This is a genomic window from Erwinia sp. 1181_3 (genome assembly GCF_052824965.1).
The window spans coordinates 1-55,905 of sequence record NZ_VTDE01000004.1 but is presented as its reverse complement, the minus strand read 5'-3'; the positions used below and the strand labels follow the sequence as shown (position 1 = coordinate 55,905).

The 55,905-nt window shown below is 54.9% G+C and carries 57 protein-coding genes and 3 pseudogenes (1 of these 60 only partly in view); 31 read left to right on the top strand and 29 right to left on the bottom strand.

The window, feature by feature from the left end; genetic code table 11:
- Positions 1–1,185: the 5' portion of a hypothetical protein gene (locus tag FY046_RS12195; RefSeq protein ID WP_167864928.1), read on the bottom strand. 114 nt of this gene lie to the left of the window's left edge; only the first 1,185 of its 1,299 coding nucleotides appear in the window; it begins with the start codon at positions 1,183–1,185; its stop codon lies off the left edge, out of view.
- 173 nt (positions 1,186–1,358) lie between these two features.
- Complete coding sequence (locus tag FY046_RS12190) at positions 1,359–3,320, bottom strand: methyl-accepting chemotaxis protein (RefSeq protein WP_167864927.1); 1,962 nt, start codon at positions 3,318–3,320, stop codon at positions 1,359–1,361.
- Positions 3,321–3,636: 316 nt separating this feature from the next.
- On the opposite strand from FY046_RS12190, the gene FY046_RS12185 reads away from it, so the two are divergent.
- The gene (locus FY046_RS12185) at positions 3,637–4,206 is read left to right on the top strand and encodes a TetR/AcrR family transcriptional regulator (protein WP_167864935.1); all 570 of its coding nucleotides are present in this window, start codon (positions 3,637–3,639) and stop codon (positions 4,204–4,206) included.
- 59 nt (positions 4,207–4,265) lie between these two features.
- Positions 4,266–4,742, top strand: a complete 477-nt coding sequence (locus FY046_RS12180) for a nuclear transport factor 2 family protein (protein ID WP_446186086.1) — start codon at positions 4,266–4,268, stop codon at positions 4,740–4,742.
- A 69-nt stretch (positions 4,743–4,811) separates the two neighbouring features.
- Here FY046_RS12180 and FY046_RS12175 read toward each other — a convergent pair.
- A pseudogene (locus FY046_RS12175) lies at positions 4,812–4,931 on the bottom strand (N-acetyltransferase family protein); the annotation flags it as partial.
- Between FY046_RS12175 and FY046_RS12170 the strand changes: the two are divergent.
- From FY046_RS12170 to FY046_RS12155, 4 genes and pseudogenes are all read left to right on the top strand, one after another.
- Positions 4,930–5,205: pseudogene (locus tag FY046_RS12170) on the top strand (LacI family transcriptional regulator); the annotation flags it as partial. The pseudogenes FY046_RS12175 and FY046_RS12170 overlap by 2 nt on opposite strands.
- Before the next feature lie 76 nt (positions 5,206–5,281).
- Positions 5,282–7,489, top strand: coding sequence for a DUF4401 domain-containing protein (locus tag FY046_RS12165; RefSeq protein ID WP_446186085.1), 2,208 nt, complete (start codon positions 5,282–5,284; stop codon positions 7,487–7,489).
- Positions 7,482–8,012: a GDYXXLXY domain-containing protein gene (locus FY046_RS12160; RefSeq protein ID WP_159336642.1), complete on the top strand. Its 531-nt coding sequence runs from the start codon at positions 7,482–7,484 to the stop codon at positions 8,010–8,012. The genes FY046_RS12165 and FY046_RS12160 overlap by 8 nt, the downstream gene beginning before the upstream one ends.
- 78 nt (positions 8,013–8,090) lie before the next feature.
- Positions 8,091–8,597, top strand: coding sequence for a hypothetical protein (locus FY046_RS12155; protein ID WP_446186084.1), 507 nt, complete (start codon positions 8,091–8,093; stop codon positions 8,595–8,597).
- A gap of 185 nt (positions 8,598–8,782) precedes the next feature.
- Here FY046_RS12155 and FY046_RS12150 read toward each other — a convergent pair whose 3' ends face one another.
- Positions 8,783–9,991, bottom strand: a complete 1,209-nt coding sequence (locus FY046_RS12150; RefSeq protein WP_167864921.1) for an MFS transporter — start codon at positions 9,989–9,991, stop codon at positions 8,783–8,785.
- A gap of 103 nt (positions 9,992–10,094) precedes the next feature.
- Between FY046_RS12150 and FY046_RS12145 the strand changes: the two genes are divergently transcribed.
- Positions 10,095–11,003, top strand: coding sequence for a LysR family transcriptional regulator (locus FY046_RS12145; RefSeq protein ID WP_133842027.1), 909 nt, complete (start codon positions 10,095–10,097; stop codon positions 11,001–11,003).
- Positions 11,004–11,078: 75 nt separating this feature from the next.
- Here FY046_RS12145 and FY046_RS12140 read toward each other — a convergent pair.
- Positions 11,079–11,210 (bottom strand): annotated as a pseudogene (locus tag FY046_RS12140) (pyridoxamine 5'-phosphate oxidase family protein); the annotation flags it as partial.
- A gap of 279 nt (positions 11,211–11,489) precedes the next feature.
- Positions 11,490–12,092, bottom strand: a complete 603-nt coding sequence (locus tag FY046_RS12135; protein ID WP_446186083.1) for a LysE family translocator — start codon at positions 12,090–12,092, stop codon at positions 11,490–11,492.
- 400 nt (positions 12,093–12,492) lie between these two features.
- Between FY046_RS12135 and FY046_RS12130 the strand changes: the two genes are divergently transcribed.
- Complete coding sequence (locus FY046_RS12130) at positions 12,493–12,885, top strand: SecDF P1 head subdomain-containing protein (protein ID WP_167864920.1); 393 nt, start codon at positions 12,493–12,495, stop codon at positions 12,883–12,885.
- Here FY046_RS12130 and FY046_RS12125 read toward each other — a convergent pair.
- Positions 12,869–13,261, bottom strand: a complete 393-nt coding sequence (locus tag FY046_RS12125) for a winged helix-turn-helix transcriptional regulator (protein WP_159336638.1) — start codon at positions 13,259–13,261, stop codon at positions 12,869–12,871. The genes FY046_RS12130 and FY046_RS12125 overlap by 17 nt on opposite strands.
- 111 nt (positions 13,262–13,372) lie before the next feature.
- Between FY046_RS12125 and namA the strand changes: the two genes are divergently transcribed.
- From namA to FY046_RS12105, 4 genes are all read left to right on the top strand, one after another.
- Positions 13,373–14,449 (top strand): NADPH dehydrogenase NamA, encoded by a 1,077-nt coding sequence (gene namA, locus FY046_RS12120; protein WP_159336637.1) that lies wholly within the window; start codon positions 13,373–13,375, stop codon positions 14,447–14,449.
- 86 nt (positions 14,450–14,535) lie between these two features.
- Positions 14,536–14,919: a nuclear transport factor 2 family protein gene (locus tag FY046_RS12115; RefSeq protein WP_159336636.1), complete on the top strand. Its 384-nt coding sequence runs from the start codon at positions 14,536–14,538 to the stop codon at positions 14,917–14,919.
- Between the two features lie 175 nt (positions 14,920–15,094).
- Complete coding sequence (locus FY046_RS12110) at positions 15,095–16,114, top strand: alpha/beta hydrolase (protein ID WP_159336635.1); 1,020 nt, start codon at positions 15,095–15,097, stop codon at positions 16,112–16,114.
- 106 nt (positions 16,115–16,220) lie between these two features.
- Positions 16,221–16,787: a nuclear transport factor 2 family protein gene (locus FY046_RS12105; RefSeq protein ID WP_446186082.1), complete on the top strand. Its 567-nt coding sequence runs from the start codon at positions 16,221–16,223 to the stop codon at positions 16,785–16,787.
- A 103-nt stretch (positions 16,788–16,890) separates the two neighbouring features.
- Here FY046_RS12105 and FY046_RS12100 read toward each other — a convergent pair whose 3' ends face one another.
- From FY046_RS12100 to FY046_RS12080, 5 genes are all read right to left on the bottom strand, one after another.
- Positions 16,891–17,499, bottom strand: coding sequence for a flavin reductase family protein (locus tag FY046_RS12100; protein WP_159336634.1), 609 nt, complete (start codon positions 17,497–17,499; stop codon positions 16,891–16,893).
- A gap of 22 nt (positions 17,500–17,521) precedes the next feature.
- A complete protein-coding gene (locus tag FY046_RS12095) occupies positions 17,522–17,962 on the bottom strand; it encodes an SRPBCC family protein (protein WP_133842023.1) in 441 nt (146 codons plus the stop codon).
- A 22-nt stretch (positions 17,963–17,984) separates the two neighbouring features.
- The gene (locus FY046_RS12090; protein ID WP_446186081.1) at positions 17,985–18,344 is read right to left on the bottom strand and encodes a hypothetical protein; all 360 of its coding nucleotides are present in this window, start codon (positions 18,342–18,344) and stop codon (positions 17,985–17,987) included.
- Between the two features lie 28 nt (positions 18,345–18,372).
- Positions 18,373–18,759 carry a nuclear transport factor 2 family protein gene (locus FY046_RS12085; protein ID WP_133842021.1) on the bottom strand — a complete coding sequence of 129 codons (387 nt, stop codon included), beginning with the start codon at positions 18,757–18,759 and terminating at the stop codon, positions 18,373–18,375.
- A 70-nt stretch (positions 18,760–18,829) separates the two neighbouring features.
- Positions 18,830–19,213, bottom strand: a complete 384-nt coding sequence (locus FY046_RS12080; RefSeq protein ID WP_133842020.1) for a nuclear transport factor 2 family protein — start codon at positions 19,211–19,213, stop codon at positions 18,830–18,832.
- Between the two features lie 204 nt (positions 19,214–19,417).
- On the opposite strand from FY046_RS12080, the gene FY046_RS12075 reads away from it, so the two are divergent.
- From FY046_RS12075 to FY046_RS12060, 4 genes are all read left to right on the top strand, one after another.
- Positions 19,418–20,047 (top strand): TetR/AcrR family transcriptional regulator, encoded by a 630-nt coding sequence (locus tag FY046_RS12075; protein ID WP_446186080.1) that lies wholly within the window; start codon positions 19,418–19,420, stop codon positions 20,045–20,047.
- A 67-nt stretch (positions 20,048–20,114) separates the two neighbouring features.
- Complete coding sequence (locus FY046_RS12070) at positions 20,115–20,696, top strand: TetR/AcrR family transcriptional regulator (protein ID WP_200641946.1); 582 nt, start codon at positions 20,115–20,117, stop codon at positions 20,694–20,696.
- 54 nt (positions 20,697–20,750) lie between these two features.
- A complete protein-coding gene (locus tag FY046_RS12065; RefSeq protein WP_446186079.1) occupies positions 20,751–21,854 on the top strand; it encodes an alkene reductase in 1,104 nt (367 codons plus the stop codon).
- A gap of 238 nt (positions 21,855–22,092) precedes the next feature.
- Complete coding sequence (locus tag FY046_RS12060; protein WP_446186078.1) at positions 22,093–22,464, top strand: nuclear transport factor 2 family protein; 372 nt, start codon at positions 22,093–22,095, stop codon at positions 22,462–22,464.
- A gap of 76 nt (positions 22,465–22,540) precedes the next feature.
- Here FY046_RS12060 and FY046_RS12055 read toward each other — a convergent pair whose 3' ends face one another.
- On the bottom strand, positions 22,541–23,128 hold the full coding sequence (locus FY046_RS12055; protein WP_421506044.1) for a TetR/AcrR family transcriptional regulator: 588 nt from the start codon (positions 23,126–23,128) through the stop codon (positions 22,541–22,543).
- A 135-nt stretch (positions 23,129–23,263) separates the two neighbouring features.
- Here FY046_RS12055 and FY046_RS12050 point away from each other — a divergent pair, with 135 nt between their 5' ends.
- On the top strand, positions 23,264–24,460 hold the full coding sequence (locus FY046_RS12050) for an MFS transporter (RefSeq protein ID WP_446186077.1): 1,197 nt from the start codon (positions 23,264–23,266) through the stop codon (positions 24,458–24,460).
- 28 nt (positions 24,461–24,488) lie between these two features.
- The gene (locus FY046_RS12045; RefSeq protein WP_446186196.1) at positions 24,489–25,670 is read left to right on the top strand and encodes an MFS transporter; all 1,182 of its coding nucleotides are present in this window, start codon (positions 24,489–24,491) and stop codon (positions 25,668–25,670) included.
- Between the two features lie 25 nt (positions 25,671–25,695).
- Here the strand turns inward: FY046_RS12045 and FY046_RS12040 are convergent, their stop codons facing one another.
- Positions 25,696–26,526, bottom strand: a complete 831-nt coding sequence (locus FY046_RS12040) for an MBL fold metallo-hydrolase (RefSeq protein ID WP_446186076.1) — start codon at positions 26,524–26,526, stop codon at positions 25,696–25,698.
- Positions 26,527–26,687: 161 nt separating this feature from the next.
- Here FY046_RS12040 and FY046_RS12035 point away from each other — a divergent pair, with 161 nt between their 5' ends.
- On the top strand, positions 26,688–27,602 hold the full coding sequence (locus tag FY046_RS12035) for a LysR substrate-binding domain-containing protein (protein ID WP_446186075.1): 915 nt from the start codon (positions 26,688–26,690) through the stop codon (positions 27,600–27,602).
- Between the two features lie 12 nt (positions 27,603–27,614).
- Here the strand turns inward: FY046_RS12035 and FY046_RS12030 are convergent, their stop codons facing one another.
- Entirely contained in the window at positions 27,615–28,211 is a 597-nt protein-coding gene (locus tag FY046_RS12030) for a helix-turn-helix domain-containing protein (protein WP_421506048.1), read from the bottom strand.
- A 43-nt stretch (positions 28,212–28,254) separates the two neighbouring features.
- Here FY046_RS12030 and FY046_RS12025 point away from each other — a divergent pair, with 43 nt between their 5' ends.
- Positions 28,255–28,956: a B3/B4 domain-containing protein gene (locus tag FY046_RS12025; protein WP_446186074.1), complete on the top strand. Its 702-nt coding sequence runs from the start codon at positions 28,255–28,257 to the stop codon at positions 28,954–28,956.
- Between the two features lie 27 nt (positions 28,957–28,983).
- On the opposite strand, the gene FY046_RS12020 is transcribed toward FY046_RS12025, so the two are convergent.
- Positions 28,984–29,430 carry a putative T6SS immunity periplasmic lipoprotein gene (locus FY046_RS12020; RefSeq protein ID WP_200641938.1) on the bottom strand — a complete coding sequence of 149 codons (447 nt, stop codon included), beginning with the start codon at positions 29,428–29,430 and terminating at the stop codon, positions 28,984–28,986.
- 467 nt (positions 29,431–29,897) lie between these two features.
- Between FY046_RS12020 and FY046_RS12015 the strand changes: the two genes are divergently transcribed.
- The gene (locus FY046_RS12015; protein ID WP_339457767.1) at positions 29,898–30,089 is read left to right on the top strand and encodes a hypothetical protein; all 192 of its coding nucleotides are present in this window, start codon (positions 29,898–29,900) and stop codon (positions 30,087–30,089) included.
- On the opposite strand, the gene FY046_RS12010 is transcribed toward FY046_RS12015, so the two are convergent.
- From FY046_RS12010 to FY046_RS11990, 5 genes are read right to left on the bottom strand one after another with little or no spacing between them, the layout of a single operon-like run.
- Entirely contained in the window at positions 30,086–30,874 is a 789-nt protein-coding gene (locus FY046_RS12010; protein WP_446186073.1) for an ABC transporter ATP-binding protein, read from the bottom strand. The two genes, FY046_RS12015 and FY046_RS12010, sit on opposite strands and share 4 nt — an antisense overlap.
- Positions 30,875–30,886: 12 nt before the next feature.
- The gene (locus tag FY046_RS12005) at positions 30,887–31,918 is read right to left on the bottom strand and encodes a FecCD family ABC transporter permease (protein ID WP_446186072.1); all 1,032 of its coding nucleotides are present in this window, start codon (positions 31,916–31,918) and stop codon (positions 30,887–30,889) included.
- Positions 31,911–32,900 (bottom strand): FecCD family ABC transporter permease, encoded by a 990-nt coding sequence (locus tag FY046_RS12000; RefSeq protein ID WP_167864911.1) that lies wholly within the window; start codon positions 32,898–32,900, stop codon positions 31,911–31,913. The genes FY046_RS12005 and FY046_RS12000 overlap by 8 nt, the downstream gene beginning before the upstream one ends.
- Positions 32,897–33,814 carry an ABC transporter substrate-binding protein gene (locus FY046_RS11995; RefSeq protein WP_242462179.1) on the bottom strand — a complete coding sequence of 306 codons (918 nt, stop codon included), beginning with the start codon at positions 33,812–33,814 and terminating at the stop codon, positions 32,897–32,899. The genes FY046_RS12000 and FY046_RS11995 overlap by 4 nt, the downstream gene beginning before the upstream one ends.
- Entirely contained in the window at positions 33,804–35,900 is a 2,097-nt protein-coding gene (locus FY046_RS11990) for a TonB-dependent receptor (RefSeq protein ID WP_192933168.1), read from the bottom strand. The genes FY046_RS11995 and FY046_RS11990 overlap by 11 nt, the downstream gene beginning before the upstream one ends.
- Before the next feature lie 457 nt (positions 35,901–36,357).
- On the opposite strand from FY046_RS11990, the gene FY046_RS11985 reads away from it, so the two are divergent.
- From FY046_RS11985 to FY046_RS11965, 5 genes are all read left to right on the top strand, one after another.
- Positions 36,358–36,753: a (R)-mandelonitrile lyase gene (locus FY046_RS11985; protein WP_208868825.1), complete on the top strand. Its 396-nt coding sequence runs from the start codon at positions 36,358–36,360 to the stop codon at positions 36,751–36,753.
- 125 nt (positions 36,754–36,878) lie between these two features.
- Positions 36,879–37,808, top strand: a complete 930-nt coding sequence (locus FY046_RS11980) for a LysR family transcriptional regulator (protein ID WP_133842009.1) — start codon at positions 36,879–36,881, stop codon at positions 37,806–37,808.
- A gap of 203 nt (positions 37,809–38,011) precedes the next feature.
- Positions 38,012–39,082, top strand: a complete 1,071-nt coding sequence (locus FY046_RS11975; RefSeq protein ID WP_133842008.1) for a Gfo/Idh/MocA family protein — start codon at positions 38,012–38,014, stop codon at positions 39,080–39,082.
- Positions 39,082–39,924: a sugar phosphate isomerase/epimerase family protein gene (locus FY046_RS11970; RefSeq protein ID WP_167864909.1), complete on the top strand. Its 843-nt coding sequence runs from the start codon at positions 39,082–39,084 to the stop codon at positions 39,922–39,924. Before FY046_RS11975 ends, FY046_RS11970 begins: the two co-directional genes overlap by 1 nt.
- Positions 39,917–40,702: an alpha/beta fold hydrolase gene (locus FY046_RS11965; protein ID WP_446186071.1), complete on the top strand. Its 786-nt coding sequence runs from the start codon at positions 39,917–39,919 to the stop codon at positions 40,700–40,702. The genes FY046_RS11970 and FY046_RS11965 overlap by 8 nt, the downstream gene beginning before the upstream one ends.
- An 8-nt stretch (positions 40,703–40,710) precedes the next feature.
- Here FY046_RS11965 and FY046_RS11960 read toward each other — a convergent pair whose 3' ends face one another.
- A complete protein-coding gene (locus tag FY046_RS11960; RefSeq protein ID WP_159336617.1) occupies positions 40,711–42,435 on the bottom strand; it encodes an SgrR family transcriptional regulator in 1,725 nt (574 codons plus the stop codon).
- Between the two features lie 169 nt (positions 42,436–42,604).
- On the opposite strand from FY046_RS11960, the gene FY046_RS11955 reads away from it, so the two are divergent.
- Positions 42,605–43,309 (top strand): ribulose-phosphate 3-epimerase, encoded by a 705-nt coding sequence (locus FY046_RS11955; RefSeq protein WP_446186070.1) that lies wholly within the window; start codon positions 42,605–42,607, stop codon positions 43,307–43,309.
- Positions 43,310–43,361: 52 nt separating this feature from the next.
- On the top strand, positions 43,362–45,296 hold the full coding sequence (locus tag FY046_RS11950; RefSeq protein WP_167864907.1) for a PTS fructose transporter subunit IIABC: 1,935 nt from the start codon (positions 43,362–43,364) through the stop codon (positions 45,294–45,296).
- A 40-nt stretch (positions 45,297–45,336) separates the two neighbouring features.
- On the opposite strand, the gene FY046_RS11945 is transcribed toward FY046_RS11950, so the two are convergent.
- The gene (locus FY046_RS11945) at positions 45,337–46,170 is read right to left on the bottom strand and encodes an SDR family oxidoreductase (protein ID WP_159336615.1); all 834 of its coding nucleotides are present in this window, start codon (positions 46,168–46,170) and stop codon (positions 45,337–45,339) included.
- Between the two features lie 93 nt (positions 46,171–46,263).
- Between FY046_RS11945 and FY046_RS11940 the strand changes: the two genes are divergently transcribed.
- A complete protein-coding gene (locus FY046_RS11940) occupies positions 46,264–47,187 on the top strand; it encodes a LysR family transcriptional regulator (protein WP_431021756.1) in 924 nt (307 codons plus the stop codon).
- Here FY046_RS11940 and yghX read toward each other — a convergent pair.
- The 5 genes from yghX to FY046_RS11915 form a co-directional block, all read right to left on the bottom strand.
- Entirely contained in the window at positions 47,168–48,055 is an 888-nt protein-coding gene (yghX, locus tag FY046_RS11935; protein WP_133842001.1) for a YghX family hydrolase, read from the bottom strand. The genes FY046_RS11940 and yghX overlap by 20 nt on opposite strands.
- Before the next feature lie 77 nt (positions 48,056–48,132).
- Positions 48,133–49,077 (bottom strand): aliphatic sulfonate ABC transporter substrate-binding protein, encoded by a 945-nt coding sequence (locus FY046_RS11930; protein WP_133842000.1) that lies wholly within the window; start codon positions 49,075–49,077, stop codon positions 48,133–48,135.
- A complete protein-coding gene (locus tag FY046_RS11925; RefSeq protein ID WP_339506291.1) occupies positions 49,074–49,946 on the bottom strand; it encodes an ABC transporter substrate-binding protein in 873 nt (290 codons plus the stop codon). Before FY046_RS11925 ends, FY046_RS11930 begins: the two co-directional genes overlap by 4 nt.
- Complete coding sequence (locus tag FY046_RS11920) at positions 49,943–51,091, bottom strand: LLM class flavin-dependent oxidoreductase (RefSeq protein WP_446186069.1); 1,149 nt, start codon at positions 51,089–51,091, stop codon at positions 49,943–49,945. Before FY046_RS11920 ends, FY046_RS11925 begins: the two co-directional genes overlap by 4 nt.
- A 166-nt stretch (positions 51,092–51,257) precedes the next feature.
- Positions 51,258–51,920 carry a DUF3313 domain-containing protein gene (locus FY046_RS11915; RefSeq protein WP_133841997.1) on the bottom strand — a complete coding sequence of 221 codons (663 nt, stop codon included), beginning with the start codon at positions 51,918–51,920 and terminating at the stop codon, positions 51,258–51,260.
- Between the two features lie 110 nt (positions 51,921–52,030).
- Here FY046_RS11915 and FY046_RS11910 point away from each other — a divergent pair, with 110 nt between their 5' ends.
- On the top strand, positions 52,031–52,645 hold the full coding sequence (locus FY046_RS11910) for a TetR/AcrR family transcriptional regulator (protein ID WP_133841996.1): 615 nt from the start codon (positions 52,031–52,033) through the stop codon (positions 52,643–52,645).
- A 30-nt stretch (positions 52,646–52,675) separates the two neighbouring features.
- On the top strand, positions 52,676–52,963 hold the full coding sequence (locus FY046_RS11905) for a SelT/SelW/SelH family protein (RefSeq protein WP_133841995.1): 288 nt from the start codon (positions 52,676–52,678) through the stop codon (positions 52,961–52,963).
- A gap of 98 nt (positions 52,964–53,061) precedes the next feature.
- On the opposite strand, the gene FY046_RS11900 is transcribed toward FY046_RS11905, so the two are convergent.
- Positions 53,062–55,443 (bottom strand): TonB-dependent receptor domain-containing protein, encoded by a 2,382-nt coding sequence (locus tag FY046_RS11900; protein ID WP_446186068.1) that lies wholly within the window; start codon positions 55,441–55,443, stop codon positions 53,062–53,064.
- Positions 55,444–55,905: the final 462 nt, after the last annotated feature.

The following is a 55,905-nucleotide window of genomic DNA, read 5'->3' as shown; positions in this document are numbered from 1 at the left end:
TTTAGCCCGTCGGGCAAAACCCTCTGGAGAGAAAATGCCCGCAAGAACGGTAAAGCATTTCTCACCGAGACGTTGTTCAAGCAGCTCCGGGATTGATTGCTCATAAATGGGGAATGCTGCCGATGAATGACGATGAATAGCGATAGCCCGTAATTCGGTATGGCAAATGATATCTTTCACATCTTCATCGTAAGTTATTAAATTAGCCATATAAAAATCTGCACCATATTGGTCCCGCGTCGAGTTTGTCAGCATGTCCATTGCTCTTAGAAAATAGAGATCCTGTGCGCAGTTACGCACCAACTCAAGGGGACTTTTTTTACTCTGAAGCGAGTGCAGTTTTCTGGCCATTTGGGTGCTATTTTCTTTTGACAGAATATCGCAGCATATCATCAGCTCCCTGAACATCAGCGTCGACACGTCTTCATCCATAAACTGCACAAGTTCTAAAATTTTGTTTTGCGAAGAGCGATTTGAACTCATCTCGATGACCTTTGTTCTCAACAGGATCAGTTCGAGAATATCGACCATTGCGCTCAGCTCTTTCTCCAGGCCCTGCTCAATGTTCTGAAAAAAATCAGCCAAAAAAAGATCGGCCTTCGCTTCTGATTCTTGCTGATATTCTGCTCTGTAACGCCTGCCCCATTCCGCATCCAACGGCCCCGGGAATTTCTCCAGATAGTTCAGTGCCGCCATTGTCTGGCGCATGCCATTAAGGGATTCTGAAGAGCGATGGCTTTGTGATTCCCACAGATAAAGATAAGGGTTTACTCTCGCCAGCTCTTCGGCAGGGATCGACTGCGTCAGCTCCTGGCAAAAAGTTAAAAGATTTTCACTAGGATCAGGTTTGTAGGCCAGCGCACTGATATAGCTGGCAACGTTCGAATCAACATAGGTTCCATAGCCGATATAAAAAGCCTGGACGCCCTGATTAGTGACCACATCGCTATCCAAAATCCAAAGCGTGTTTCCACGGAAAAGCGTGGAGACAAACCCTTTCTTTGAAAAATGATGTCTTCGTAACGGATATGGCCCGCTGTCACTTTCATCGGCATAGAGAATACGCCACTCTTTCAGTAAGCCTTGATGCTCTTCATAACGGTCATACGCTTCCGAACGGTTCGGGGCTGTAGCCACATACTGAATCGCCTGATTGAGTTCATACTCATCGATCATCGCTTTCACCAGAAATACTCCTCCCTGGCACATTGCCTGTATTGATAAATTAATCTTATCAATATAGTGCCGTGCATATAGACAGAGTCAATCGGATACAGTGAAAATCGGGTCTTTTTATTACCTTCAGGGTATAAAAAAAGCCCCTTTCGGGGCTTTATGAAATTACAAGCGTGACATTGTCACTCTTTGGTTACCACCAGTTTCTGCAACACCTTCAACTGAGCCACGGCTTCCTGCATGGCATCAATACCGGAAGTCATCTCGCTCAGCTTATCCAGATTATCGCTGATGCTCTTCCGCTCATTGGCGGTCTGGCTGCTCATCTCCGCAATGGCATTAGCTGCATCAATACTCTCCTGCGCCATCTGCCTGGCACTTTCTACCGTATCCACCGCGACCTTTCTGATATGAAGAATGGTGCTGACGGCATCATTGATACTGTGTGAGGTGGCATCAGCCTGATCTTTCGATGACTGTGCCAGACGGCGAACCTCGCTTGCCACCACGGCAAAACCGCGCCCTGCTTCCCCGGCGCGTGCAGCTTCTACTGCTGCATTAAGTGCCAGAATATTGGTCTGGAAGGCAATATTGCTGATGCCGCTGTTAATGGTGGTAATGCCGGAGGAGATCGTCTCCAGCTCATCCAGCCCGGCGCTGAGCTGGTGCTGGGCCTGCTGGCTGTGCAGCGCGGCATCACTGATGGAGCGGATATTACTTTCCGCCGCCTTCAGCGCATCGCTCTGACTGCGGGTGGCATTTTCCAGCAGCGGCAGCGATTTCATCAACGGGTCCAGCTTTTGCTGATACTCCACCACCTGGTTCACAATGCGCGTTTGCAGCATATTCAGCGCTTCCCAGCGACGCAGCGCACGCTGGGCATAATGGCTGGCATACGCGGCATACTGCACCGGGAAGTTACGCATGGCATCGGACGGTCGGTTGAAGAATGCCAGCGCCGACAGCGTCTGGTTAATAGGCACGCCGAGGATTTCACCGAAACTGGAGAACCCGGCAGATGGGATCCCGCTAAAGAAGTGCGACTGCGACAGGCGGCCCTGATTCCCCACGCGGCGCAGAACGCAGTCGTTCAGCAGCATCGCCGCGGGCTGGCCGTGTTGCGCGGTGAACGCCTCCCAGTCGGTGCGCGTGGCGCTGGCAAAATCGGTCTCTTTTAACAGATGCAGACGGTCACCAAACTCCAGATCGCAGAAGAACTGGATGCGATCCGGCAAGATTTTGGCGATGGAGCGAATGAAGAACTCCTCCTCCACTTTTACGGCAAACGTCAGTCCCTGAAGACGCGCCTGTAAATCAGCGGGAGCACACTGCAAGCGTGCGCACAGGGCTTCAATCACATTGTGCTGCCGCCCCTGGGCATCAAACAGCGACGAGACGGTGCGTGCCACGGGATCGGCTTCGGCCACCAGCCAGCTCTGCCGGGTGGGCTCAAAGTTCTGGCTTTTAAAGGGCGCAAACGACTTTCCTTCCGCCATCTGGCAGAAGACGATCACCGCCTTGCCCTGCAATATCCGCCCGCCGTTGCCAATCCAGGTGCCGTCGAAATCGAGTGTGCCGCCCGCAGAGCCGCCAATCGCCAGGCACGGGAAGCGCCCGGAGGCATACCAGGCCTGCATCAGGAAACCTTCAGAAGCGGATAAGCCATCACAGAAAATCAGCGCAAAGGTACGATCGGCCGACAGTGGCATCTTCACCACCACCCGCTCCAGCTCGTGCTGGATGGCGCTGACGCGCTGCTGAGCAGTTTGTGTATCCTGCACATGTAGATCGACTTCATGCACTTCATGCCGGGCGATCAGGCTTTCCGGCAGCCACAGCCAGCTCCCCTGCTGGCCTGCACCATCACAATAGGTGCTCTGCCCGCGCCCACTGCACAGCGCGCCGTTGGAAGAGAGGGTTACCACGCTGCGGCGCGTACCGTTCAGGCTTTGCCACGCCTGGCTGACACGGCTGAATTCCGCAAAAGGGGGAACAAAACTTAACAGCAGGCCGGCGCTGTTACGGCTCAACCCCAGAGCATTCATACTCACCGGGGGTTGGCTGGAATCAAAAACACCCGCGCGCGGCTTACTGCCGCTTCTTTTCAGCCGGGCGGCCGTGTTCCAGAAAGAAGATTGACTCATTGTTGCCTACTTAAGTGCTGACGATAGTTTATTGATTTACGTAATCCGTCACAGGTGATGCGGCAGAACGGTGATGTTACCTCCGCTGCCATGCGGGGGGGTTATCGGCACAAAGAGGAAAAAGCCTAAACGGCAAGGGTAACAAAGGATGACAGGACGGCAGCCTAGCTGCCGCCCCGTAGAGGAAGGATCAGGTGCCATAAAACTGCCCGCCCACCCACGCCGCGGCCATCACATCTTCCACATCGTTAGGTTGGGGGGAAATGGGATGGAGAAAGTTATTGACCAGGTAGAACGATCGTTCTACCATCATTTCATGAACAAGAAGCCAACAGATACCCGAGAAAAAATTCTGACTACCGCCGAGCAATTGATCTATCGGAACGGAATTCATGCCACAGGTATGGACCTCCTGGTCAAGACCTCAGGCGTAGCAAGAAAAAGTATTTACCGCTATTTCGCAACCAAGGATGACGTGGCAGCAGCCGCGTTGAAAGAACGTGATGAACGCTGGATGCAATGGTTCAGAACGGAATCTGATAAAGGTGATACTCCTCAGGAGCGTATTTTGGCGATGTTCACTGTGCTCAGGGGCTGGTTTGAGTCGGACGGTTTTCGTGGCTGTGCATTTATCAATACCGCCGGAGAAGTGGGTGATCATACTGACCCTGTTCGCCAGATAGCAAAACTGCATAAACAAAAATTGCTCGACTACACGCTCGAACTCACTGAGCAATTAAACATTGAGCAACCCGCCGTTCTGGCCAGGCAGTTGCTGATTCTTATAGAGGGCGCTATCACCATGTCCTATGTGATGGGCGATTGCAGCGCCGCCGACAGTGCAAGGGACGTTGCGAAACATTTGCTGGAACAGGTCTCTTCTTAATTCCTGAGTAACATAAAACGGTTTCTACTGATCTATCCACATTTACGGGAGGCTTTATCATGTCCGATTCACACACTCGCCCGCCACTTCCTCCGTTCACTCGCGAATCCGCGACGGAGAAAGTTCGGCTCGCCGAAGATGGCTGGAACAGTCGCGATGCCGAAAAAGTATCGCTGGCGTACTCACTGGAAACCCAATGGCGTAATCGAACCGAGTTTGCAAATAATCGTGAACAAGCCAAAGCATTCCTCACTCGTAAGTGGAATAAAGAACTTGAGTATCGTCTCATTAAAGAGTTGTGGGCATTTGATAGCAACCGAATCGCTGTCCGGTACGCTTATGAATGGCGTGATGATTCAGGTAACTGGTTCCGTTCGTACGGGAATGAAAACTGGGAATTTGAAGCAGATGGTCTGATGCTCCGCCGTTTCGCCTGTATCAATGACATGCCGATTAAGGAAAGTGAACGCAAGTTCCACTGGCCTCTCGGACGTCGCCCGGATGACCATCCGGGCCTGTCGGAGCTGGGTCTCTAAATTTGTGGATTATCTCGCCAAAAGCCCACGACGACTCGCTTCGCCAGGGCTTTTTCTGACGCATGTCTTTCAGGGGGCTTCGCGCGCATCCAGACGCAATTGCAAAAAGGTCAGGTCCAGCCATCTGCCAAATTTGCTCCCGACTTCAGAGACCTGCCCTGCTTCGGCGAAGCCCAGCTTTTTGTGTATTCGCCGCCACGTATCACCGGGTCATATTCCTGTCGACCTGGTCAGCATCGATCTTCCGGCCCATACTGCGGTGCCCATGCCGGCCATTGCCTACCTTTCCCGTCATCAGCTCATATGGGTGCTCGAAGGCAGGCTGACGTTTGAAGAAGGTGCGCATACGTTTAAAATGTCCACGGGTGATTGTCTGGAGGTAGGCGATCCGGCTGATTGTGTTTTCAAAAATGAGACTGATGAGATATGCCGATATGCGGTGGTGGTGCTAAAGCCTGCCTGAACAGAACCCATTGAGCACCACAGCGGTTTAATGACACACTCATCAAATTCATACCGTAAACAGAGGCAGGGAAAGTATGAGGGAGCTTGCACCCGTTGGCATCACCGGCATGCCGTCACGCACGGCAGAGTATCTTTGCCGCCAGATCGCACGCCTGGTGAGAGGAGGAAGCCTGACCCCGGAGACCTGCCAGCGTATCTATGCTTTTTGTGGAATCAGACCGTCAGATGCTCAGTGGCGTCAGTTTCTTATTCCGGTTCTTTCCTGTCTGGGATTATTGTCGCTGGTTGCCGGAGCGGTGTTCTTTGTTGCCTGGAACTGGGCCTGGCTGCCGAAAATGGCGAAATTTGCCCTGGCCGAGCTGTTGATCGTCGCGCTGGCGGCGGTGGTCTGGTGGCGCTGGTACAGCACGCTGGCACGCAGCGCATTGCTGGCGACAGGGTTAAGCTTCGGTGCCCTGTTTGCACTGTATGGACAGATTTATCAGACCGGTGCTGACAGCTGGGAGCTATTCCGGGCCTGGTTATGCGTTCTTCTGCCGCTGGCGCTGATTGCCCGGCAAAACAGCCTGTGGTTTTGCAGCTGGCTGGTCGCTAACCTGGCGTTCCAGCTCTATTACAACACGCTGCCGACGTCACTGCTGGATCTCGCCGTGTCTGACAGTTTCACCAGGCTCCCGTCGGTTATGCTCCACGGGTATCTGGCGGTGCTGGCAGCCTGCCTGATTGTCAGGGAAGCGCTGGCCTGGCGGGCGATAACGCATCACCCCGAGAGCTGGCTGGCAAGCCGCTGGTTCTCGCGAGTCATGGCGGGATTTTTACTGCTGCTGCTGACCGGCATCGTGGCCGGGAACCTCTCTGACTGGGGCGGCGATATTCCCCTTCCTTATATCACGGGCGGCTGGGTGATCGCCCTGCTGGCAGGTTATTACCTGTACCGTTACCGCTATCAGGATCTCTGCATACTGACGCTGGGCATCGCCAGCCTGACCGTTGTTGGCTGTGCGCTAATCATGCAGTTATTTCTTTCAGCCTACGATACGGGTGATCTGTTTTTGACCGGCGCCCTGATGGCATTCTGGATGGGGGTAAATGGTTCGATCCTGCTGAAGTGGCAACGCAAACTGGTTGATAAAGGGCCGATCGATCGGGTTCCGGCCAGGCTGACCTTACTGACAGACACGTTGCGTCAGCAGGGTTTGCTGAGCGCCTCGCAGGTTGAAGAAATTCAGCAACACGGTCACGCGTCCGACCTGCCCTGGTATCTGAGGCTGGCGCTAAGCGTCGGAGGCTGGGTCGCAGCGGTCATCATTCTGTTACTGATGATACTGATGCTCTATGTCGCTGATCTGCTCGAAGACCCGAATGCTGCCACCCTTATTATTCCTTCGCTGCTGCTCGCCGCCATTGCGCATGTCCTGTTAAGCAGTCAGCGTGACGGTCATCATCACCTCGGACTGGCATGGGCGATTGCGGCAACGTGCGGGCTGATATCCGGCGTTCTGCTGCAAATTCAGAGCAATGATGTCAGCTTTATTATGCTGAGTTCACTCACTGCATTGCCGATCCTGGCCGCGATGGCGGTGGCTATGCCCAACCGCACTTATCGGTTTATGGCCATCACTGCCCTGACCTTTTTTCTGGTGCTGGCGGGCCATTCTCTGGCCCGGCTTTACCTGTCCCCGACGGGGGGACACCTTGCTGTGTCCGTACTGGTGGCGGCGGTCGTATTTTTGTGGCTGTGGACTGTCAGTCATCAGTTGAGGTTACAGGCAGGAACGTATGCTGAGGCGTTACATCCGCTGCTGTATGGCATCCCGGGGGGGCTGATATTGCTGAGTTTCCTCGGGATAAACGCGGCCTATCTCACGGATTTCTTCTGGGAAGAATTGCAATTTTCCACGCTTCAGTCTGCAACAGGCACAGGGATCGCGGCAGGTTTAGTGTTGAGTGCGCTCTTTCAGAAAAAAAGCAGCCGGCTGCTATTTTCGATCATCACACTGCCCGCTGCGCTTATCTGCGGGGCTGCCGCCCTCTATGCACCGGGTATTGGGCTGGGACTGTGGTTAATTCTGATGGCGCGTTATCAGGGAAGTCTGGGGTTACTGGTGGTAAGTGGCGGTTTCATGGTGCTGTATGTTATTGGCTGGTATTACTTCCTGGAGGTCATTCTGCTGCAGAAATCCCTGCTGCTGCTGGTCAGCGGTCTGGTTTTACTGGGGCTGGCGTGGGGAGTCAAAAAAGTATTACCCGCACAGATCGGAGGTGCAAGTGAGAATGCATAAACAGAGCCGATGGCTGGTTGGCGCTCTGGTAGCGCTGGCGCTGGTGGCCGTCAATGTCAGCATCTGGCAAAAAGAGCAGTTGCTGAAGCAAGGCGTGATCATGATTTTACCCCTTGCCCCGGTTGACCCGCGCTCCCTGATGCAGGGTGATTACATGGCGCTCAATTATGCCCTTACCCGCCCTCTGGAGCTGACGTTATATCAACAGGCTGAGTCCTGCGGTGCGACCCTGTCAGCGCCATGCCTGCCGACCAGCGGAACCCTGATTGTTGACCTTGATGCTCAGCGTCATGCGACTCAGGCCCGCTTTGATCAGGGTGAGCCTTTGCAGCCGAATCAGCTTCGGGTGAAATACCATCAGCATGACGGCTCGCTGACCGTCGGCACCAATGCCTGGTTCTTTCAGGAAGGCCATGGCGAGCGTTTTGCGCAGGCACGTTACGGAGCATTCCGGGTGGGGAGTGATGGTACGGCACTCCTGACGGATCTGCTTGATGAGCAGGGTAAGGCGATTCAGCCTTAACGATGCGAGACGCTCACTGGCCTGCCCACAAAAAAACTGACGGCCGCCTTAATATCCTTCGACTATGCAGAGGATGTCGTGCCTGAAGCCTGTTTTTTGATCAAACCTCGCGCCGAAAAATTCAAGCGGGTACGCCGCATGAAATATAGCCACTCAGACGTAGAGAAAATTATGCCGAAAATTATTGACGACAACTGGGTTAGGGAATCTACGATATCAGCAATATTTAGTAGTATAGTGGGTTCATTGCTGGTTTTAATCTATCTTTCCTGGGGAAATAGCAGCACATCCGCATCGGGTCTCATTTTAACTTATTTGTTCATCGTCATGACAAGTATTATTGGGACCACGATAGGTTCATTAATAATCGGCATGCCATTAGCCATGATTGCAAAGCGATTTTATCCTGATGCTTCCTTAAAGGGGAGCTTTTTTATCGTGTTCTCTACCCTCTTCATGTGGCTGGTTGTACTGGCATGGCCAGTTACCCGGATATTTGAAACGCCTTATTCGGATGTTTTGCTTTTAAGCCCCTATGCTTTCTGTTCAGCTGCCGCATTGACTTATCTGATTTACTGGAATTGATACGCATGGCATAAATCAGGTTCGAGGTACAAGGACCGTTAAAGAAATAGGCTAGTAGCGTCGTTTTTCCTCCAGATAAAAATAAATAGTTACCGGATGTTTACAAGGCACTTTTACTGTCCATTTTTCGCTCAACGCTGCCCTTTGTCATCACGGGCAGCTCAGTGCCAGGAGCGGAAGTTATGCTAATCAGTGATGAGATGATCTGGCCGGATATTACGTTTAGCCAGTTTCTTTTGCAGAATGATCACGATGATTGGGAACCCTGATGCGGAAATTGCACATACCGCCAACAACGTATTCAGATTTTGGGGTGCCATGCCGTAATCGGGTAATAGAAAAGCAGACAGGAAAAATGCGACGGTGGTAATCAGATACATTATCGATGTTTGTAATGAAGAAAATCCAGCGCGTTGCCTGTCATCAGGATACTGAATAGACACTGCCGAAGATGAAACCAGACGGCTGTATGATGCACCGAGAAATAAAGTAATAAACAACGCCGCATGCTGATAGCCCATGAATGGTAATAACAGACTCAATATAAAGACTATCGTTGACCCTGTTGCCAGAATCAAAGCAGAAAAACGCAAGGTTAACACGCCTGTCATTTTTGTGGACAAGTAACCTGTAACCCCCCCGCCGAAGAACAACCAGGGCAAAAGGTCTTGCGAAGCGCCCAACTGCTGTGTCAGTAAGGGCACCATAACAGGAATAACCAGCATTGGACTAAACTGCACAAGCGCATTACTGGAGGCGAACAGCAAAGTATCCACATCGATAGGTTGCGCGTGGAGCCTGTCTAAAGAGACGGGTTCGTGGGGGATGATGGATACAATCAATGGCAACGCCAACAAACACAGAATGCTTATTAACCACAAAGCGACATGCCAACCATAATGCGTACACAAGAATAATATAGTGGGCATTCCTACAATGCTTACCATCGAAAATGACGCAATTACCGTCGCCAACATTTTCCCGCGCACGTTAGTCGGCGCGTTATTTATCAAGATACTGATACCCACCCCCATTGTCGTACCGCCAACCAATCCTGCACAGAATCGTAGCGTAAGCAGAAGACTAAAACTGGAGGTAAATGTCGCAAAAAGCGTCAGTAGGCCTAAGAGTGCCATATTGGCGATTAAAAAATGTTTCTTATTGAAACGATCAATCCAGTAAAAGGCGATTACTCCCGAAATGACAGCACCCGATGTGTACATACCGGATACATAGCCGGAGAATGATACGGGAACGGCGAAATCTGCCGCCATAAAAGCAAAAACAGGATTGAACATCATATATTCCAGCGCATTCGTGAACTGGATAAAAGCCATTACAAAGGCTATCCGCATAAGGGCTTTATGATTAAACATCTGTGTGACCAGTGGCATAGCAAGCAACCTGTAGTTGAAAGATATCCGAGTTTAACTGCTATCATTGTTGTTCATTAGATGGTAAAAATGGCATTGATTGTTATCATATGTGGGATAGTTAATGCGTTCAGCTCTTGATTTTAATACCCTGAAAGTGTTCATTGCTGTGGTTGAAAGAGAAAGTTTTGTTGGGGCAGCGAAAGTCCTTGAAATGCCGACATCAAATGTGAGTCGTTGTATTTCTCAGTTAGAAGAAAAACTGAATCTTCAGCTCATTGAACGCAGTACCCGACATATGAAACTCACCCAGGCGGGGCACTTACTCTATATCCGGGCAAAACCATTACTGGAGGCCCTGGAGCAAACTGAGACAGAATTAACCTTGAGGCAGATGCAATTCAAGGGTCCACTACGTCTCTGTATCCCCAATGAAGTCGGTCCTGCATTACTGGGTTCTGTTATTGCCGATTTTGCCTGCCAGTATCCGGACCTGGAGATCAGCTGCGTCACAAATTTGTCAGGTTTCGAATCCCTGCGAGATGATCTGGATTTAGCGATCATTATTACCCGTGGTCAGATGGATGACAGTGACTACATAGCCCGTCATCTGGTGACTATCCCTTGCACCATTGTCGCAGCCCCCTCCGTCATTCAGCGTTATGGCACCCCTACCCAGATCCAGCAATTTGAAGAATTACCCTGTATTACAACAGTAAGTGCACTGAAGGGTGCACCCTGGCAGTTTGTCAATAAAAAGGGGGGATTCGAGACAATCAAGGTTAAAGCGCATTATCGGGTAAACAGTGGAGAGATGGCAGGACGAGCGGCGGTATCAGGTGTCGGTTTTGCCATTCTATCGAAACAAGCCTGCCAGCCCTACATTAACGATGGACGGTTAATTGAGATTGCGTGTGAACAATCGGCAGCCCCATTGCAATTGTTTGCACTTTATTCAGATCGACGTTACTTGCCCGCTAAAACACGAGCGCTCATTGATTACATGCATCAGAAATTGAGTGATATATCATGACCAGTTCATTATTTAACAGTCCCGGTGCGATTGCACTCATGCAGTTTGATGATGGCAGAGCTATCGAGTTCAGAATGAGCGGTAGATAAAGGGTCGGTAGGCAGGATGAATATGGTCTGTCACCTTCGTTAAAGAAGATTTTGCGACCGCACCGTAAAGTTTCTCAAGCTCATGACTGTCCGTAATTCGCATGTTTTCATCAACCATCTCATTCACCTCCGCTGTTTTCTGCTAAAAGCAGAACTTGTACTCTCAAAGGACTCGTGGCCGGGCATTATGAACGCTTGTTATGTTTACTTTTGACTGTAGTGTAGATATCAGGCCGGGCAATCGCCCACGCGTAGTTTTTCTGATCGCGCTGACTGATATGAAGAGTGAACCGTTAGCGCTCAGGCATAACTTCCGCTCCTCGCTCTCCGCTGCCCTTCAAGCCTTACCCTCGGCATCCAGGTGACAGGAGCGGCCGTTGTCGCTATAAGTGATGAATTACGGGATCAGGCTGTGCAGAGAAAAAACAATAAGCAACATTCCGCCGGCAATGTTGACGTATTTTTTGAGCATTGTTGGGTTGGCTTTTTTAACTGAAAAGATCAGTGTTTGACTGACGGCGTAAAGCCAAATGCACATAACCACGACATGTACTGACGCCAGTGTCAGATAGTTGCAAACGCCTCCCTGTATCCCTGCGAACTGCGAAACGACAGTCAGATAGAAAATAATGGCTTTAGGATTCAAAACATTGGCTATCCAGGCCTCTCTTAACGTCACAGAATGCTTTGCATCAGCAAACCCTCCTGGATTTGCCCTTATGCCGTTGCGAATGAGCATCACCCCTAACCAAAGCAGATAGGCGGTACCAAAAACGTTCAACACAGCAAAAGTTTCTGGAGACGAGATGAGCACAGCGGTTATCCCAAGGCCTATTAGAACTGCATGGGTGTAAATGCCCAAAGCCGTTCCGACAAGAGTCCTGAACAATCCTCTTTGACCACCTGCCAGAGCACCACTCATAACAAGAGTGAAGCTTGCTCCGGGGGACAGTGCAACAGGGAGTAACGCTGGCATAAAGCCAAGAAAGTTTATATCCATAGATTTTTGTTGGTCATTGACGCTCTACTGTATTGCCCGTCAAGGCGCTTTGGAGATGTTATATTTCAACCTATCCTTGGCGTATTGGGTGCTCAGTTGGCACTGCTCTGTGCCAAAGCATGATCTTGCGGCCTGCGATAGCGGCCAGACGGCAAATGTTTAACGCCCTTCAATAGCCCTTCTTCAGATATCACCACGGCTAACCTCGACATCTTATCCTACTCTAAGTAGCAACCAGAACCTTTGCTTCTCGCTCACAGCGGACCTTAATGTTTCCGAGACCGTTCACCGTGCCAGGAGCGGATGTTGCTTACATTGCGATAGGCTAATTTATGGGAAGCAGACAGGCTGTGTTTCATAAGGATTCATGTATAATCCTTACCAAAACAAGGAGATGAGAATGTATATCAAATCTGGGGCGTTGTTAATCGTAGCACTCATCCCATTGACATCGGTTGCAGCAAAAGGAGATTTTGATTTTTCGGTCTCAGGGGAAAATACTTCCTTCGACTCTGGATGTGTAGAGTCCATTCAATATGTTGAGACGGATGAAGTGGATAATGAGAATATAATCATGAAATTCACCGATGAATGTGGGAAGAAATTATCAACCCTGACCCGACAGAACATCGGCAAGCAGATGACCATCGCCTATAACGGTAACAAACTTACATCCGCTGTGATTGCCTCGCGCCTGAGCACTAGTTTCAGAATCTCTGCAAAGGAAATACCAAGGGTTCTGTTGATGAAAATATTTAATGATTATGAAACAGTTATTATTCGCCCAGAATAACTTTTAGCTCATCCATATCTTCTTGCACTGCGGTTTTAAGACCGCGTCTCTCGAGCCACTTTCTGCCCCAGATACTTAAATCCATGACGATCTTGTTGAGCTCACGACCTTCCTCACTCAACGAATACTCTACTTTAGGCGGAACAACAGGATAAACCTTTCGCAGGATCAGACCATCCTCCTCAAGCTCGCGTAACTGCTTCGTCAGTAGCCGCTGATTGATAGTGGTCATAGATCGCTGAAGCTCACTGAAACGCTGTGTACCGTCCTTAAAGAGATGATAGAGGATCACCCCTTTCCACTTTCCCCCCATGATGTGAAGAGCCGCTTCCATCGAACATCCCGGTGCGCAGTTATAATTACGTAATTTTGTCATAATTTTCACGGTTACCTTTTGGTAAGTAGGTGCTTTTTTTTAGCGTATTTACTAAAGATGACCGCATGGTACTTTGAGCGGGTCAAATATAAAACACTTTCTGGAGAAGAAATGTCAGCTTTACTTTTTGAGCCCATTACCATTAATGGCGTTGAATTCCGTAACCGTATAGCCATGTCCCCGATGTGCATGCACTCTGCTTCTGAGGACGGCCATGTTAACGATTTCCACGTTATTCATTACGGCTCGCGGGCCTTGGGCGGCGTGGGATTGATCATGCTGGAAACCGCCTCCGTATTGCCAAATGGCCCGATTGGCCCGGGCGACATTGGTATTTGGGACGACAGCCACGTTGAAGGGCTGTCTCGCGTAACCGACGCTATTCATCGTTTTGGTGGGAAAGCCGGCGCGCAAATCGGTCATGCTGGTCGTCAACTGGGTATTGACCTGCCGTCAATCGCGCCTTCATCGATTCCTTTCACGCCGCAGTCCCGCGTACCGCAGTCCATGAGCATTGAGCAGATCAAAGAGGTTGTAGAAGCTTTCCGCCAGAGTACGCGTCGTGCACGTGAAGCCGGTTTCGACGTTATCGAGATTCACGGTGCGCATGGTTATTTGCTGAATCAGTTCCTGTCTCCGCTGGCTAACAACCGTACCGACGAGTACGGAGGAAGCCACGAAAACCGCTACCGCATTATGCGTGAAGTTATCGATGCGGTACGCAGTGAGTGGAAAGGCCCGCTGTTCCTGCGTATTTCCACGACTGATTATGTGGAAGGTGGTAACCGTCCAGAAGACTTCCTGATATATGGGAAATGGATGAAAGAGCAAGGTATTGATTTACTCGACTGCTCAAGCGGTGGGATCGCCATGGTGCCGGTAACTACCTATCCCGGTTATCAGGTACCGGCTGCTGAGTTGCTGCGCCGCGAGTTGGATATCAAAACCGGTGCAGTCGGTCTGATCGAAACAGGTCGTCAGGGTGAAGAGATTTTGCAGAACGGTCGCGCCGATATCATTCTGGTGGGTCGCGATATGCTCAAAGATCCGTTCTGGGCACGTACAGCTGCGGATAATCTGAATGTCGAACTTCCGGTTCCGGCGCAGTACACGCGTTATGGTTCAGGCTGGCAACGTTCTCAGCCACGTCAGCCAGCAGCTGAACTAGAGAGCACTGTAGAGCGTTAAGTGGAAAGCCTTCGAAGCCCAGGTGCGTCATTTGCAAAATGGCACTGATATTGCTGCGACTCGAATTAACAACCAGGAGTAATGACATGAACAAGCCGACTTACGTGCACGAATACCAAGCCATCAACGAGGTGCTGAACCAGTACATTGAGGGCTGCAAACAGGCCAAAAGCAGCATTATGAAGCCAGCATTCAGTAAGCAAGCCACGATGTTCAGCGTCGATGACGATGGTCAGCTCGCTGGCGGCGCGATTCCAATCCTGTTTGATGGAATCGACAACGGTTTTACCCCCTCTCCAGACGCCCAGGCCGCGATCACCCGCATCGAGATCGTTGGTTCGGCGGCTAGCGCCCGTATCGACGCCAACGACATGTCTGGCATCTCGTTCACCGACTTCTTCCATCTGCTGAAAGTCGATGGCGAGTGGACCGTTGTCAGCAAAATATTCCACACCCACGTTGCACCTTGAATGCTCACGGCAGATGACGCTTCCAGTCCTGTCTGTCGTGTTTTTGCAGTCGAGCGGCGCTGTAACTGTGAATCCTGTATATCGCAATGAAGTCGCTGTCTTCGATCGCCTGACTGAAGGCGCACCAAAGTAATCAAACAAGTCGTTCTTTAATTACACATACCAAGGCAACATCATGAAAACTGTCACCTCTGCTTTCGCCCTTTCCATCGTGGCTTTGTCGCCTGGAATCGCTTCTGCAGTAGATCGGCCCGGCGTAGAACATAACGTAGCAAAATTCTTGAAATCCCTTGAAGGCGGTCAGACGCTCGACAACATGACACCGACCGAAGCCCGTAGTGCGCTGTTGGCTGCCCAGACCGCCCCCAACGTGGCCTTGCCTGCTGCTGATGTCAGCGAGAAGACGATTCGTTTCAATGACAGCGATCTAAAACTGACCATCGTGCGCCCTACAGGCAGCCAACAGAAGACCCTTCCCGCGTTCATGTACTTTCACGGCGGTGGCTGGGTGCTGGGGGACTTCCCGACCCATGAACGGCTAGTACGTGACCTGGTGGAAGGCTCTGGTACTGTGGCTGTTTTCGTCAACTACAGCCTGTCGCCTGAGATGGGATACGGCGTCGCCATTGAGCAAGCCTATGCCGCGACACAATGGGTGGCCCAGCATGGCAGGGAGATTAACGTAGACGGCAGTCGACTCGCAGTGGCTGGCAATAGCGCTGGCGGCAACCTGGCCGCCGCGGTTGCCTTGATGGCGAACGAGAAGGGTTCACCTGCACTGCGTGCGCAAGTTTTACTGTGTCCGGTGACGGATGCAAATTTCGATACGCCGTCGTATAAGAAGTTTGCCAACGGATACTTCCTGACGAAGGACTTGATGGTCTGGTTCTGGGACAATTACACAACCGACGCCAGGGCACGCAAGCAGATTTACGCTTCGCCGCTGCAGGCGACGGCCGGGCAATTGGAGGGCTTGCCTCCTACGCTGATCCAGACTGCCGAATTTGATGTACTGCGTGACGAAGCCGAAGCTTACGGTCGTAAGCTCGACGCCGCGGGTGTGCAAGTGAAAACAGTGCGCTACAACGGCATGATTCATGATTTTGGTTTGTCGAATGCGTTCAGCCACCTTCCGGCGCCCCGCACTGCAATCGCGCAGGCATCTCAGGAACTCAAGAATAACCTCAGCAAGTAATTTTAAATCCCAGGAACCCGTCGGCCCAGGCAATGCTGCGGCATTCATAACTGTAAATAGACCACTCAATTCATTACGAGACTAGAGCGGCAGAAAGGTTATTGGGATGTCTGATGCTTTTTTACAACTGACTATTAATCAGTATGTGCCACCCTTCGTTAGGAGCAACCAATTGAAAACAACCATTCTTAAATCGTTATTTTTCGTCGCAATGGTTACGGGCTTAAGCGCGACAGCTCAAGCAGAACAACAACTACTGCGCGACCAACACGTTATCAGTGATCAAACCCTGAGCGGGCCTGCATATGTACAAGAATATAAGGCCATAACCGAAGTGCTAAACAAATACATAGAGGGCTGCAAGCAGGCCAAGAGCAGCATCATGAAGCCAGCATTCAGCAAGAATGCGACTATGTTCAGCGTTGGCGACGATGGCAAGTTGGTAGGTGGGCCGATTCAAGGCCTGTTCAATGGGATCGACAAGGATTTCAGACCCTCTCTAGACGCCCAGGCCGCGATCACCCGCATCGAGATCGTTGGTTCGGCGGCTAGCGCCCGTATCGACGCCAACGACATGTCTGGCATCTCGTTCACCGACTTCTTCCATCTGCTAAAGGTCGAAGGCAAATGGACTGTGGTCAGCAAGATTTTTTACACACACCCAAATCAGTAAATGGAAGATGACGTAAAGCGCATTTGAAAAAACGTATTCTTTGGCCAGGCATGAACCGCGTGGCCAGAAGAGAGGTAAGTTGTGACGGACATCACATGCATTTTCAGCCCTGCGGAGCACCCGGCGTGTCTGAAGGGACATCCGACACCTCAAGCACCTCGCCGGTGGTGTAGAAATGTCCGCCGGCAATATAGTGCAGGCTTCGCCAGTCTGAAGACGCGTGTTCAAACTGCCAGTGTCCGTCCCTGAAAATGCGCGTGTCAGCCCACGCTGCCTTGATCTCGCCAATAAACAAATCATAGGCCTGCTGGTTATGCTCTTCGGGGATAAGCTCGCAGTAAAGCCAGGCGGCACATCCAGAAACCAGTGGTGCATCTACGTCAGGAAGGTGAAAAAGCGTCGCGCCTGAACGGGCCAGTTTGTCCTTATCGCTGAAGAAGGATTGTGAGCCCAGATGATGTACCAGCGGAGCCTGTGATGCGATCGGTACCTGAATCATAAAGTGCCCGCTCTGCTCAATCAGCGCGCGGGTGAAGGTCGCCTTATCAAGGACAACGGTCAATCGCGCTGGCCCATAATCCAGCGCACAAACCCATGACGCAGCCATGACGTTTTCCGTTCCGTCATGCTGCGCCGAAACCAGCGTTGTCGGGCCATGATTAATCAGACGATATGCCTTTGCCAGTTCAACAGGCTGGATGTAATCGTTCATTTTCAGACGGTCTCCTCAGGATTCACTGTTGCTGTAGATAATCGGCCAGGCTGTTATGCCCTGACATGATGAGATGCATAACGACGTCTTCCATCTTTTGCGTTTCATCGCGCGAGCGGGCTTCAAAACTGGCCTGCCACACAATGACCGTTTCCTCTTTTCCCGTCAGCGGAATCAGGCTCACCGAAGCGACATAATTGTCCACTGCCAGCGGTGACTCAATAAACCTGTATGAAAAAGCCTGGCTGCCTTCATCAAGCATAAGCAGCTGTTCACGCAGTACAGCGCCATTGTCCAGCACCAGACGGCGCTTACAGCCCGGAAGGCCGTCTGGCTGGTTTTCTTCAATCTCACTGCTGCGAATGGCCGGATGCCATTCACTGATGCGGCCGAACTGGCTGAGCGTTTGCCATACGCGGTGAGTATCTGCCTTTACAATGGCGTTAAATTTTACAACTGACATCACTGTTTCCTTATCAATAAATTCAGCGTTTACCCGTCATTTCAATCGGGCGAACATCCTTTCTTGCACCACCAATAACACCGGGCCGGACGAGAGTAAGAGAAGTAAACTGCTCGTGCACCAGCGCCTCCTCGAGCCCGCCTTTTACCCGGTTATAGAAAAAACGGGAGGACGGATCGGCACCGGTTGCGGACGTCAGTGCAAACACGGTCGCGCCGTGCGTTCTGGCAAGCCTGGAAAACATCAGCGGGTAGTCATAATCGACCTGGCGAAATGCCTCGCGGCTGCCCGATTGTTTGATGGTGGTACCGAGCGCACAGATAACGGCGTCCACATGCCACAACGGGTCATCCTGGTCAGGTGCATCAAAGTCAATCAGCATAATGAGATGATGGGCCGCTCATGAGATATTAGCCTTCAAACTGATGATAGACTTTGGCGATCACCTGCCAGCGTCCATCAATCTTGATCAGGGTCAGATAGTCGTTGTAATCCGCCCCAATGGCATCCTGTTCCATATCGACCCGCACAACGGCGGTGGTCGGCGTGATAGCAAGTACATCGAGCCGGGTCACGATATCCGGCGCGCTGCCGTTCTGGCGGACAAAATCGTACAGATTTTCTACCGGGCCGCCCAGCAGCCTGCCGTTGGTAAAACCATACATCACGGCGTCTTTATGGAAGGCTTCAGCCACCGTTTCAGCGTTACCGACCCGCAGCCCTTCAACATATTTGCCTGCAGTTTCAGTGACGGCCTTATAATCTGCGGTGGGCACTGCTTTGATATTTTTACTCATCTTCATTTCCTCTTTTACCAGCCCGCAGATATTGCTTGCGGGCTGCATCAGTGAGCTGACCAAATGGATATCAGGGTGCGACGTGGGTGTGGTAAATCTTGCTGACCACGGTCCAGCTGCCGTTCACCTTCAGAAGATTGAAAAAGTCGGTGAAGCGAAAGCCTGAAATGTCATCGGTATCAATGCGTGCGCTGGCTGCGGTTCCGACGATATCCACGCGTACGATAGCGGCCTTCGCCTCAGGAGAAGGACGGAAATCGCGGTCAATAACGTCGAACAACCCCTGGATGGGGCCGCCGGTGAGGTTACCGTCGCCGTCAGTGCCAAAAATGGTGGCCTGTTCACTAAAAGCGGGCTTCATGATCTCGCTCTTAGCCTGTTTACCGCCTTCGTTGTACTGATTAAGTACAGCCACAATGGCGTTGTAATCCTGCACGTAAGTTATTTCGCTCATTTTCTTTCTCCGTAGTGATAAACCGGGTATCCGTTCAGATACCCGTCTTTTGCCTGATGCATCGCTGCAGCAGATAAAGGAGCACCAGACCCAGCACGGTGACGTTCACGTGCTGGCCCTATTTTTGTAGTGCTCACTAAGTAATGTTATTATTGTATAGTGATCACTATGTAAAGTGTCAAGCGATAGATTGAGAACCCAGAAATGAAAACGCCAGGTGTCAACACAGCCAGCGAAAAGCCCAGGGGCAGACCGAGAAGTTTTGATCGTGATAAAGCCCTGCTCCGCGCACTGGATATCTTCTGGCGAAAAGGATTTGAGCCAGCATCGGTCGCCGAGCTATGCGAAGCGATGGAGATCAATCCGCCCAGCCTCTACTCCGCCTTCGGTAACAAAGCGAAACTGTTTATGGAAGCCGTGAGCTATTACGAAAAGGTTTACTGGAAAGCGACCTGGGAACGGCTTGAAGAGGTAGAGAATATTCACCAGGCCATTGATAATTTCTTCAGTGAATCGGCCGATATTCTGCTGTCACCCTCCGCGCCGTGTGGTTGCATGGTGGTGCTTGCGGCCATCAATGTTTCGCAGGAGTCCGCCGATGTTGTTAAGGCGGTCAGCGTGCTCAGGCAGGAAGGCAAAGATCTCTTCGAGAAGCGACTCACCAGGGCCGTACGGGAAAAGCAGCTGCCGGCAGACACCAATACCGCCGCGCTGGCAACCGTTCTCAACACCTTGCTGGAAGGGATGTCGATTGAAGCTAAAGACGGCGCGACGCTGCGGAGCCTCAAAACAACCGGACAGTATGCTACCGGGCTGCTGCCAGCGAACAAATGATGATCGCACAAAATGTTACACACAAAACTAGACGACTGGTCAGTTTTTAATTTACAGTAACCGGACTATGAAAAAACACGCGACTAACGTGCGTCAGCACATCATCGATGTGGCCAGAACGCTGATCACTCACAAAGGCTACAGCGCCGTCGGCCTGGCTGAAATTGTCAAAGCCGCCGGGATCCCTAAAGGATCGTTTTATTACTACTTCCAGTCCAAGGAAGAGTTTGCTCAGGCGTTGTTAGAGCACTATTTCAGCAACTACCTTATTCAGGTGGATGAACAACTGCGCGGTGCCCAACCCGCGCGCGAGCGGCTGCTGCGTTATTTTTCCTTCTGGAAAACGACACAGGGTGCCGACTTGCCGGAAAGTAAGTGCCTTGTCGTTAAGCTTGGCGCGGAAGTGTGCGACCAATATGACAGCATGCGAAGTGTACTGGCGACAGGAACCCTCGACATCGTGGCGAGAATTTCGGCATGCATTCTTCAGGGCCAGCAGGATGGCTCATTATCTGGTGATGATGATGCAGAAGATCTCGCTGAAGAGCTCTACCAGCTCTGGCTGGGTGCTTCACTAATGGCAAAAATTCACGACCCGGATACGTCATTCGACAAAGCAATGAATGCGACAAAGCGGCTGCTCAGATAGCCGCATTTTTTTTCACCAATTAACTAGACGACTGGTCAACTATTTGGAGTATCTATGACTGATAACACCACCCGTACCGATTTATTTTCACCCGTTGCCATGGGGAAACTTCAGCTGTCGAATCGTATTGTCATGGCGCCGGTAACCCGCAGCCGTTATGGCGAGGAAGGTGTTCCTGACGAACTGCATGCAACTTACTACGCGCAGCGTGCCAGCGCTGGCCTGATTATTTCAGAAGCGACTAACATCTCCGCTCAGGGCCGTGGCTATGCGGCTACGCCTGGGATCTGGAGTGAAGAACAGGTTGCAGGCTGGAAGAAAGTCACCGATGCCGTTCATGCTGAAGGCGGAAAAATTGTCTGCCAGCTCTGGCACGTGGGCCGTTTCTCCAGCGTTGAGCTACAGCCTGATGGGGAACGTCCGGTGGCCCCTTCGGCCATCAAAGCTGAAGGCCAGACCTACACCGTTAACGGCTTTGTTCCGGTTTCCACGCCGCGCGCGCTCGAAACAGACGAAATTCCCGGCATTATCGAGCAGTACAAGCATGCGGCAGAAAACGCCCTGCGCGCCGGGTTTGACGGTGTTGAAGTGCACTCTGCCAATAGTTACCTGCTCGATCAGTTCCTGCGCGATTCCACTAACCACCGTACCGATGCCTGGGGCGGCTCAATTGAAAACCGTGCCCGTCTGACGCTGGAAGTGACGAAAGCTATCGTCAACATCTGGGGCAATGAACGCGTTGGCATCCGCCTGTCACCGGTGACCCCTGATGCGGGTAACACGCCGCCAGACAGTAACGTGATGGCGATGTATGGCTATCTGATCCAACAGCTGAATCGCTTTAATCTGGCGTATCTGCACTTTGTTGAGGGGGCAACGGCAACCTCGCGTGAAGTTCCTGCTGATGTGGATATGGATGCGCTGAGCGCCCAGTTCGACGGCCCGTTCATCGGTAACAACAACTATGACCTGGAGATGGCCATCAGTCGTCGTCATGCCGGGATCATTGATGCCGTCGCCTTCGGCCGCCTGTTTATTTCCAACCCGGACCTGGTGAAGCGCCTGCGTTATGGTGCCGAACTGACCATCGCGCCGAAAGAAGCCTATTACGGCGGTGGCGCGAAGGGCTACACCGACTGGCCAGAAGCGAATCATTGATAAACATTGATGGCGGGTATTCGTCCCGCCCCAGAACGTCATCGTCAATGATCTTATCGTTTCGCCAGCTAAGCAAAAATGGTAAAGGTGGTATTAAGAAAAGTTCCTGATTTTCTCGATGCCCTACAGTGGCGCTACAGCGATATTCCTGAACCCTGTGCGCCATGCTTGCTTAGTGCCAGGAGCGGAAATCCTGACGCAGAACTATCATGGTCATTAAAGTGACCGTCACCATTTAATGAGGATGAATGCCATGCTCCTGGAAAAGCTGAAAGCGCTCGAATGCTCTCTTCAAGGGCCTAAACGGAATGACCGGGAATGGCTTGAACAGATACTTCATCACGAATTCACTGAAATCACACGATCAGGTATGTTGATTGATCGTGCGCAGACAATCGAATCTCTTGTGGGAGAAGTCTGTGCACTTACTATTTTCAGCAGCGACTTCCGGCTTATCCGAGTAAGCGATGATGCCGCGATATTACACTACAGAACGATTAATGCTGATGGCAGTCGCCCCGCGTTGCGTTCTTCTTGCTGGGAATGCTCTCATCGCGGGCAATGGACACTGGTTTTCCATCAAGGAACACCCGAGGCCGTTAGCGAGTAGATGTGAATGACGGTACGTCGCCCAATACGGAAAGTTTTCCTGTAGCCTCCCCCTACCCGCTAATACCAGCATGCTCTCAGCCCGCCCGTCGCAATCCACGAAGTAGCAGGTTCAGCGCGGTAATGCCTTGTGTCAGCCGCGTATTGCTCTCATCACCCTCGGCAATCCAGAATGCCGCTTCTGCCAGGCTACCGTAAATCAGCGAAGCCAGTCCCTCAGGATCGACGTCGTCTACGACACCTTGCTGAATCAGATTGCGAATCAGGCCGCGCATGGATTCCACGCAATGACGCTGCGATTCAGGTGAAGAACCGCCCAGCACCGCTTTAGCATCTCGCAGCACAATACGCTGAAATTCAGGTTCCAGCGCCATCTCAAGGTAAGCCCGACAGCGATTGCAAAAGCCCTCCCACGGATCATTTGCATGAGTGGAAATCGCGTGCAGACGCTGATCCATCTCGTCATCAATCTGCTCCACCACTGCCACCAGCAATCCTTTCTTGTCACCAAAGTGATGATAAAGCGCGCCACGGGTCAACCCTGCCTGCGCAGTCAGATCATCCATTGAGGTATCAGCGTAGCCATATTCACAAAAGACCTTACGGGCAGTGGCTAACAATGTGGCTCTGGTCTCTTCCATCTCGGCACGGGTGCGGCGAACCATAATTTTCTCCCTTACATACGACATGAATGATTATTTACAAACACTCCGTATGAATATAGGATTGGATTCATACGCGTTGTATGTATTGTCGCTGTGTCACCTCGTTGTGGCAAGCAAATGCTACCGGAGATGATGATGGCTAATCTGTATCGAGACCTTTTTACTGCACCTGGCACGGCACATTTTGCCGTTGCAGGCCTGTTAGCGCGCATCCCGTTGCCGATGGCCGGCATCGGAATTATCACGCTATTTTCGCAGCAATACGGAGGCTATGCGCTGGCGGGAGCCATTTCCGCGACCTTTGTTCTGACCTACGCCCTGCTGTCACCGCAGATCTCCCGATATGTGGATCGCTATGGGCAGCACCGCGTTTTGCCTGCGGCTACGGCGATCAGTGTCACGGGTTTTGTTATCCTCATCGTCTGTTCCTTTTGGAGTGTTGCCAGCTGGGCTCTGTTTTTTGGTGCATTTCTGGCGGGGTTTATGCCCAGCATGTCGGCCATGGTACGGGCACGCTGGACGGCACTTTACCGGGGCCAGCCGCGTTTGCAGACTGCCTATTCGCTTGAAACGGTGCTCGATGAGCTGACGTTTATTGTTGGCCCGCCCCTCTCGATTGGCCTTTCCATCGCGCTGTTTCCCCAGGCGGGTCTGCTGCTCACGGCACTTTTGCTGTTTTCAGGCGTGTTTGCACTGGTGATACAGCGCGGAACGGAACCTCCGGTCATGGCCGTCTCCTGCAGCAAGACTGGCTCAGGTTCGGTCATCCGGATAACCAGCGTGCGGCTATTGGCGCTGCTGATGGTAGCGATGGGCGTTATCGTCGGCACGATTGATATCGTGAGTGTCGCCTGGGCCGAAGCGCTGGGGCACCCGGCGGCGGCCAGCCTGGTGTTATCAGCCTATGCCGTGGGTTCGTGTGTATCCGGATTGCTGTATGGCTCACTCAAGCTGAAAACCCCACTCCATCGGCTGTTGTGGCTGGGCGGGCTGGCCACTGCCACAACCACTGTCCCTCTGATACTGGTCACCCATCTTACCGCGCTGGCGGCCGCCGTCCTGGTGGCGGGCCTCTTTTTCGCCCCAACCCTGATCGTGGCCATGTCGCTCGTTGAACGTCAGGTTTCTGAAAGTCAGTTAACAGAAGGCATGACCTGGCTGCTGGCCGGGCTGAATGTGGGCGTTGCACTGGGCGCCGCCCTCGCGGGTCAGGTGGTTGATAGCAATGGGTCACCCGCTGGATTCTACGTCGCCTTAGGTGCCGGAGTCCTGGTACTGCTCATGGCACTGTTAAGTCATTTAACCCTGCACAAGCAGGATAATCGCGCCTGAGTTCGGTGCATTCTTTAGGATCTGAATGATGAATATATTTTCTTCCATGGACTCTGTTCGCCACACCTGGACGGCAGTTATCGCGGTCGGTCTGGCGACGTTCTCTGTTGTCACAACAGAAATGCTGCCGGTGGGCTTGCTGACGTCCATCGCCGGCACACTCAGCATTACGACAGGAAGCGCAGGTCTGATGATTTCCCTGCCAGCACTGCTGGCCGCTCTGTTCGCGCCATTCGTCGTCATCGCATCGGGTGGAATAGATCGCCGATGGATACTGTGTGGCCTGCTGGCATTGCTGGTTGTGGCAAACCTTGCCTCCGCGCTGGCCCCTGACCTGATCGTCATGCTCGCAGCCCGGATGCTGGTTGGCTTCTGCATGGGGGGAATATGGGCAATCGCCGGCGGGCTTGCCTCGCGTCTGGTCCCGGAGAAGGCGATTGGCCTGGCCACCTCCATTATCTTCGGCGGTGTTGCTGCTGCATCAGTATTGGGCGTGCCCCTGGGGGCATTTATTGGCGATATCATCGGCTGGCGCTGGGCATTTGGCATCATGGCCATTTTCAGCGCACTGGTGCTGGCATTCCATCTTGCGGTCATTCCGTCGTTGCCCGTTACGGGTTCGGCTAACCTTAGCCATTTCATCGCCCTGCTTGGCAACCGCAAAATACAAACCGGTCTGTTCCTGACGTTATTACTCGTAACAAGCCATTTCGTGGCCTTTACCTTTGTACGCCCACTACTGATCTCAGTGTCAGGATTTGATACCCAGTGGATAGGTGCCATCTTGTTGGCCTACGGTATCGCCGGTATTGGCGGTAATTTTCTGGCAGGTATCACCGCAGCGCGCTATACGGCATTCACCCTGACTGCGATTGCGACAGGGCTGGTGTTAACGCCGTTACTGTTCATTGTCGCCGGGCAATCGGTCACAGGGGGTAGCAGTGTCCTCATCTTCTGGGGGCTGGCTTACGGTGGGCTTTCGGTGGGACTAATGACCTGGATGATGAAAGCCGCACCCCGTGCCGTGGAGATCGCCGCTGCGCTTTATGTCGGGGTTTTCAATACAGGAATTGCGCTGGGGTCGTGGAGCGGGGGCCAGATCGTCGACAGGTTGGCCCTGACAGATACACTCTGGCTGGCCTGTGGCTTAGCGACTGTCGCCTTAATTTTGGCAGTCGCTGCTGGCATGAATAGAGGGGAGACACGATGAGAGTGACCCCCCATTCATTTTCCGGTCAGGCAATACGGTATCCCTCACCCGCCTTAAACACCCTGGCAAATCCCGTACTGTCTAAGTGCATTCCGGCGATAAGCAGATTTTCTCTTACCGCCTGAGCCATGATTTTTTCCCGTGTTTCTCTGGCCTGAAGGGGGTCACAGTCAAAGACAATTGAAACGTCGGGGCGTGCTGACTGGATATGGGGGAAATGGACGATGTCTCCCCAAATCAATAAGCATTCATCGCCTGAAGTGATGCGAAAACCCGTATGCCCTGGCGTGTGACCCGGCAACCATTCCGGAAGAATGCCCTCAGCCACCTCGCCCTTACCAATCAGGCGCACTTTACGGGCATAGGCGTCTAACGTTCGGCGGGCCAGATCAAAATTGCGCTGCCCACGTTCATTCGCCATTTTTCGTTTTTCATCATCCTGCCAGTATCTCGCTTCAAGCGGATGGAGATGAAGTTCTGCCTGATTAAATACCGGTTGCCCTTCAGCATCCAACAGACCCCCAATATGGTCAGGATGACCGTGCGTCAGTAATACGGTATCCACGTCATCGGGGCTGACGCCAGCAGTAGCAAGCGTCTCTTTAAGCTGCCCGCCGACGTTGTTCAGACCTCCCGCACCAGCATCGACCAGGAGGGTCCGCCCCGTGCCCTGAATAAGGTACCCGTTGATATGGATATTGCCGGGTTCAGCGATCCGGGCGTTATGCTGAATAGCCGCCGCTTCTGCGGTCTCAATACCTGACAGTAACTCCAGGCTCGCTGACATCGTGCCATCGCTGAGGGCTGTCACCCAAAAATCCCCAATCTGACGGCCTGGTAATGACGGATTGCTCATAGTGACCTCGGCATGAATAAATAACAGGTGCTCATTAGCCTGCTTAGTGACTTTTACTCATCCTACAAGCCGCCAGTTCGGTAATAAATCGATATTTACTCAACCATTAGTGACATTATATCACTGACAGTTCATCACCCTTTTTGGAGAAGGTCATATTCATGCGCAGAAAAATTCCCAGCAGTGCTTCACTTCAGGCATTTGAGGCCGCCGCCAGGCACGGTAATTTTGCGCGGGCCGCAGAGGAATTGTCATTAACGGAAGGCGCCATCAGCCGTCAGATTGCCCGCCTGGAGTCTCTGCTCGATTGCAGACTGTTTGACCGTACGGGAACCCGGGTAAAGCTCAATCCAGTGGGGGCTCGCTATGCCCATCACGTGCGGCAAATACTGGAACGGCTCGAACGCGATACTCAGTACGTTATGGGAATGCCCGAAGGCAGCAGAACGCTGGAAATTGCCGTCCTGCCGACGTTTTGCAGTCGCTGGCTTATCCCCCGCCTCAGTGGCTTCCAGTCTTTATACCCGGACATCACCTTGAATATCGCGGCCAGAACCGATCCCTTCATTCTCACCGGGAGTGGCTTTGACGCAGCCATTCATTTTGAGCATCCGGCATGGGCAGGCATGCGTATGAACGTTCTCTTTGAGGAGAAACTGGTGCCGGCGTGCCATCCCGACCTGTTAACAGACGAGGATATCTTTAGTCAGTTGAATACTCTGCCCCGGATTCACCGACGGCAGAATCCGGAAGCGTGGCCTCATTATGCCGGGCAAAGCGGGATCGTCCTTGATAACCCGGCTCAGGGTGTCCGCTATGACCTTCATGAAATGGCGATAGCGGCTGTATTAGCAGGACAAGGGGTCGCCATGGTGCCTCGCATCTACATCGAAAAAGAGCTTAACAGCGGGTCGCTTGTTGCGCCCTGGCCGCAATCAGAACAACTGAGAAAGACATTTTGTTTAGTCAAATCGGTTGAAACCGCAGTCAATGAATCTGCATTGCACGATTTTGAGCACTGGTTGCAGGCAGAATCATTGCTGATGACACAGGGACAGGCATGTCAGGGAATGTGATGGCACACCGTTTCAGCGACCTTTCTCATTCACCGTCATGGTAAACACCGTCACTTCTGCACAGTCGTTCTTATAGGTATGCGGCGCATCCGTTCTCGCTACGGCGGCACTCCCCTTGTTAATCACGTAGGCAGTATCGCTGACGACGAGCGTCAGCGCGCCTTCTGACACATGGAGCAGTTCACTGGTGCCTTCAGGATGGCCCTGAGATTCGAAGATTTCCCCAGGGTAAAGCATCCACTGCCACAGCTCTACCATGTCCGGCCCACTGGTGCCCGCCAGCAGACGGGCGCTGCCGCCTTTCTCTCCTTTCCAGAGCACGGGAATTTTCCCCGCATCGATAATATGAACCGCGGGCTTGCCGGCCACGTTGACAAAATCGGCCACCGAGACGTTCATAGAAGAAGCAAGGCGGCAGAGCAGTGCAATACTGGGGTTGGCCCTGCATCCTTCTATCTCAACCAGCATTCCCTTACTGACGCCTGAACGGCGGGAAAGCTCATCAAGCGACATTTTTTTCTGGCTGCGGTATAGCTTTATGTGCGCAGATACGGCCTCGTTTACCCTGGCTGCATCGACATCGGTCGTTATATTGACTTTAATGGTCATTGGTCATTATCATGTAATAAATCAGTCATTACAGGATTATCGTATGTCAGACGTGTTACCGTCAATCAGTCCAGAAATTGACCTTATCGCACCGGGATTCCGTGCGCTCAGTATCAGCGTAGAGGCGGCCCCCGTGGCTGATGAACGTGTGGGTGAAATCGCACTGCGGGACGCCTGCGAAGCTGTTCTGGCCGGCCAGCCTGCCTGGGCAGAGGCGCACCTTAACGCCTGGTCTGACGTATTCCGTTCCTTCGGGGCAAAACCCAAACGCACGCCCTGTTCAGCTGAAGCACTGAGAAAACGAGTCATAAAGGATGGCTCGATGGTTCCTCTTGATCCGGTCGTTGATCTGTACAACGCCGTCAGCATCCGGTATGCCGTGCCAGTGGGCGGTGAAAACTTTGCGGCTTACGCAGGAATGCCACGGCTGGCTGTGGCAGACGGAACCGAAATCTTTGACACCATGAAGGACGGTCAGCCGGGAAGCGAGTCACCGGACGAGGGAGAAGTCGTCTGGCGCGATGATATCGGCGTGACCTGCCGCCGGTGGAACTGGCGACAGGGCATCCGTACCCGGCTGAGTGTTGCAGACAACAGGATGTGGTTCATCCTTGAAAGCTTGCCACAAATGCCGCTGGGGGAGCTGAATGCGGCTGGCAAGATGCTGACAGACGGCCTGGAAAAAATGATGCCCGGTGTACGCTATCAGACCGTTCTCATCAGCACAGAGTCACACAGCGCGTAAATTTTAGTGGCTGATCGTTGAGCCCAGCTATTCTATTTCCCGCATATAATCATCAGTTCGCAATGAATATTCCTTTGGGGAAAAGGGCGTTGGCACGCCTTTTTCCATACTGAATTCAGAAACAATATCGCGACGATATGCCCTTTTTTTAGTCGGTGAACGTAAAGCGATATCAACGTTTATCTCGCCATCGGCCGGGAACTGATAGTAAGCCTGAGGAATACACAGTTGATTGTCAGCGATCTTCAATGCAGGAAATTCTCTATTGAATCCCGACCTCTCAGGCGCATTTCTGTCTCTGATAGAAAGATAATGAACATAATAGTCACCGGGATTTTTAATCTGAAAACAGAAGCCCGAAGGCGTCCGGGAAACCTGCCCGATTTCAGGCAAAGGAGTGTAATCCCCCAGCAGTCCGCATCCGGTCAGAAGTGAAGCGATAAGCATGGGAAGCAGCATTTTCCTTATTGTCATTACACTATTCCTTAGTCTTCGAGTGGCTATTGCCCGGCAAGCGTAGCATTTGTGTATGTGTTTAAAGAACCCAACGGGAAAAAATGTCATCCCCACAGGAGATCGCATTCGTGGTTTTAAAATTCACCGCGAGCACCCTGTCGGCGGGGATGAGGTCAGCTTGAGGTAAGCCGGACGTCACGCGCCAGGGATGGCGCGAGCCGAGGCACGTAGGGATGTGGGTTTTTCCGTTCCGGCGTGCTCAAGCTGGCCTTAGCCCGGTTGCGAATGATGTCAGCAACACCTGTGCCGTTGACCTCAGAATTTTGACCTGGCCTGATGTGCCAACCATCAGCACTGGTCGACCGAAAAAGAGGGTCGACCACTACGGGTAGGTTTAGCCGCGGGGGATATCATTTCGATGTATGGACAGGCGCTATTAACAGACCTGGATTACGCTAAGAGTAAAGCCACGACGGAGCCAGACGATGTCACTCAACCTACCACTGCTCATCGCGTTACTGATTGCCCTGCTCACTCCCGGCGTTGCCGCCATCGCCGCTAACGATAATGGCGCCTGCCAGCAAAGCTGCTATGTGCAGAACAGCCGCTGCGATCGGGATAAAAATAGCGGCTGCAGCGGCGCGCTGCAACGCTGCGTGCAGGCGTGCCCGCGCTAGCCATGTTCTTTACTGAGCGGGATCACCAGCGGTGTACCGTAGAATGGATCATCGATAATGCGGCAGTTCAGGTCAAACACGTTTTTTACCAACGCTTCACTGAGGATCGCCTGCGGCGCCCCTGCCGCCACCACGCCGCGCTGATGCACAGCGACCAGATGGTCGGCATAACGACAGGCCAGATTGAGGTCGTGGAGTACCATCACAATCGTTTTATTCTGCTGGCGATTCAGGTCACGCAGCAGATCCAGCACCTCAATCTGGTGGGCAACATCAAGAAAGGTCGTCGGCTCATCCAGCAGCAAAATATCGGTGCCCTGCGCCAGCGTCATGGCAATCCACACCCGCTGGCGCTGCCCACCCGACAGCGCCTCAACCGGGCGATCGGCCAGCCCCGCAACATGGGTAGCGTGCAGAGCGGCATTAACCTCGGCTTCATCCCGGGCTGACCACTGCTGCAACCAGTTCTGCCAGGGGTAACGCCCCAGGCTCACCAGCTGGCGCACGTTAATGCCTTCCGGGGCTACCGGGTTCTGCGGCAGGATCGCCAGCTCACGGGCCACCGCAACGGTCGACTGCTGCTGAATATCCTGACCGTTGACGCGGACCGAGCCGGACTGCGGCTTCAGAAGGCGCGCGAAAGATCGCAGCAACGTGCTTTTCCCGCTGCCGTTGCTGCCGATCAGCACCGTGATTTTCCCCTGCGGCAGGTCAATATCCAGACCGTCAATAATGGTCTGATTCTGGTAACTCAGGGTCAGATCGCGGGCGGCAATGGCCGTCATAGTTCAGCTTCCTTAGTGACGCTGGGTGATCAGCAGAGTTAAAAAGAACGGTGTGCCGAGTACCGCGACAAAAATCCCGGCAGGCAGATCGGCGGGCAGAAACAGCACGCGGCCGATCAGATCGGCCAGTATCAGCACCATGGCACCAACCATCGCACTCATCAACGCCTGCCCGGCAAATCCGGCGGCAACCAGACGTTTGCCGATATGCGGGGCAATCAGCCCGACAAACGCCATCGCCCCGCCCCAGGCAATCGCCACGCCCGCCAGCGCCACGCTCACCAGTAACAGTCCGCCGCGCTGCCACTGCACGCGCACGCCAATGCCGCCTGCCAGCCCCTCATCCAGCTGTTGCACCATTACCTGACGGGCCAGCCAGAACAATAAGGGTAGGATCGCTAGCAGCCACTGCGCCAGGGCCACGGCCTGCGACCAGGTGGCTCCGTATACGCTGCCGGTCAGCCAGACGTAGGCCGACAGCGTGGTGGTCAGCGGGCTGAACACCAGGATCAGCGTGGTCACCGCCCCGAGCAGCGCCGACACACCCACGCCGATCAGCACCAGTCGCAGCGGTGATGCCCCCTGCTTCCAGGCCAGTAGCCAGACGCTGGCGGTGGCCAGCCCGGCACCCGCAATAACCGCCAGCGGCAACAGACTGTCGCCCAGCGTCATACTGAAGAAGGCCAGGTAGATCACGGCGGCCGTCCCGGCACCGCTGGTGATCCCCAGGAGATCGGGCGAGGCTAACGGATTGCGAATAATGTTTTGCAGGATCAGACCCGATACCGCCAGCGCCCCACCCACCAGCCCCGCCAGTACGATGCGCGGCAGACGGAGCTGCTGCACAATAAACGTCAGCCCGCCGGAGTCATCGCTAAACAGCAGCCGCAACACGGTTATGGGTGACATTGTCACTTTCCCCTGCGCCAGCGACAGCAGCATCACCAGCAGCAGAATACCCAACGCCAGCAACAGCCGTAACACGGTGTTCAGATTGATCTGGCGTGAAAAAGCGCCCCAGCGTAGCGCGATAATTTTATCCATAGCGCCCTCCACGCCGCGCCAGCCAGATAAAGAAAGGCGCACCAAACAGCGCGGTCATCACCCCCACCGGCACCTCCTGGGGCAGGATCACCACGCGGGCCAGGATATCGGCCAACAGCAACAGTAACCCGCCCCCCAGCGCGCAGCCTGGCAACAGCCAGCGATGATCGATGGAGAGGCCTTTGCGTACCATATGCGGCACCACCAGGCCGATAAAACCAATGCTGCCGGCCAGCGCCACGGCGCTCCCTGCCAGCAGCACAATCAGCCCCGCCAGCAGCAGGCGAACAGGCCCGGCACGCTGGCCCAGCGCGGTGGCTATATCGTCCCCGGCATTCAGCACGTTCACCTGCCCGGCAAACAGGAGCGTCACCGCCAGCCCAACAGCGCTGAGCGTCAGGATCGGCCATGCAGCAGCCAGTTCACGCTCACTAAGCGATCCGGCCAGCCAGAACAGCAGCGTATCCAGCCCCTGCTGGTCGATCACCAGCATCGCCTGGCTAAAGGCGGTAAACAACGCAGTGATCGATGCCCCGGCCAGCACAATGCGCAGCGGATTAAGGCGCCCACGCCCGGCCGTACCGATCAGCCACACCAGCGTTCCCGCCACGGCGGCGCCGGCAAAGGCGCACCAGACCAACGCGTTGAGGGAAGCCAGTGAGAATACGGCGCTGCACAGGATAATACAGAAGGTGGCTCCGGCATTGATGCCGAACAGGCCAGGTGACGCCAGCGGGTTGCGCGTCAGCGCCTGCATCAGCGCGCCCGCAACGGCCAGACTGGCCCCCACGGCCAGCGCCATCAGCGTACGCGGCAATCGGGAGGTGGTCACCAGAATATGCTGGAGGTTCATACTATCGTGCCGGGTCAGCGCCGCCAGCACCTGCGGCAGTGATATCCAGTTGGCCCCGGCCATCAGGCTGAGCAACACGGCCATCAGGAGCAGCAGCGCCAGGATGCACAGTTTCATCGCTGGCGTCATGCTGGCTGCCCCGTAATCAGCAGGCGTTCGATATCTTCCAGCACCGCATTCGCGGCGATAATCCCGCCGGAGAGTACCCAGGTCACGCTGTCCACCTGCCACACCTGGTGGTGTTGCGGCGCCTGCATCTGTTTCCAGAGTGGATGACTGACCAGCGTGCGGTAATTATCCCGCACCACCGATTTTTCCGCGTGCAGCATGACAAAAAACAGATCGGCATTGACCACCGGCAGACTTTCGCGGCCGCTGAGTTTGATCGACACACCTGTTGCCTGGCGTGCGGCCTCATTCCAGTGAAAGCCGAGTTCGCTGAGGATCATGCCGGGAAAACTCTGCGGCAGATAGCTACGCAGATGGTCCGCACGGATATCCAGCACGGAGACCGTCAGCGGCCAGCGTGCTGCATAGTGCTGTTCCAGTAACTGACGCAGGCGATTAACGCGCTGTTGCCAGCGGAGTAGCAACGCGGCAGCTATCTGCTGACGATTGACCGCCCGGCCCACCGCCTCAACGGTCTGCTTAAATTCGTAGACGTTATCGAGCATCACCAGCGGCGCGATCTGCTTCAGCAGCGGCGCGATCGCCTGGTGGCGAAAGCGCGAGGCAATAATCACATCTGGCCGCAGCAGCACGATATCTTCAAGGCTGGGCTGGGTTTCCAGCCCGACGTGCGGCACACCGTTTAATGCCGTGCGCAGATAGCGGTAGGTGGGCTTTTCACTCCAGGAATCCACCACGGCGCAGGGGGTGATCCCCAGCGCCACGATGGCATCGGTCGCCCCCTGAAACAGGGTGATCACGCGCAAGGATGCGGTGCCCTGCGCCCTGAGCGGCAACAGCGCACCGGCGGCCAATATGCCAAGGCCTAGTCGCAGCACCCTGCGGCGGTCATTATGGGTGACATCAGAAATCAACGTTGTAACCCAGCGTCACCGTACGGCCACGGCCGGAGAAGTAGCGGTCCGGCTCCACCAGGGCACTCTGCGAATAATAGGTGATGTACTGCTTATCAAACAGGTTAGAGATTGCCAGGTTGACCCGTCCACGCGGCAGTTTATAGCCTACGGCGGCATCCACCAGCGCGTAACCGCTGAAGTCTTTATCCTCTTCATCAAACTCGCGGCTTAACGCCCAGTTGGCCTGAATAAAGGAGCTCCACTGCGGCGTCCAGTTCGCCGACCAGCTGGCAATAATGCGGTCCGGCGAAACATTCAGACCATCGAGTTTGGCATCCAGGCTACCGTTTTCATCACTGTCATAGCGGCCGCGCATATGCGAATAGCTAAGTTTCAGGCGGTGATCATCATTGACCGCATAACCCAGGGTGCCTTCGAAGCCGTCGATTTCGGTTTTCTCACGGCGCGTTACGTAGACATCCCCCACGCGGTCAACACGGCTACCCAGCTTTGAGCGGGACTGGTAGTAGCTCAGTTCAAAATCAAACGGCTGCTGATCGATACGGAAACCGTATTCGGTATTCTCGGTCACAATCGGTTGCAGGTTCAGGAAGGTCCCTGCACTCATCCCCGGCTGGTTAATGCCGCGCAGCACACGGCCGACATCCGGCATGGCAAAGCCCTGAGAGTAGTTGGCAAACAGGCTGAGTGGCTCAACGGGCGTCCATACCGCGCCAACGTTATACAGCGTTTTATCGAAACTCGGTTTCCCGCCGCCGACCGTCACACTGTTGGCGCTGGCGATGGTCTGGTAGCTGTCGATATCCAGGCGTGCATATTCATAGCGCACGCCACCGGACAGTTTGAGTGAGTCCACGGGGGCGACTTCAAGCTGCACAAACGGCGACAGATCGGTGTATTTAATTTCCGGTACATAGGTGCGATGTGTGCCCCACAGATCCTGCTTAGACTGGTCGAACAGCGTATCGAAGCCCAGGGTGACTTTCAGGTAGTCGTCCCAGATATCGTCTTTGGTCAGCGCCATTTTGGTGCCGTACTTGGTGGTGACCGCGCGCGACTGATCGTACAGCGTCCCCACCGGGGCAATGTTGGCATCCTGGAAGGAGCCGGACAGCGTTGATCCGAACAGGGCTTCATACTGCTGGTAATACGCCAGCGCCGACAGTTTCATGCCGGCCAGATTGTAGTTGTCGTAGGTTATCGCCGTGCTCCAGACCTCATTATGTGGCGCTTCGCCTTCCGGCGTGCCCTTGATCGAGGTGGTCGGGATGCCGCGTTCGCGGTCGCCGGTGACGCTGAGATAATCATTTTTGCCTTTGAGCTGGTAGTAGCTGGCGCTGAGCTGAATGCGCTGATCGTCATCCAGCCAGTAACCGACTTTGCCTAACAGATCATAAGCGCGGGAGTTCATCAGATCGCCCTGGGTGTTATCCACTCCCACCGGGCGGTTATTGCCATCCAGATACAGCCCCTGATCTTCATAGCTTACCGAGAACAGGTAATCGAGATACTCTTCGCGCCCGTCAACGCCATAGGTGGTTTTGTACCCCATGGTGTCGCCTTTGAGCTGCGAGGTCGGAGATGAGGCTTCCACGCCAAAATGCTGATTAAAGGCACCCGGTTCCGGCCGTTTGGTGATCAGGTTAATCACCCCGCCCGCGGCACCAATGCCGTTGCTGGCGTTGGCACCGTGGATCACCTCAATACGTTCGATCATTGAGGCATCAATGGTGTGCATTTCGCGCCCGGTAGGACGCAGCGGGTTCGACTGGGGAATACCATCAATCATCACCAGCGGGATGCGGCCGCGCAGGGTTTCGCCGCTGCCGCTCATTTTCTGACGGCTGGGGGAAAACGACGGTAACAGGTTGCTTAAAATCTGTGAGGTATCAGAGGTGATCTGCCGCTGCTGTTCAATCTGCTGTTGGGTAATGATGGTGATGACCTGCGGGGAATCTTTCTTCTCACTGGCGGTACGGCTGGCGCTGACCACCATATCTCCCCCGCTATCGGCTGTTTCTTCAGCATAAAGTGGCCCTGCCATTAATAACGGCATCAGCGAACATAGCGCCCTGACTTTCATCTCACGATCCTTTTTACCTGGAGGAAAACCCGCATTGATGCAGGTTAAATGTGCCAAAGGGCACCAGTGGGAATGCGAATGCGATTATTATCATTATCATTTACGGTAACAATAGGAATAATTAGACATTCTTCCTTACATATTCCTTACACCAAAAGTGAAAAGCTGCTTTAATTTGACTTAACAGACTGATGAAAAACAGAAAACATCGGTTTTCGCCTCTGCTGATGCGTCTCTGAACGAACGCTGTTTTTTGCCGATAAATGTGACGCAGATCACCTTCACCCGTCTCAAAAAAACAGAACTGGCGCGTAAACAGGACCAAAAAATGCCCGTGTTACCGTCTTAAAAGACGATTTATGAATTTTTTTCATCACTTCTATACACCAGACGTTCTCAATCGTATGGCGCTAATCCCCTATGATGGACAGATATCAATGTAGAGGAAAATAAGATGATCGAGATTATTAAACACGGCAGTAAACCTGCGGCAGCTGGCCCGGCAGACTATTTCACCGGTAAGGTGGAAATCAACGCACCGTTCAGCGCTACTGAACCGGCCCGCGTGGGCGGTGCGACCGTGACGTTTTCCGCCGGGGCGCGCACGGCGTGGCACACTCACCCGCTGGGGCAAACGCTGATTGTCACCGCAGGCCAGGGCTGGGTGCAGGAGTGGGATAAGGAAGCACAGGCGATTACCACCGGGGATATCGTCTGGATCCGCCCGGGTGTGAAGCACTGGCACGGTGCAGGAGCGGATACCACCATGACGCATATTGCGATTGCTGAGGCGCAGGACGGTAAAGCGGTCGACTGGCTGGAGCATGTGAGTGAGGCGCAGTATCAGCGCTAATGGCTGACTTTGATGGCTGACCTTCTCCGGTCAGCCCCGCCAGACCTGAACACAAGCCCCCTACCCGTGAATGCCGTCAGGCGCTACACTGCCTGCCTTCCCCCTGAGATGTGCCGAGGACTCGCGTGTTAAAAGATAATTTCAACGATCTTATTTCACTGATGGTGGTGGCGCGCGAACGCAGTTTCACCAAAGCGGCCGCGAAACTCGGGGTCTCTCAGTCGGCGCTCAGCCACTCGATTCGGGCGCTGGAAGAGCGGCTTGCCCTGCGCTTGCTCACGCGCACCACTCGCAGTGTGGCCCCCACCGAAGCCGGTGAGCGCTTGATTAATTCCATTGGCCCGCGTTTGACAGAAATAGAGTCTGAGCTGATCGCCATTACAGAAATGCGCGACAAACCCGCCGGTAATATTCGACTGACGGCCGGAGAGCACGCGGCGCAATCCACCATCTGGCCTGCCCTGCAACCGTTTCTGCACCAGTACCCCGATGTGAATGTGGAAATCACCGTCGATAATACCCTGACGGATATTGTCAGCGGCCGCTACGATGCCGGAGTGCGTTTAGGTGAGCAGGTGGCGAAAGATATGATCGCAGTGCGTATCGGGCCTGACTGGAGTATGGCGGTGGTCGGTTCACCGGATTATTTCGCCCGCTATGGTCGCCCGCAAATACCGCAGGATTTGCAGCAGCACAACTGTATTAATATGCGCCTGCCGACCATGGGCGGGTTATATGCGTGGGAATTTAAGAAGGATCAGCGGGAAATACGCGTGCGGGTTGAAGGGCAGCTGATTGTGAATTCGCTGGTGCCACGCATTGATGCCGCCCTCTCCGGCCTGGGACTGGCCTGCTTACCGGAAGATACCGTCGCCGATCACCTTGCCAGCGGCACACTTGAGCGTGTGCTGCTCGACTGGAGCGAACCCTTTGCGGGCTATTATCTCTATTATCCCAGCCGTAAGCAGCATACAGCGGCTTTTTCGCGCATGATTGAGGCACTGCGCTATCCGCGCCAGCACGCGTTTGCCGCCCCCGCTGCCCCCTCCCTTTAAACACGCAGTTTCCGCTTTTACTGCCTCTTACAGCAGTAAACTGTGACCTCCCCCGCGATAAATGACCGGTTTTGGCTAAAACCGGAAAAAATCCCCGCGTTGATGTTCAGTTTTCCGGTTTTCTTTCCCTGACGATAATCACTCCATCAGGCTGCGGCTGCCGCCGTAGCTCAACTATCCCTGTAGGGGTAAAGGAGAGCGTGATGGAAACTTCGGGTAAAATTAACGTCGGTGTACTGGGCTGCGGGCCGATCTCGCAGGCGGGTCATTTTGAATCCTGTATCAAAGCCAGTAACGCCCGGTTGTATGCCATTTGCGACAGCGCCGATGACCTGCGCCAGCGCATGGCCGCGATGTGGGCGCCGGAAGTGGCGTATGCCGATTATCAGCAGATGCTGGATGATGAAAAGGTCGATGCGATTATTATCGCCACCGCCGATGCGTTCCACGTGCCCCTGGCGATTAAAGCGTTAAAAGCAGGCAAACACGTGCTGTGTGAAAAACCCCTCGGGATCACGGTAGAAGAGAGCGAAGAGCTGGTACACATTGCGCAGACCAGCGGCAAATTATTGCAGGTCGGCCATATGAAACGCTTCGATGGCGGCATTCAGGCGGCGCGTGATTTCGTTCAGCAGGAGATGGGCCAGGCGGTGGCGTATAAAGGCTGGTATGGCGATAACAGCCACCGTTACACTGTCACCGATGCAGTGCAGCCAAAAATGATTACCAGCGCGGCAAAACGCAAACCCAGCGTCGATCCGAAAGCGGACCTGCAACAATACTACCTGCTGGCACACGGCAGCCATCTGGTGGATACCGCCTTTTACATTAATGGCACCATCACCGATGTGGAAGCGCGTTTCCTGCATCGCGGCGGGGTCCACTGCTGGTTTATTGATATCGGTTTTGCCAACGGCGCGCTTGGCCAGCTTGATCTGAGCGTTGGTGTACGCATGGACTGGCATGAAGGTTTCCAGCTTTATGGCGAAAATGGCAGCGTGCTGGCAAAAACCTATAACCCGTGGCTGTTCAAATCCAGCGATGTCGATATTTTCCATGAAAAAACGGCATGCTGGCAGCGCCCGTTAGCCGCCGATGGTCATTTTTATCGCCGCCAGCTGGAGGCCTTTGCCCACGCTATCCTCACTGAACAACCGGTGACCGGTACCAGCGTGGAGGAAGGTCTGCATGTGGTTCAGGTGCTGGCCGCTATCCAGCAGTCGGTACGGGAAGGTCGCAGTGTATCGGTCACCAGCGCGCGGGGGTCTGTCTGATGTATAGCGGCATATTCTCGAAAACGTTCGCCACCGCCAGCGTGGATGAAAACTTCGCCCTGATAAAACAGTGTGGCTTTCAGGCCACCCAGTTTAACTACGCCAGCGCCGGGCTGCCCTCCCTGCCCACGGCCGTCCCGGAAAACATCCTCGACGAGATCAACGCCGCACGCGTTAAACATCAGATAAAAATGGAAGCCATCTCAGCGACCTTTAATCTGACGCATCCCGACGCGGCGGTGATTGCACGGGGGATGGCATCACTGGAGACCATTGCGGCATCGGCCGCCCGTCTGCACTGCCCGCTGTTAACACTGTGCAGCGGCACGCTGGATGCCGATGACCAGTGGCGCGCGCACCCGGAGAACAACAGCCCCGCCGCCTGGCGCACACTGTTACGCTCGATGGAACAGGCGCTGGCGATAGCCGACCAGTACCAGGTCAACCTCGGTATTGAGCCGGAGCTGGCCAATATTGTGAACTCCGCTGCCCGGGCGCGTCAGTTGATCGATGAACTTCAGCACCCGCGCCTGAAAATTATTTTTGACCCGGCAAACCTGTTTGAACAGGCGGATGCGGCGCAGCAGCAGCGCGTGATGGGTGAGGCCCTGGATCTGCTCGCCCCGGCCATTGCCATTGCCCATGCTAAAGACCGTGATGCCCGCGGTGAGTTTGTTACCGCCGGGCACGGGGTACTCGATTATCCGTGGTATATCAACGCGCTGCATACCGCCGGGTTTGACGGCTGTGTGGTCACGCACGGCCTGCCAGCGGACGATGCCGCTGGCGTCAGTGCTCTGCTGGCGCGCCTGATACCGCAGACGGGAGGGGTTCATGCTTAGTACCTTTACGCATCAGGGGCTGGCGCTAACTTACAGCGATAATCGTGCGGCGGGCCCGGTGCTGGTGTTCCAGCACGGTCTGACCGGGGACCACCAGCAGACACGTCAAAGTTATACAGCCGAAGACTGCCGCCTGATCACTCTCGAATGCCGCAGTCATGGCGGTTCTGCGCAGGGGGATGAAGCGCAGCTGGGCATTATCCCGTTCGCCAGCGATCTGAGCGCGTTGCTCGATCACCTGGAGATTGAACAGGCGCATTTTGCCGGTATTTCAATGGGGGCGGCCATCGTTGCCCGGTTGGCCGCACAGCAGCCGCAGCGCGTGAGCAGCCTGACGCTGGTGCGCCCGGCCTGGCACCAGCGGCGCAGCCCCGCCAATATGGTGCCGTTTGCCCTCGCGGCCGATTATTTGCACTATTTCCCGGTGCACACCGGCCTTGAGGCCTTCCGTGAGTGCGGCCTGTTCATCACCCTGGCTGCCCTGTCCCCTGATAATGCCAGTGCGCTGGAGGCGCTGTTCAGCAAGGGCGTGGACCCGCAGTTACTGCGGCGTCTGGTGTTATGCGATCCGGGTTTCGACAGCGAAGCACTGCGTGCCCTGCCGGTTTCACGTCGAGTGGTAGGCTGCGCGGAGGATGAGATCCACCCGCTGGCACTGGCGCAGGCGGTGGCTGCCGATCTGCACGTTTCATGTGATGAAATCACAGCCAAATCCCGCGATAAAGCAGCCTATTTCGCCGAACTGACCGCCATCCTTCAGCAGCAGATACACGCATAACCCTCAGATTACTCAATCCACAGCTGGCTGAAGTCTGGCCAGCCTAACGTACTGAGATCGCGCCAGGTAAAGGCAGAGTCCGATTCGTAATCCAGCCAGTGATGGAACAGCGGCAACAGCCAGCGCTGCTGGGTGATGCGCATAAACCAGCGGGCGATGGCGGGCATAAAGCGCTCGTTCTCGTGCTGGCTGTATTGCTGGATCAGCAGATGCAGGCTCTGCGTCATCTCCTGCGGCAGATGTTTTAACACCGGGTCCGGGATCATCCAGCTCAGGGCCGAATAAATATCGTCGAAGTCGATCATAAAGTTGCTCAGCCACAGATCGGCCCCTTCCACTTTCCCGCTCATAAACTCCAGCCAGCTGACCTGTTTGATCTGGCAGCTGATGCCATGCTGCTGAAGGATAGCGACAATGCCACGCGCCAGCTCACTCAGCTCCGGTTGTTCAAAAGTGGCCAGCACCAGCGGGCGATTATTGCCAAAGGAGGGGTTCGGCTGGCCGTAATCGATAATACGGTGGTTCCAGTCCGGCAGCATCCCGGTGGCATAAGCCAGCGCCGTTGAGTAGTTTGGCGTCAGCTGGCTGCGGCGCAGAATATCCAGCGGTTGCAGCACCTCATTGAGAAAACGCCGCCAGTGCATATCCGCGCAGTGACCTTCACTGTCAATCAGAAGGAAACAGCCGCCCTGCTCCAGCTTGCGTTCGGTGGGCTTATTGATCGACTCGGCCTGATGCGTATGCAGCAGCGTGATAAAGCTCATGTTCAGCTCCTGCGTATCGAAGCGATAGACATTCACCTCGTCGATCATCGGCCTGCTCTGGTGGTAGTGACTGTTGCGCCGCAGACAGAGAACGGTATCGCTATGCTCGCTGATGCAAAACGGGCCGCTGCACAACCACTGACCATTACGCGTTTTGAATAGCCGCGCGGCCAGTACCGAAAGCAGACCGGGGAAGTTTTCCAGTGGCCGCTGTAGCAGAAAGCTTAGTTTCAATTCACCATCGAGTGAAATCTCGCTGATATCGCTAAACAGAGCGCGAAATTGCGCCGAATGGCGGGCATGTTCAAGGCAGCGGCGTACCTCATCCGCATTGATTTTACTGCCGTCTGAAAAGTGCAGGTTTTTACGCAGAAAAAACTGCCACTGAGTAAAGCTGTCGTTGTGCAACCAGTAGTGCGCCAGGTCCGGCACCACCGCACGCTGAAAGGGATCGTAACGCGTCAGGCCGCTAAAGCACTGGCGGATCAGGTGGCGCTCGGTGCGACGCTGCGGCAGCAGCGGATTCAGCCCGTCAATCGCCCGGTAATACGGGATTTTAAGCTGCACTTCATCGTTGGTGATAAAGGTGCCGAAATTATCGCGGATCAGATCTTTGATCTTCGGACTGCTGCCGCCGACCATTTTCAGCGCTTTATCGAACTGGCTGTGCTCCAGTAAGTCGCTGAGATTGTGCTGTTGCAGCGCCTGCGGGGTGATCAAAAAGCGTAACGAAGAGCGTTTTCCCCGACCGCGCTGGGGCTGCCAGTCTATCCACCCTGATTCCCGCATCCGGCTTAACAGAATGCGCGCATTACGCGGCGTACTGCTCAGGGCATGTGCCACTTCATCCACCTGCAAATGCGCAACATCATGCGCGGCGTAAAGCATATAGAGTCGCTGAAAATGCTCACCCAGTGCGGCCATCATCTTACCTGTTTTGCTGTTTTTTCCTATTTTAGGGCAAGACATGTTGCCTGACTGTGATCGTATTCATATTCATTTCCGGTTTTAACGAAAACCGGAAATGAATTTATCCGTGGCGCTGTGTTTTTAAGCGACAGCAAAAAATCAATGATGAAGATAAGGCGGGTCAGCCTGTTGGCCCGAATTAATCGACTCTGTGAACAAGGACATGATGATGACCACAACCCCACGTACCCACTGCCTGCAACAGCTGCCTACTGACCGCCTCCTGGCTGAAATGTCGGTATGGTCAGCCGACCTCGCCCATCTGGCCGATGACATCACTCGCGTCGATGAACTGGCGGATATCTACCATGTTGACGTTGCTGACGGCCACTTTACCCCCTCAATGCTGTTTTTCCCGGACCTGGTGGCGGCGCTGCGCAAGGTCACCACCAAACCGCTGCATGTTCACCTGATGGTATCCGACGCGATCCTGCTGGAGCAGATCGACCAGTTTGCCGAGGCCGGTGCCGATATCATCTCGATTCAGGGGGAAAATCAGCCCATCGAACAGGCGCTGGCGCGGATTGAGCACCACGGCTGTGCCGCCGGGATGGTGTTGCAACTGCATACCCCGGTCAGCGATTTAACGCCGTATCTCTCCCGCCTGGCGTTTGTCACCCTGCTCGGCACGCGCATGGGAGTCAAAGGTCAGGGACTGGCCGATGAGGCTCACGACCGGCTGCAACAGGCACGCCGTCTGATCCAGGATTCCCCTGCGCAGCAACACATCTTCCTCGCGGCCGATGGTGCCATCCGTGAACATACCGTGCCGGAACTGCGTCGCAGCGGAGCGGATACCGTGGTCATGGGATCGCTGGCGTTTAATGCCCCCGACTACCCGGCCACTATGAACTGGATACGCACCCTGCCGTAAGTCACCCGATCTTATTGCTGTACCCCCTACTGACCGACCGAGAGGCTGCATAATGATTAACACACTTATAAATGAAACATTAATCTGCCTTGATTTACACGCCACCCGCAAAGAGCAGGTGTTCAGCGAGATGGCTGAACTGCTGTTCCGTGCCGGCAATATTACGGATAAAGCGCAGTTTATTGCCGATGTGCAGGCGCGCGAAGCCATTGCGAACACCGGGTTTGAAGATGGGATTGCCATTCCTCATGCAAAAAGTGCCGCGGTGAAACACCCCGCCGTCGCTATCGGCATCAGCCGTCAGGGCATCGATTATGGTGCTGAAGACGGCCAGCCCAGCCGCCTGTTCTTTATGATCGCCTCGCCTGAGCAGGGTGCCGACCACCATATCGAAGTGCTGGCGGCATTCTCCGGGAAGTTTATTGAGGACGGTTTCAGTGAACGTCTGCTGGCCGCCGACAGCCCGGCGGCCGTCATGGCGCTGCTGACCGCCCCCACGCAGACGTCTGCGTCCACGGTTACCGCAACCAAAGGCTTGCTGATCGGCGTTACCGGCTGCCCGACCGGGATCGCGCACACTTACCTGGCGGCGGAAGCGCTGGAACAGGGAGCACGTGAACTGGGTTACCAGATTATTGTCGAAACCAACGGCTCCATCGGCGTGCGTAACAGCCCGACGGCACAGCAAATTGCCGAGGCCGACGCCATTCTGGTGTGCAGTGATAAACAGGTGGAGATGGCGCGTTTTGCCGGGAAGAAGCTGATTCAAACCCCGGTCAAAGCCCCGATTAAAGCTGCGCAGCAGGTGATCCGCCAGGGGCTGGAAGCCCCGTTGTATCAGGCTGATAAATCTTCCGGCAGCAGCAGCGCGGCTGCGCAGCCTTCAGGACGCAGCGATATCTACCGTTTTCTGATGAACGGCGTGTCGCATATGATCCCCTTTGTGGTCACCGGTGGGCTGATGATCGCTCTGTCGCTGGCCATTGGCGGCCAGCCCGGCCCTTCCGGCATGAGTATTCCCGAAGGCAGTATCTGGCAGTCGGTGCTGGATGTCGGTGTGGTGGCCTTCAAACTGATGATCCCGATCCTTTCCGCCTATATCGCTTACGCTATCGGCGACCGCTCCGCGCTGGCCCCCGGTTTTATCGGCGGCTGGATTGCCAATACTGGCAGTTTCTACGGCGCAGAAGCGGGAACCGGGTTTATCGGTGCGATCCTCGCCGGGCTGATTGTGGGCTATGTGGTGCGCTGGCTGGCTACACGCCGTTACCCCAAAATGGTACAACCGCTCGTACCGATCCTGATCGTTCCCCTTACGGGTACGCTGTTTATTGCCGGGCTGTTTATTTTTGTGATTGGCGCACCGATTTCCAGCGCCATGACCGGAATGAATCATCTGCTGGTGTCGCTGAATGGCAGTAGCCTGGTGCTGCTGGGTATTGTGATAGGCGGCATGGCCGGGTTTGATATGGGCGGGCCGGTGAATAAAGTCGCCTTCCTGTTCTGCCTGAGCATGCTGACGGCAGGCCATGCGGAGTATATGGGCGCAATTACCTGCGCCATTCCGGTAGCCCCGCTGGGGATGGGTCTGGCCACGTTCCTGTCCCGTAAGCTGTCGCTGTTTGCCGGTGAAGAGAATGAAGCCGGTAAAGCCTCGTTTGCGATGGGTCTGGTGGGTATTTCTGAAGGGGCCATTCCGTTTGCGGCACGCGACCCGCTTAGCGTGATCCCGGCTAACGTGATCGGCAGTATGGCGGCAGCGGTGATGGCGTTCCAGTTGGGCATCACCAATCAGGTTGCGCACGGCGGGCCAATTGTGGTCCTGCTGGGCGCGATGAACAAACCGTCACTGGCCCTGCTGACCATGTTTACCGGTGCTCTGCTGACGGCGGTAATTGCCATTGCGGTGAAATATATGCGCGTGAAGGCGGCACAGAATAAGCGCGCCGTCACCACAGCCTCCATGCAAAAATCCGCCACCCACTAACCCCCCCGACAGAGCGAGCCGGAAGGCTCGCTCTGCATGGTCAGCCCTGTTTATCAACGCTGAATGCGATGTCTTTCGTTGCGTCAAGCACCTGCAAACGCGAGGTCAGCGCTTCCCGAATAGAGTGATACGCCTTGCTGCCCAGCGCCAGACGAAACGGCGGGTTATCGAGATCCGCTGCGGCAATAATCGCCTCCACGGTTTTTTTCGCATCACCATTAATCGCAATGCTGCCATCGGCAATCCCCCGCCGCACGGCTCCTGCGGGTGTGTTGTCGTAGCACGCCATCGGTTCAGCGATATCAATCCCGGTGACAAACGGTGTATCGGTCGGCCCCGGTTCGGCTAGCAGGAAATCGATACCGAACGGCGCAACCTCCTGCGCGACGGACTCAATAAACCCTTCAATCCCCCATTTACTGGCGTGATAAAGGCTGAAATTAGGCCAGGCGATTTGCCCACCCTCCGAAGAAATTTGCACAATCCGCCCTCCTCCCTGTTGGCGCAGAAACGGCAATGCGGTGCGGATCAGCTGCACTGAACTGGTGAGGTTGGTGGCGATTTGCCGTGCGATCTGCGCGTCACTGACCTCCTCCGCTGCGCCAAACAGCCCGTAGCCTGCGTTACTGACCAGCACATCGATACGCCCGGCGCGGTCGAAGGCCTGCTGTATCACCGTGCGCATCGTGGCGGTATCCGTGACATCCAGCAGCACGACCGAGAGCTGTTCTCCCCAGCGGGCTAACAGATCGTCCAGCGGGCCGTGCCTGCGCAGGGTGGCAATCACGCGGTCGCCCCGCTGCAGCAGGCGTTCTGTCATCAGACGCCCCAGGCCTGTCGAGGTGCCGGTAATAAACCATGTTTTGTTGCTCATCGCTGCTCTCCATCAATGTTGTTTACTCACCCGCACAGCTTATGGCACGCTGACAGGCATGATAAGACTCAACAATTGGCATGAAGAGGTGAAATGAAATCACCAATACGAACCCCCTCGATCTCTGATCTCAAAGCCTTTATCGCCGTGGCAGAGCAACGCAGTTTTCGCCGGGCGGCAGAATTATCAGGCGTCACGCGCTCAACCTTGAGTCATGCTATTCGCGGGCTGGAAGAGCGCCTTGGCGTGCGCCTGCTGCACCGCACCACGCGCAGCGTGGCATTGACCGATGCCGGAGAAAAGCTGCTGCGGCGCATTACACCCCACCTCAACGGGCTGGAGCAGGCGCTTGAGGAGGTAGCGGATGCTCAGGGACAATTACTGGGAACGCTGCGGATTAACGGCGGTGAAGAGGCGATTCAGCAGCTACTGATGACCGTCATCCCGGAGTATCAGGCACGTTATCCGGGTGTGGAGCTGGATCTGGTGGTGGATGGCAGGCTGGTGGACATTGTGGCACAGGGGTTTGATGCAGGGATCCGGCTGGCGGAGGATGTGGCCGCCGATATGATCGCCGTGCGTTTTGGTGAGGATATCCGGTTTGTTGCCGTGGCCTCACCCGCCTATCTGGCGCAGCATCCGGCCCCCGGCGTGCCCGATGATCTGGCACAGCATCGCTGCATTCGCCAGCGTCTGCCCGGCGGCAGGCGTTATCGCTGGGAATTTTCGCGCCACGGGCAGCAGGTTGCGCTGGATGTTCCCGGCACGCTGACGCTGAACAGCTCAGCCCTGATGGCCGGAGCCGCCCTCCAGGGGCTGGGGATCGCCTATGTGCCAGAAAGCCATGTGCGGGAAGCGCTCAATCAGGGCACGCTGGTCAGGGTACTGGAGGCATGGTGCCCGCCAGTCCCTGGTTTATGCCTCTATTTCCCGGCGAATCGCCATATGCCCGTCAGCCTGAGGGCGCTGGTAGATATGATCAAACGCCAGAGTCCGGTTACACCAGATACTGTTTAAACCAGGCGATGGTTCTCTCCCACGCCAGATCTGCCGCCGCTTTGTCATAACGCGGCGTCGAATCATTATGAAAACCGTGGTTCACGCCTTTATACACATAGCCTTCGTAGACTTTATGATGCTCTTTCAGCGCAGCTTCATAGGCCGGCCAGCCCTCGGTAATCCGTGTATCCAGCTCCGCATAATGCAGTAGCAGCGGCGCTTTGATTTTGGCCACATCTTCCGCTTTCGGCTGGCGACCATAAAACGGCACGGCAGCGCCCAGTTCGGGATAGGCCACGGCCGCCGCATTCGCCACCCCGCCGCCATAACAGAAGCCGGTTATGCCCACTTTGCCGCTGGCACCATCGTGCTGCATCAGAAACTCAATCGCCGCAAAAAAGTCGTTCATCAGCTTTGTCGGGTCAATCTGCTGTTGCAGCTCGCGCCCTTTCTCATCATTGCCCGGATAGCCGCCAACCGAACTCAATCCGTCCGGGGCCAGCGCAATAAAGCCGGCTTTCGCCACCCGCCGCGCCACATCCTCGATATACGGGTTCAGCCCGCGATTTTCATGCACCACCACCACTGCAGGCACCTTCCCCGTGACTTTCGCCGGACGGACGAGGTAACCCTTCACGCTCCCGTGTCCCTGCGGGGACGGGTAGTGAATATACTCCGCGAGAATATCGGGATCGGTAAACTCAACCTGCTGCGCATAGGCATAATTCGGCGTCAGTAAGGTGCCGAGTGCCGCCGCCGACAGGCCACCGACAACAAACTTCGCCGCGATATCCAGAAACTCACGTTTCGTGATTTTACCGTGTACATAGAAGTCAAAATATTCGAGCAGTTCAGGAGGGAAATCTTTTGCCGTCATACGTGTCATTAGCCAGGCTCCGTACGGTGCATAAAACGTGGGGCCGACGTTGCTGGTCGGCCCGGTTTGGCAGGATAGCGCGTGAGTTACAGTTCCACGCTGTGACCCTGAATATCAGGAATAGCCTTAATCAGCCCCTGTTGCAAGTACCACTCAGCAACATGCTGAATATGCTGGCGCTGCTCTGCCCCTACTGACGACAGCGGAACAGTATTGACCTCGCCCAGCCGATCGCCCAGCCCTTCGCCCAGACGGCCCATCTGTTGTGCCCAGATTTTCCCGGCTTCATGCGGGTGCGCTTTGGCCCAGACATTCTGCTCTTTCATCACCTGCCAGACGATCTTCACCACGTCCGGATGCTGGCGGTTAAACTGCTCAGTGACAAAGTAACCCACGGCGTTCTCCGATCCCAGCTGTTTGCCATTGGTCAGCAGACGCCCTTCGTAGCTCTGACGCGCCAGCGACAGGAACGGGTCCCACACCGCCCAGGCATCCACATGACCGCCGACAAAGGCACTGCCGCTGTCCGTCGGCGTCAGGTACTCTTTCTGTACTTCGCTCTCTTTGATCCCGGCCGTCTGCAACGCGCGTGACAGCAGATACTCTCCCGTGCCACCCTTGTTCACCGCCACTTTTTTACCGCGCAGGTCCGCCAGCGTTTTCAGCGTGGAATCGTTGCGCACCACAATGCCTTCTCCATCAGGCGACATCGCCTGATAACCAAAGAACACCAGCGGCAGCCCGGCGGCAATGGCGGTGACAAAGGCCGTGGAGCTGCCGGTGGTCATATCAATGGCATTGGCATTCATTGCTTCATAGGCGGGTGCCGCTGATGAGAACGGCCCTGCCCATTCCAGTTTTACGTTGTGCGCAGCCAGCGCTTTTTCCAGGCTGCCATTCTCTTTCGCCAGCGCCAGGTCGGTCGGTGCCCGTAAAAAACCTATTCTCAGTGTGATCTCGTCTGCGGCCTGCGCCGTCATTGTTACGCCTAACGCCGCAGCGACCAGCCAGCGCAGCACTCCCTTATTCATGCCTGTACTCCATTGTCGAGCGCAACGTTAATCCGCAGCGCCTGGGTGATAAATCGGGCGGCCAACAGATCGTCGGCCTGCTGTTGCTGCTCTGCCAGCAGTTCCGGGGTCACCCGGTGAATGCCCCACGGGCGGGATCGAATAGTCGAGAGCCAGCTGGTGACGCTGAGTGAGCCGGGAAGATGCCGATGGATCAGCTCCGCGGCCTGCTGACTGTTGCTGGCGATCCAGCGGTCATTCTCGGCCAGTACCGTCAGCAGGATTTCCGCCTGCTGCGCAGACTGATGCAGCCAGCGTTCACGGCACCAGAACAGGGAACGGTTGCGGATCACCTCGCCCACCTGAACAAGGCAGCGCACCTTTTTAGCATCCTGTGCCGCGGTTAGCCAGGGATCGATAGCCGCCCACAAATCCACCCGTCCCTCGCGCAGCGCACGGGCAGACTCACTGCCGTTAAGGTCAACCAGCTGGATATCGTCCAGTGTCAGCCCGTTCTGCAACAGCAGCCGGGCGAGGAAATGGTCGGTAAACGATCCTTTCATGCAGGCGATGCGCGCGCCTTTGAGATCGCTGGCGCTCTGACGCGGCCCGTCTTTCATCCCGAGCAGCGCGCAGTTTGCCGTCCGGTCGGGTGAGGCCGCCAGATAGGCCACGTCCAGACCGTTGCCCTGTGCCAGCAGCGGCGGCGTGGACCCGGTGCCGACGACATCCAGCCGTTGTTCTGCCAGAAAAGTGGCACTGTCGCCCCCATGCAGATAATCCGTCCAGACCACGCCGCCCTGCGCTGCCAGTGCCGTTTCCAGCACGCCGCGATGGCGCAGAATAAACAGTGAAAGATTGTTCGGGTGACTGCCAATACGTAACGTCATCCACGATCCTCCTGCTGCCCCACCGGGCTGTCCCACAGGTTGCTCCAGGTGAAGGTATTACCGGAATCATCAGCCACGTGCGTCACCGCGGGCGCGTCCAGCGACAGACGCGGTAACACCAGCTGGCTGAAGCGTTGTGCTTCCTCCACCAGCGGGAAACCGGACAGGATAAACACCTCTACGCCGGCCTGCTGATAGTCACGCAGTACGCGTTCAACGGTTTCCGGGCTGCCGACAATCGCGGTACCCGGCCCCGGACGGACCAGACCGATGCCAGCCCACAGATTCGGGTAAATCTCCAGCTCACGCGGGTTTTCCGGGCGGGCGTTATTGTGCAGTGCGCTCATGCGTGCCTGACCGACAGAATCCGATCCGGCGGCCAGCGCGTGGCAGGCAGCAATCGCTTTATCGTCCATTGAACGGTACAGCTCCTCCACCGCCTGCCACGCGGCTTCATCCGTTTCCCGCAGGATCACATACAGACGAATGCCAAAGCGCAGCGTGCGCTGATGCTGAAGCGCTTTCTGTTTCACGGCGGCAATTTTCTCTGCGGCCTGCGGCGGCGTTTCACCCCAGGAGAGATAGGTATCAATATGTTTTGCCGCAACGTCCTGCGCTGCCTCCGATGAACCGCCGAACCATAGCGCAGGCGGTGGGTAGCCACCGTTGCCCAGCGCCAGACGGGCGTTGCTGATATGCAGGTGTTCACCTTCGAAATCCACCGTCTGTTCTGCCAGCAACGGCTTCAGCACTGTAAGAAACTCATCGCTTAACTGGTAGCGCTGGTCGTGTTCAAGATGCAGACCATACGCACCCAGGGTATTTTTATCGCCGCTCACCACATTGAGCAGCACGCGTCCCTGGGAGAACTGGTTGAACGTCACCGCCATTTTGGCCAGCAGCGTGGGGGAAACCAGCCCGGGTTGGATCGCGATCAGGAACTTCATCCGTTGCGTCAGCGGGATCAGCGAAGCCCCGACAATCCAGGGATCGTGCGCGCCGGTGGCCAATAGCGCGCCGGTAAACCCCAGATTATCCACCGCCTGCGCCACTTCCTGAAACCAGGCATAGTCGATTTTGCGACTGCCGGAGGCGGTCCAGGGCTGCGGCCCGTCGGGGGCGGTGAGATACCAGTAGATTTCCATTAAGGCTTCCTTCTTTTTTTTGCCTGAAGTAAACGACAGCAATAACAAAGCCGCACAGACAGAACAAAGAAGAAATCGGGGAAAGTTCAGCGTTAAAAAGCATTTAGAAAAAAAGCGGCTCTGCGGCCGCTTCTGTTTCCGGGTATTTCCTGGTGTTGACGTCAGACTATTTCAGCACAGCCAGCAGCTGGTCAGCCCCTTTATCAATGCCCACTTTAGCGGCCGACAGGGAACCAAAGCTGGCCCCGACATTCATTGCATTAGGATACTGTTTCGTCACCCAGGCCTGTAATAACTGGTTATTGTCGGCCTGATAGATCTCAACGGCATAGCTGACTGAGCCGTTCATCAGCCCTTCCCGCCCACGCACCGCCTGCACAATATTGTACGGCCCACCCGCCAGATCGAACTTGGTGAACGTTCCCAGAACCGGCGTGGTGGTCTCGGCTCCGGTAAGCGTCAGCTTAATGCGCAGCGCCTGTGGCGAGGGATGCTGGCTGGGTGAAAACCGGGTTTTCAGCACCTCGTTGCAGCGCTGGTACAGATAATCGGCCAGCTCCTGACGATCGGCCTGGCTGAGATCGCCAAACTGATTATCCGCGCCCTGATAGACGATGACCGGATCCACCGTCACTGTGGTGTATTTTTTCCAGTCGACCTGGCCTGCGGTGCGCCACGGCTGGCGATAGGCATCCTCACCGCTGTTAGGCCGCAGCTGTTCAGCAGACGATAACCCGGCATAACGTGGCGGCTGCGTGCCCGCACAGCCTGCCAGTATTAGCGAGAGGAGTAATAAAGACGATGTAAAAACCTGGCGTTGAGTGAACATAAGAATACCCTTTTTTATAAGTGAACCGTACTGTACGGTATATTTATGCCTTGGCAGGATTTTTCTGTCAATAAAATGTACACTCGGGTTTATTTTTCGCGGGAGAGCCGATGAAAGTCCGAACTGAAGCACGCCGTGAGGCAATCGTGGAAGCTGCCGCACAGCTTTTCCAGGAGATGGGTTACGAGCGCGCATCCATGAATGAGCTGTCAAAGCGCCTTGGCGGCTCCAAAGCCACGCTGTATAACTATTTTCCCTCGAAAGAGGAGCTGTTCAGCGCGGTGATCCGCACCTATGCCACTCAACATTTGACAGACGCCGCCAATGTACTTAACGATGCGGTGGCGAAAAGCGTGACGCTGGAAGAGAAACTACAGCGCTTTGGCGAGCAGATGTTGCAGGTGATGACCACGGATAATACCGCCCTGTCGGTTTATCGTATGGTGGTGGGGGAAGCCGGGCATTCCGATATGGGCATGCTGTTTTATGAATCCGGCCCGCGTGAGAGCGTGGAAAAACTGGCGCGGTTGTTCTCGTCAGCGATGGATAACGGCGCGCTGCGCCTCGGCGATCCGCAGGTACGCGCCTTGCAGTTTCTGGCACTGCTGACCGCTGAAATTGAAATCCGTATTTATCAGCGCACCGCTCCGCCAATGAGCGAGAAGCGGGTACGTGAAATGACAGCCTGCGCGGTCCGGATGTTTATGGCCGGGGCTGGAAAATAATCTTCTCAATACGATGGTGAGGTTACTTGCATGAGCCAATTACCGGTTGTCACGATCCAATATTGTTCCCAGTGCAACTGGATGCTGCGCGCCAGTTGGATGGCGCAGGAACTGCTGCATACCTTCAGTACCGATCTCGGTGCGGTTACCCTCATCCCCGGTACTGGCGGCGTGTATGAGATCACGGTAAATCAGCAGGTGATCTGGAACCGTAAAACCGATGACGGCTTTCCGGATGCCGCCGAGATCAAACGCCGCCTGCGCGCCGTCTGTTTCCCGGAGCGGGATTTGGGGCATATTGATCAGCACGCAAAATAAAGGGCTGACCAAAAAAGAAGGTCAGCCCCTACGCAATCCTGTACGGGGCGACCCTTTTTTCCGGTCGCCCCGTGCTGGTGTTAAGCATTTGCTTTACATCAGAAATCGACGTTCACACCTAACTGGAAGTTACGTCCTGGCTGGACGGCCAGTGAGCGATCGTTGATATCCACCTGAGTTTCCCCGGTCATATTACGGCTGCTGAGATAATCCCAATATTTACGATCGGTCAGGTTATATACTCCACCGCTTAGCTTCACGTTCTTCGTCACTTTCACCCAGGCCGTCATATCCACCATGCCGTAACCCGGCACGCGCGTATATTCCGTGGTGGCGTCCGTCAGCGCACCTCCGCTGTTCAGGTAGCTGTTGCGGTTGGTGCTCTGCGCCTGCTTCCCTTTAACAAAAGTCGCGGTGATCGCCGTACCAAAGCGCTGCGCCGGATCGTCAAACGCCACGCCAACCACGGCTTTCATCGGGGCCACGCTGTCGAGGTCAACATACTTGTCGCCATCATAGCGGGATTTGGCCTGGCCCTTGCTGTAGCCCAACGCAAAGGTGGTACTCAGGCCGTTAACCTGATCAAACCAGGTGCCATAGTTGATTTTGGTGCTGACTTCTCCGCCCCAGATATAGGCTTTATCACGGTTTTCTGCCTGATAGATAGTGGCTATATTCGCAGGAACATTGACGAATTTGTCCGGTGCCGTAGCGCGAGAATAACGGGTCGAGGCAATAAAGTTTTTATAGGTGTTATAGAACATCGCACCATGCAGCGTTACGCCTTCCGTTGCCTGGCCCTTCACGCCCCATTCAACGTTGTTACTGGTTTCCGTTTCCAGATCGGTATTGCCCAGCAAGGCATACTGACGGTTTCCGGCGTAGCTGGAACCGAGGTTCCATGAACCATACAGCTGGCTGGCGTTCGGGAACTGCGCGCCGCGCTTGTACTGCACGTAGGTCATCAGTTGCGGGGTAATATCATAGTTAAAGCTGATGGACGGCAGCAGCTGCGTATCGCTGTTGGTTTTTCCGTACAGCTTCTCTGCATCGGCAGGCGTCAGCACATCCGTGCCCGCGGCCATATTACCGAGGTTCTGCGGTTTGGTTGCCTGATGCGCAACACGCACGCCCGGCACCACAGAGAACGCATGACCATCAAGGTCAAACAGGATACTGTCCTGCACAAACGCGCCCAGCACCAGGGTACGGCTGTCACCCTCGGGTTTGGTGGTCATGCTGGTGCCGCTCTGTGCCGGAGACTGGCTGAACGGGCGTTCGGTTTCTGAAAGTCGCCCGTTGATCCCGGCCAGCAGATCGTGGCGACCCAGTGTCTTCGCCAGTTGGGCTTCGTAGCCGTACGTTTCCACGTTGTAATCAGAGTACACGCGCTGCATGGCACCCGCAGTGCCTAATGGCATCAGCGTATTGTCGTGTGCTTCAGTGTGCTGGTAATAAATTTTATTACTCAGGCTGTCGACCCAGTCGTTACCCGGTGTCCACTCATCTTTCAGGCTGACACCCCAGCGGCGGGTGTTGCTTTGCTGGTTCGCATCGCCCAGTAAGGTATTGCCGTCAGTAGCCCAGCTGTCATAGCGGCTGTGATTCACTTTGCTGTAAAAATCGACCGTTCCGGTCAGCTTGTGCTCATCGTTCGGCTGCCAGATAGCGGACGTCAGCAACGCGTCGGAGTGCCAGTTTTCCGGGTAAGCGTCAAGTTCATCGCTGTTATTACGGGTCTGCTGACCATCACGGCGGCTGTACACCATCAGACCACGCAGGGTTTCATCCCCGGCGGCAGCGGTGATGCCGTTATGCCAGCTGCGGCTGGAGGAGTCGTAATCGCTCTGGAAGCCAAACGCAGTGTGTTTGCCCGGCGTCAGATAATCATCGGCTGATTTCGGCAAGAAGGAGACGGTACCGCCCAGTGCGGTATTCGCACGTGACGTTATCGTTGCGCCAGATTCAATCTCGACGCGACCGTAGAGATAAGGGTCAATGTAGTCACGGCCGATGCCGAAGGTGTTCACCCCGGCACGGCTGGCGTAGCTGCGCCCGGTGGCTTCTGGCTGCGGGATGCCATCGACGTCAAGCGCCACGCGGTTACCTTCCAAGCCACGGATGTTATAGCCGGTGTAGCCGCCCCGGTCGAAGCCGCTTTTGCCCGTGGAAGAACCGCTGCTGCTGCCTACCGCGCCGATCAGCGGCTGGTAACGCATGATGGTGCCGAAGTTATTGCCACCACGCTGCTGCATATCGGCAGCATTAAGGGTGACTGAACTTCCTGCCACTTTCTTCACTTCTGGCGACAAGACGGTCATCACCGCATCATCCTGCGGCGTGTTTTGTTGGCGGGCTTTGGCGGACGATTCATCGGTCTGCTCAGCCGCGGTAAGCGGCGTGGAGACGGCGGCGGTGAACAGTGTCCCCACGACGAGAGACGTGTGCAGTAATCCCTGGCGGGATGAAAACTTAATCATGCGAAATACCTGCGATGTTATTATGGGTATTCGCTCAACAACGGCTTCAGGAATAGCAATTAGCAAAGCCCTGTGGCAGGGCAAACAACGTTTATAATTTGCGACATAATATATGAATGATAATCATTATCAACATTAATGTTGCATTAGATTACCGTTTCCTGCGTCATTATTTCTTTTGTCTTACAAATGTAGGGGATGACCTTTTTTTTGGTCGACCCGAAAAACAAGGTCAAGGTCAAGGTCAAGGTCAAGGTCAACGTCAAGGGCGTTTCGCTTTCCCGCTGCGCGGGCTGAGCGACCCAGGGCGGCCAGTCGCCGCCGCCCTGGGGACCCGGGCTTGCGGCAGGCGCATCGCCCGCTTAACGCGGGTTCCCTCAGTCAAGCGGCTTTCCTGCCGGACCGGGCGTGACGGGACATCCCTGTCCCGGCTCACCCTCTCGCCGACGTCCTGTCGGCTCA

Coding starts and splice junctions, on each gene's coding strand:
- FY046_RS12190 (WP_167864927.1), bottom strand. CDS start 3,320: ATGAGTCAATCTTCTTTCTGGAACACGGCCGCCCGGCTGAAAAGAAGC.
- FY046_RS12185 (WP_167864935.1), top strand. CDS start 3,637: ATGAACAAGAAGCCAACAGATACCCGAGAAAAAATTCTGACTACCGCC.
- FY046_RS12180 (WP_446186086.1), top strand. CDS start 4,266: ATGTCCGATTCACACACTCGCCCGCCACTTCCTCCGTTCACTCGCGAA.
- FY046_RS12165 (WP_446186085.1), top strand. CDS start 5,282: ATGAGGGAGCTTGCACCCGTTGGCATCACCGGCATGCCGTCACGCACG.
- FY046_RS12160 (WP_159336642.1), top strand. CDS start 7,482: ATGCATAAACAGAGCCGATGGCTGGTTGGCGCTCTGGTAGCGCTGGCG.
- FY046_RS12150 (WP_167864921.1), bottom strand. CDS start 9,991: ATGCCACTGGTCACACAGATGTTTAATCATAAAGCCCTTATGCGGATA.
- FY046_RS12145 (WP_133842027.1), top strand. CDS start 10,095: ATGCGTTCAGCTCTTGATTTTAATACCCTGAAAGTGTTCATTGCTGTG.
- FY046_RS12135 (WP_446186083.1), bottom strand. CDS start 12,092: ATGGATATAAACTTTCTTGGCTTTATGCCAGCGTTACTCCCTGTTGCA.
- FY046_RS12130 (WP_167864920.1), top strand. CDS start 12,493: ATGTATATCAAATCTGGGGCGTTGTTAATCGTAGCACTCATCCCATTG.
- FY046_RS12125 (WP_159336638.1), bottom strand. CDS start 13,261: ATGACAAAATTACGTAATTATAACTGCGCACCGGGATGTTCGATGGAA.
- namA (WP_159336637.1), top strand. CDS start 13,373: ATGTCAGCTTTACTTTTTGAGCCCATTACCATTAATGGCGTTGAATTC.
- FY046_RS12115 (WP_159336636.1), top strand. CDS start 14,536: ATGAACAAGCCGACTTACGTGCACGAATACCAAGCCATCAACGAGGTG.
- FY046_RS12110 (WP_159336635.1), top strand. CDS start 15,095: ATGAAAACTGTCACCTCTGCTTTCGCCCTTTCCATCGTGGCTTTGTCG.
- FY046_RS12105 (WP_446186082.1), top strand. CDS start 16,221: ATGTCTGATGCTTTTTTACAACTGACTATTAATCAGTATGTGCCACCC.
- FY046_RS12100 (WP_159336634.1), bottom strand. CDS start 17,499: ATGAACGATTACATCCAGCCTGTTGAACTGGCAAAGGCATATCGTCTG.
- FY046_RS12095 (WP_133842023.1), bottom strand. CDS start 17,962: ATGTCAGTTGTAAAATTTAACGCCATTGTAAAGGCAGATACTCACCGC.
- FY046_RS12090 (WP_446186081.1), bottom strand. CDS start 18,344: ATGCTGATTGACTTTGATGCACCTGACCAGGATGACCCGTTGTGGCAT.
- FY046_RS12085 (WP_133842021.1), bottom strand. CDS start 18,759: ATGAGTAAAAATATCAAAGCAGTGCCCACCGCAGATTATAAGGCCGTC.
- FY046_RS12080 (WP_133842020.1), bottom strand. CDS start 19,213: ATGAGCGAAATAACTTACGTGCAGGATTACAACGCCATTGTGGCTGTA.
- FY046_RS12075 (WP_446186080.1), top strand. CDS start 19,418: ATGAAAACGCCAGGTGTCAACACAGCCAGCGAAAAGCCCAGGGGCAGA.
- FY046_RS12070 (WP_200641946.1), top strand. CDS start 20,115: ATGAAAAAACACGCGACTAACGTGCGTCAGCACATCATCGATGTGGCC.
- FY046_RS12065 (WP_446186079.1), top strand. CDS start 20,751: ATGACTGATAACACCACCCGTACCGATTTATTTTCACCCGTTGCCATG.
- FY046_RS12060 (WP_446186078.1), top strand. CDS start 22,093: ATGAGGATGAATGCCATGCTCCTGGAAAAGCTGAAAGCGCTCGAATGC.
- FY046_RS12055 (WP_421506044.1), bottom strand. CDS start 23,128: ATGGTTCGCCGCACCCGTGCCGAGATGGAAGAGACCAGAGCCACATTG.
- FY046_RS12050 (WP_446186077.1), top strand. CDS start 23,264: ATGGCTAATCTGTATCGAGACCTTTTTACTGCACCTGGCACGGCACAT.
- FY046_RS12045 (WP_446186196.1), top strand. CDS start 24,489: ATGAATATATTTTCTTCCATGGACTCTGTTCGCCACACCTGGACGGCA.
- FY046_RS12040 (WP_446186076.1), bottom strand. CDS start 26,526: ATGAGCAATCCGTCATTACCAGGCCGTCAGATTGGGGATTTTTGGGTG.
- FY046_RS12035 (WP_446186075.1), top strand. CDS start 26,688: ATGCGCAGAAAAATTCCCAGCAGTGCTTCACTTCAGGCATTTGAGGCC.
- FY046_RS12030 (WP_421506048.1), bottom strand. CDS start 28,211: ATGACCATTAAAGTCAATATAACGACCGATGTCGATGCAGCCAGGGTA.
- FY046_RS12025 (WP_446186074.1), top strand. CDS start 28,255: ATGTCAGACGTGTTACCGTCAATCAGTCCAGAAATTGACCTTATCGCA.
- FY046_RS12020 (WP_200641938.1), bottom strand. CDS start 29,430: ATGACAATAAGGAAAATGCTGCTTCCCATGCTTATCGCTTCACTTCTG.
- FY046_RS12015 (WP_339457767.1), top strand. CDS start 29,898: ATGTCACTCAACCTACCACTGCTCATCGCGTTACTGATTGCCCTGCTC.
- FY046_RS12010 (WP_446186073.1), bottom strand. CDS start 30,874: ATGACGGCCATTGCCGCCCGCGATCTGACCCTGAGTTACCAGAATCAG.
- FY046_RS12005 (WP_446186072.1), bottom strand. CDS start 31,918: ATGGATAAAATTATCGCGCTACGCTGGGGCGCTTTTTCACGCCAGATC.
- FY046_RS12000 (WP_167864911.1), bottom strand. CDS start 32,900: ATGACGCCAGCGATGAAACTGTGCATCCTGGCGCTGCTGCTCCTGATG.
- FY046_RS11990 (WP_192933168.1), bottom strand. CDS start 35,900: ATGAAAGTCAGGGCGCTATGTTCGCTGATGCCGTTATTAATGGCAGGG.
- FY046_RS11975 (WP_133842008.1), top strand. CDS start 38,012: ATGGAAACTTCGGGTAAAATTAACGTCGGTGTACTGGGCTGCGGGCCG.
- FY046_RS11970 (WP_167864909.1), top strand. CDS start 39,082: ATGTATAGCGGCATATTCTCGAAAACGTTCGCCACCGCCAGCGTGGAT.
- FY046_RS11965 (WP_446186071.1), top strand. CDS start 39,917: ATGCTTAGTACCTTTACGCATCAGGGGCTGGCGCTAACTTACAGCGAT.
- FY046_RS11960 (WP_159336617.1), bottom strand. CDS start 42,435: ATGTCTTGCCCTAAAATAGGAAAAAACAGCAAAACAGGTAAGATGATG.
- FY046_RS11955 (WP_446186070.1), top strand. CDS start 42,605: ATGACCACAACCCCACGTACCCACTGCCTGCAACAGCTGCCTACTGAC.
- FY046_RS11950 (WP_167864907.1), top strand. CDS start 43,362: ATGATTAACACACTTATAAATGAAACATTAATCTGCCTTGATTTACAC.
- FY046_RS11945 (WP_159336615.1), bottom strand. CDS start 46,170: ATGAGCAACAAAACATGGTTTATTACCGGCACCTCGACAGGCCTGGGG.
- FY046_RS11940 (WP_431021756.1), top strand. CDS start 46,264: ATGAAATCACCAATACGAACCCCCTCGATCTCTGATCTCAAAGCCTTT.
- yghX (WP_133842001.1), bottom strand. CDS start 48,055: ATGACACGTATGACGGCAAAAGATTTCCCTCCTGAACTGCTCGAATAT.
- FY046_RS11930 (WP_133842000.1), bottom strand. CDS start 49,077: ATGAATAAGGGAGTGCTGCGCTGGCTGGTCGCTGCGGCGTTAGGCGTA.
- FY046_RS11925 (WP_339506291.1), bottom strand. CDS start 49,946: ATGACGTTACGTATTGGCAGTCACCCGAACAATCTTTCACTGTTTATT.
- FY046_RS11920 (WP_446186069.1), bottom strand. CDS start 51,091: ATGGAAATCTACTGGTATCTCACCGCCCCCGACGGGCCGCAGCCCTGG.
- FY046_RS11915 (WP_133841997.1), bottom strand. CDS start 51,920: ATGTTCACTCAACGCCAGGTTTTTACATCGTCTTTATTACTCCTCTCG.
- FY046_RS11910 (WP_133841996.1), top strand. CDS start 52,031: ATGAAAGTCCGAACTGAAGCACGCCGTGAGGCAATCGTGGAAGCTGCC.
- FY046_RS11905 (WP_133841995.1), top strand. CDS start 52,676: ATGAGCCAATTACCGGTTGTCACGATCCAATATTGTTCCCAGTGCAAC.
- FY046_RS11900 (WP_446186068.1), bottom strand. CDS start 55,443: ATGATTAAGTTTTCATCCCGCCAGGGATTACTGCACACGTCTCTCGTC.